This is a genomic window from Amycolatopsis antarctica, assembly GCF_002262875.1.
Lineage (GTDB): Bacteria > Actinomycetota > Actinomycetes > Mycobacteriales > Pseudonocardiaceae > Amycolatopsis > Amycolatopsis antarctica.
On sequence record NZ_NKYE01000021.1, the window covers coordinates 57,084 to 112,164 of the forward strand.

57 protein-coding genes (2 of these 57 only partly in view) are annotated in these 55,081 nt (G+C 69.6%); 27 read left to right on the top strand and 30 right to left on the bottom strand.

Annotated features, from left to right (window positions below):
• Positions 1-898: the 3' portion of an oligosaccharide flippase family protein gene (locus tag CFN78_RS28930; protein ID WP_165777711.1), read on the top strand. The gene continues 632 nt to the left of window position 1, outside the view; 898 of the gene's 1,530 nt are visible here — the last part of the coding sequence; the start codon falls outside the window, past its left edge; the stop codon is at positions 896-898.
• A 24-nt stretch (positions 899-922) separates the two neighbouring features.
• Here CFN78_RS28930 and CFN78_RS25830 read toward each other — a convergent pair whose 3' ends face one another.
• Positions 923-2,008 carry a right-handed parallel beta-helix repeat-containing protein gene (locus tag CFN78_RS25830; protein WP_094865633.1) on the bottom strand — a complete coding sequence of 362 codons (1,086 nt, stop codon included), beginning with the start codon at positions 2,006-2,008 and terminating at the stop codon, positions 923-925.
• Positions 2,005-2,781 carry a CDP-alcohol phosphatidyltransferase family protein gene (locus tag CFN78_RS25835; RefSeq protein ID WP_205660652.1) on the bottom strand — a complete coding sequence of 259 codons (777 nt, stop codon included), beginning with the start codon at positions 2,779-2,781 and terminating at the stop codon, positions 2,005-2,007. The genes CFN78_RS25830 and CFN78_RS25835 overlap by 4 nt, the downstream gene beginning before the upstream one ends.
• 123 nt (positions 2,782-2,904) lie before the next feature.
• Here CFN78_RS25835 and CFN78_RS25840 point away from each other — a divergent pair, with 123 nt between their 5' ends.
• A complete protein-coding gene (locus tag CFN78_RS25840; protein ID WP_165777712.1) occupies positions 2,905-4,407 on the top strand; it encodes a Wzz/FepE/Etk N-terminal domain-containing protein in 1,503 nt (500 codons plus the stop codon).
• Positions 4,408-4,417: 10 nt separating this feature from the next.
• On the opposite strand, the gene CFN78_RS25845 is transcribed toward CFN78_RS25840, so the two are convergent.
• The 4 genes from CFN78_RS25845 to CFN78_RS25860 are packed head-to-tail and all read right to left on the bottom strand — an operon-like array spanning position 4,418 to position 7,593.
• Positions 4,418-5,035: a hypothetical protein gene (locus CFN78_RS25845; protein WP_094865636.1), complete on the bottom strand. Its 618-nt coding sequence runs from the start codon at positions 5,033-5,035 to the stop codon at positions 4,418-4,420.
• Positions 5,032-5,643 carry a glycosyltransferase gene (locus CFN78_RS25850; protein ID WP_133116481.1) on the bottom strand — a complete coding sequence of 204 codons (612 nt, stop codon included), beginning with the start codon at positions 5,641-5,643 and terminating at the stop codon, positions 5,032-5,034. Before CFN78_RS25850 ends, CFN78_RS25845 begins: the two co-directional genes overlap by 4 nt.
• Positions 5,640-6,107 (bottom strand): PssD/Cps14F family polysaccharide biosynthesis glycosyltransferase, encoded by a 468-nt coding sequence (gene pssD, locus CFN78_RS25855; protein ID WP_205660653.1) that lies wholly within the window; start codon positions 6,105-6,107, stop codon positions 5,640-5,642. Before pssD ends, CFN78_RS25850 begins: the two co-directional genes overlap by 4 nt.
• Positions 6,097-7,593, bottom strand: coding sequence for a sugar transferase (locus CFN78_RS25860; protein WP_094865639.1), 1,497 nt, complete (start codon positions 7,591-7,593; stop codon positions 6,097-6,099). The genes pssD and CFN78_RS25860 overlap by 11 nt, the downstream gene beginning before the upstream one ends.
• Positions 7,594-7,969: 376 nt before the next feature.
• Here CFN78_RS25860 and CFN78_RS25865 point away from each other — a divergent pair, with 376 nt between their 5' ends.
• Both CFN78_RS25865 and CFN78_RS25870 read left to right on the top strand, forming a co-directional pair.
• On the top strand, positions 7,970-8,758 hold the full coding sequence (locus tag CFN78_RS25865) for a 3'(2'),5'-bisphosphate nucleotidase CysQ (protein ID WP_205660654.1): 789 nt from the start codon (positions 7,970-7,972) through the stop codon (positions 8,756-8,758).
• A complete protein-coding gene (locus tag CFN78_RS25870) occupies positions 8,749-9,393 on the top strand; it encodes a sulfotransferase family protein (protein WP_133116482.1) in 645 nt (214 codons plus the stop codon). The genes CFN78_RS25865 and CFN78_RS25870 overlap by 10 nt, the downstream gene beginning before the upstream one ends.
• A gap of 59 nt (positions 9,394-9,452) precedes the next feature.
• Here CFN78_RS25870 and CFN78_RS25875 read toward each other — a convergent pair whose 3' ends face one another.
• A complete protein-coding gene (locus CFN78_RS25875) occupies positions 9,453-10,319 on the bottom strand; it encodes an esterase/lipase family protein (RefSeq protein WP_094865641.1) in 867 nt (288 codons plus the stop codon).
• A complete protein-coding gene (locus tag CFN78_RS25880) occupies positions 10,316-12,172 on the bottom strand; it encodes an AMP-dependent synthetase/ligase (RefSeq protein WP_094865642.1) in 1,857 nt (618 codons plus the stop codon). Before CFN78_RS25880 ends, CFN78_RS25875 begins: the two co-directional genes overlap by 4 nt.
• Before the next feature lie 145 nt (positions 12,173-12,317).
• Here CFN78_RS25880 and CFN78_RS25885 point away from each other — a divergent pair, with 145 nt between their 5' ends.
• Together CFN78_RS25885 and CFN78_RS25890 are read left to right on the top strand one after the other, a co-directional pair.
• Positions 12,318-12,977, top strand: coding sequence for a TetR/AcrR family transcriptional regulator (locus CFN78_RS25885; RefSeq protein WP_094865643.1), 660 nt, complete (start codon positions 12,318-12,320; stop codon positions 12,975-12,977).
• A 578-nt stretch (positions 12,978-13,555) separates the two neighbouring features.
• Positions 13,556-14,095: a hypothetical protein gene (locus tag CFN78_RS25890; protein WP_094865644.1), complete on the top strand. Its 540-nt coding sequence runs from the start codon at positions 13,556-13,558 to the stop codon at positions 14,093-14,095.
• Positions 14,096-14,300: 205 nt separating this feature from the next.
• On the opposite strand, the gene CFN78_RS25895 is transcribed toward CFN78_RS25890, so the two are convergent.
• The 7 genes from CFN78_RS25895 to CFN78_RS25920 all read right to left on the bottom strand — a co-directional run bounded on the left by CFN78_RS25895 (position 14,301) and on the right by CFN78_RS25920 (position 20,587).
• The gene (locus CFN78_RS25895; RefSeq protein WP_094865645.1) at positions 14,301-15,416 is read right to left on the bottom strand and encodes a glycosyltransferase; all 1,116 of its coding nucleotides are present in this window, start codon (positions 15,414-15,416) and stop codon (positions 14,301-14,303) included.
• Positions 15,416-16,627 carry an MFS transporter gene (locus CFN78_RS25900; RefSeq protein ID WP_094865646.1) on the bottom strand — a complete coding sequence of 404 codons (1,212 nt, stop codon included), beginning with the start codon at positions 16,625-16,627 and terminating at the stop codon, positions 15,416-15,418. The genes CFN78_RS25895 and CFN78_RS25900 overlap by 1 nt, the downstream gene beginning before the upstream one ends.
• Complete coding sequence (locus CFN78_RS25905) at positions 16,624-17,952, bottom strand: cytochrome P450 (protein WP_094865647.1); 1,329 nt, start codon at positions 17,950-17,952, stop codon at positions 16,624-16,626. Before CFN78_RS25905 ends, CFN78_RS25900 begins: the two co-directional genes overlap by 4 nt.
• A gap of 57 nt (positions 17,953-18,009) precedes the next feature.
• Entirely contained in the window at positions 18,010-18,093 is an 84-nt protein-coding gene (locus CFN78_RS29970; protein WP_276307380.1) for a cittilin family RiPP precursor, read from the bottom strand.
• A gap of 76 nt (positions 18,094-18,169) precedes the next feature.
• A complete protein-coding gene (locus CFN78_RS25910) occupies positions 18,170-18,757 on the bottom strand; it encodes a hypothetical protein (protein ID WP_094865648.1) in 588 nt (195 codons plus the stop codon).
• A gap of 32 nt (positions 18,758-18,789) precedes the next feature.
• Positions 18,790-19,965, bottom strand: a complete 1,176-nt coding sequence (locus tag CFN78_RS25915) for an NAD(P)/FAD-dependent oxidoreductase (protein ID WP_094865649.1) — start codon at positions 19,963-19,965, stop codon at positions 18,790-18,792.
• Between the two features lie 250 nt (positions 19,966-20,215).
• A complete protein-coding gene (locus CFN78_RS25920; RefSeq protein WP_133116483.1) occupies positions 20,216-20,587 on the bottom strand; it encodes a hypothetical protein in 372 nt (123 codons plus the stop codon).
• A 72-nt stretch (positions 20,588-20,659) separates the two neighbouring features.
• On the opposite strand from CFN78_RS25920, the gene CFN78_RS25925 reads away from it, so the two are divergent.
• The gene (locus CFN78_RS25925) at positions 20,660-21,595 is read left to right on the top strand and encodes a LysR family transcriptional regulator (RefSeq protein ID WP_094865651.1); all 936 of its coding nucleotides are present in this window, start codon (positions 20,660-20,662) and stop codon (positions 21,593-21,595) included.
• Positions 21,596-21,700: 105 nt separating this feature from the next.
• Here the strand turns inward: CFN78_RS25925 and CFN78_RS25930 are convergent, their stop codons facing one another.
• Positions 21,701-22,444 carry an ATP-binding cassette domain-containing protein gene (locus tag CFN78_RS25930; protein WP_094865652.1) on the bottom strand — a complete coding sequence of 248 codons (744 nt, stop codon included), beginning with the start codon at positions 22,442-22,444 and terminating at the stop codon, positions 21,701-21,703.
• Positions 22,445-22,615: 171 nt separating this feature from the next.
• Positions 22,616-24,142 carry a S1 family peptidase gene (locus tag CFN78_RS25935; protein WP_094865653.1) on the bottom strand — a complete coding sequence of 509 codons (1,527 nt, stop codon included), beginning with the start codon at positions 24,140-24,142 and terminating at the stop codon, positions 22,616-22,618.
• A 235-nt stretch (positions 24,143-24,377) separates the two neighbouring features.
• On the opposite strand from CFN78_RS25935, the gene CFN78_RS25940 reads away from it, so the two are divergent.
• Positions 24,378-24,944 carry a dihydrofolate reductase family protein gene (locus CFN78_RS25940; RefSeq protein WP_094865654.1) on the top strand — a complete coding sequence of 189 codons (567 nt, stop codon included), beginning with the start codon at positions 24,378-24,380 and terminating at the stop codon, positions 24,942-24,944.
• A gap of 127 nt (positions 24,945-25,071) precedes the next feature.
• On the opposite strand, the gene CFN78_RS25945 is transcribed toward CFN78_RS25940, so the two are convergent.
• On the bottom strand, positions 25,072-25,716 hold the full coding sequence (locus CFN78_RS25945; RefSeq protein ID WP_094865701.1) for a class I SAM-dependent methyltransferase: 645 nt from the start codon (positions 25,714-25,716) through the stop codon (positions 25,072-25,074).
• 277 nt (positions 25,717-25,993) lie between these two features.
• On the opposite strand from CFN78_RS25945, the gene CFN78_RS25950 reads away from it, so the two are divergent.
• Both CFN78_RS25950 and CFN78_RS25955 read left to right on the top strand, forming a co-directional pair.
• Positions 25,994-27,124, top strand: a complete 1,131-nt coding sequence (locus tag CFN78_RS25950) for a carboxylate-amine ligase (protein ID WP_133116484.1) — start codon at positions 25,994-25,996, stop codon at positions 27,122-27,124.
• A gap of 68 nt (positions 27,125-27,192) precedes the next feature.
• Entirely contained in the window at positions 27,193-28,185 is a 993-nt protein-coding gene (locus tag CFN78_RS25955; RefSeq protein WP_165777718.1) for an iron-containing redox enzyme family protein, read from the top strand.
• Here the strand turns inward: CFN78_RS25955 and CFN78_RS25960 are convergent.
• Entirely contained in the window at positions 28,134-28,364 is a 231-nt protein-coding gene (locus CFN78_RS25960; protein WP_094865656.1) for a CDGSH iron-sulfur domain-containing protein, read from the bottom strand. The genes CFN78_RS25955 and CFN78_RS25960 overlap by 52 nt on opposite strands.
• A gap of 293 nt (positions 28,365-28,657) precedes the next feature.
• Between CFN78_RS25960 and CFN78_RS25965 the strand changes: the two genes are divergently transcribed.
• On the top strand, positions 28,658-29,575 hold the full coding sequence (locus CFN78_RS25965; RefSeq protein ID WP_094865657.1) for an alpha/beta fold hydrolase: 918 nt from the start codon (positions 28,658-28,660) through the stop codon (positions 29,573-29,575).
• 139 nt (positions 29,576-29,714) lie between these two features.
• On the opposite strand, the gene CFN78_RS25970 is transcribed toward CFN78_RS25965, so the two are convergent.
• Positions 29,715-30,815 carry a hypothetical protein gene (locus CFN78_RS25970; RefSeq protein WP_094865658.1) on the bottom strand — a complete coding sequence of 367 codons (1,101 nt, stop codon included), beginning with the start codon at positions 30,813-30,815 and terminating at the stop codon, positions 29,715-29,717.
• A gap of 1 nt (position 30,816) precedes the next feature.
• Positions 30,817-31,263, bottom strand: coding sequence for a YbaB/EbfC family nucleoid-associated protein (locus tag CFN78_RS25975; protein ID WP_094865659.1), 447 nt, complete (start codon positions 31,261-31,263; stop codon positions 30,817-30,819).
• Between the two features lie 466 nt (positions 31,264-31,729).
• Here CFN78_RS25975 and CFN78_RS25980 point away from each other — a divergent pair, with 466 nt between their 5' ends.
• Together CFN78_RS25980 and CFN78_RS25985 are read left to right on the top strand one after the other, a co-directional pair.
• Positions 31,730-32,632, top strand: coding sequence for a nucleoside hydrolase (locus CFN78_RS25980; protein ID WP_094865660.1), 903 nt, complete (start codon positions 31,730-31,732; stop codon positions 32,630-32,632).
• A 365-nt stretch (positions 32,633-32,997) separates the two neighbouring features.
• On the top strand, positions 32,998-33,423 hold the full coding sequence (locus CFN78_RS25985; RefSeq protein ID WP_133116485.1) for an STAS domain-containing protein: 426 nt from the start codon (positions 32,998-33,000) through the stop codon (positions 33,421-33,423).
• Between the two features lie 111 nt (positions 33,424-33,534).
• On the opposite strand, the gene CFN78_RS25990 is transcribed toward CFN78_RS25985, so the two are convergent.
• The 7 genes from CFN78_RS25990 to CFN78_RS26020 all read right to left on the bottom strand — a co-directional run bounded on the left by CFN78_RS25990 (position 33,535) and on the right by CFN78_RS26020 (position 38,856).
• Positions 33,535-35,052: an FAD-dependent oxidoreductase gene (locus CFN78_RS25990; RefSeq protein ID WP_094865703.1), complete on the bottom strand. Its 1,518-nt coding sequence runs from the start codon at positions 35,050-35,052 to the stop codon at positions 33,535-33,537.
• A 20-nt stretch (positions 35,053-35,072) separates the two neighbouring features.
• On the bottom strand, positions 35,073-35,807 hold the full coding sequence (locus CFN78_RS30245; protein WP_094865662.1) for a DUF4383 domain-containing protein: 735 nt from the start codon (positions 35,805-35,807) through the stop codon (positions 35,073-35,075).
• Between the two features lie 22 nt (positions 35,808-35,829).
• Entirely contained in the window at positions 35,830-36,702 is an 873-nt protein-coding gene (locus tag CFN78_RS26000) for a DUF1295 domain-containing protein (protein ID WP_094865663.1), read from the bottom strand.
• A gap of 127 nt (positions 36,703-36,829) precedes the next feature.
• Entirely contained in the window at positions 36,830-37,135 is a 306-nt protein-coding gene (locus CFN78_RS26005; RefSeq protein ID WP_094865664.1) for a DUF4235 domain-containing protein, read from the bottom strand.
• Complete coding sequence (locus CFN78_RS26010) at positions 37,132-37,476, bottom strand: DUF3618 domain-containing protein (protein ID WP_205660655.1); 345 nt, start codon at positions 37,474-37,476, stop codon at positions 37,132-37,134. Before CFN78_RS26010 ends, CFN78_RS26005 begins: the two co-directional genes overlap by 4 nt.
• A complete protein-coding gene (locus CFN78_RS26015) occupies positions 37,454-37,828 on the bottom strand; it encodes a phage holin family protein (RefSeq protein ID WP_240519694.1) in 375 nt (124 codons plus the stop codon). Before CFN78_RS26015 ends, CFN78_RS26010 begins: the two co-directional genes overlap by 23 nt.
• Positions 37,829-38,355: 527 nt before the next feature.
• On the bottom strand, positions 38,356-38,856 hold the full coding sequence (locus CFN78_RS26020; RefSeq protein ID WP_094865667.1) for a winged helix-turn-helix transcriptional regulator: 501 nt from the start codon (positions 38,854-38,856) through the stop codon (positions 38,356-38,358).
• 102 nt (positions 38,857-38,958) lie between these two features.
• Between CFN78_RS26020 and CFN78_RS26025 the strand changes: the two genes are divergently transcribed.
• The 5 genes from CFN78_RS26025 to CFN78_RS26045 all read left to right on the top strand — a co-directional run bounded on the left by CFN78_RS26025 (position 38,959) and on the right by CFN78_RS26045 (position 44,597).
• Positions 38,959-39,291, top strand: coding sequence for a VOC family protein (locus CFN78_RS26025; RefSeq protein ID WP_094865668.1), 333 nt, complete (start codon positions 38,959-38,961; stop codon positions 39,289-39,291).
• Between the two features lie 446 nt (positions 39,292-39,737).
• A complete protein-coding gene (locus CFN78_RS26030) occupies positions 39,738-40,949 on the top strand; it encodes a sensor histidine kinase (protein WP_133116486.1) in 1,212 nt (403 codons plus the stop codon).
• Positions 40,924-41,604 carry a response regulator gene (locus CFN78_RS26035; protein ID WP_094865670.1) on the top strand — a complete coding sequence of 227 codons (681 nt, stop codon included), beginning with the start codon at positions 40,924-40,926 and terminating at the stop codon, positions 41,602-41,604. Before CFN78_RS26030 ends, CFN78_RS26035 begins: the two co-directional genes overlap by 26 nt.
• A 180-nt stretch (positions 41,605-41,784) precedes the next feature.
• Positions 41,785-42,708, top strand: a complete 924-nt coding sequence (locus CFN78_RS26040; protein WP_094865671.1) for a CPBP family intramembrane glutamic endopeptidase — start codon at positions 41,785-41,787, stop codon at positions 42,706-42,708.
• Between the two features lie 302 nt (positions 42,709-43,010).
• Complete coding sequence (locus tag CFN78_RS26045; protein ID WP_240519695.1) at positions 43,011-44,597, top strand: alpha/beta hydrolase; 1,587 nt, start codon at positions 43,011-43,013, stop codon at positions 44,595-44,597.
• A 297-nt stretch (positions 44,598-44,894) separates the two neighbouring features.
• On the opposite strand, the gene CFN78_RS26050 is transcribed toward CFN78_RS26045, so the two are convergent.
• Positions 44,895-45,770: a LysR family transcriptional regulator gene (locus CFN78_RS26050; protein WP_094865672.1), complete on the bottom strand. Its 876-nt coding sequence runs from the start codon at positions 45,768-45,770 to the stop codon at positions 44,895-44,897.
• A gap of 165 nt (positions 45,771-45,935) precedes the next feature.
• Here CFN78_RS26050 and CFN78_RS26055 point away from each other — a divergent pair, with 165 nt between their 5' ends.
• Both CFN78_RS26055 and CFN78_RS26060 read left to right on the top strand, forming a co-directional pair.
• Positions 45,936-46,292, top strand: a complete 357-nt coding sequence (locus CFN78_RS26055; protein WP_240519699.1) for a hypothetical protein — start codon at positions 45,936-45,938, stop codon at positions 46,290-46,292.
• Complete coding sequence (locus CFN78_RS26060; protein ID WP_094865674.1) at positions 46,289-47,869, top strand: multicopper oxidase family protein; 1,581 nt, start codon at positions 46,289-46,291, stop codon at positions 47,867-47,869. Before CFN78_RS26055 ends, CFN78_RS26060 begins: the two co-directional genes overlap by 4 nt.
• Before the next feature lie 51 nt (positions 47,870-47,920).
• On the opposite strand, the gene CFN78_RS26065 is transcribed toward CFN78_RS26060, so the two are convergent.
• A complete protein-coding gene (locus CFN78_RS26065) occupies positions 47,921-48,952 on the bottom strand; it encodes a LysR family transcriptional regulator (protein WP_240519696.1) in 1,032 nt (343 codons plus the stop codon).
• Positions 48,953-49,000: 48 nt separating this feature from the next.
• Between CFN78_RS26065 and CFN78_RS26070 the strand changes: the two genes are divergently transcribed.
• The 7 genes from CFN78_RS26070 to CFN78_RS26105 all read left to right on the top strand — a co-directional run.
• Positions 49,001-50,059 (top strand): zinc-binding alcohol dehydrogenase family protein, encoded by a 1,059-nt coding sequence (locus tag CFN78_RS26070; protein ID WP_094865676.1) that lies wholly within the window; start codon positions 49,001-49,003, stop codon positions 50,057-50,059.
• Between the two features lie 1,003 nt (positions 50,060-51,062).
• Positions 51,063-51,608, top strand: coding sequence for a hypothetical protein (locus tag CFN78_RS26080; protein ID WP_133116487.1), 546 nt, complete (start codon positions 51,063-51,065; stop codon positions 51,606-51,608).
• 101 nt (positions 51,609-51,709) lie between these two features.
• The gene (locus CFN78_RS26085) at positions 51,710-52,366 is read left to right on the top strand and encodes an SAV_915 family protein (RefSeq protein WP_133116488.1); all 657 of its coding nucleotides are present in this window, start codon (positions 51,710-51,712) and stop codon (positions 52,364-52,366) included.
• The gene (locus CFN78_RS26090; RefSeq protein WP_094865679.1) at positions 52,353-52,823 is read left to right on the top strand and encodes a WXG100 family type VII secretion target; all 471 of its coding nucleotides are present in this window, start codon (positions 52,353-52,355) and stop codon (positions 52,821-52,823) included. Before CFN78_RS26085 ends, CFN78_RS26090 begins: the two co-directional genes overlap by 14 nt.
• A complete protein-coding gene (locus CFN78_RS26095) occupies positions 52,820-54,019 on the top strand; it encodes a hypothetical protein (protein ID WP_094865680.1) in 1,200 nt (399 codons plus the stop codon). The genes CFN78_RS26090 and CFN78_RS26095 overlap by 4 nt, the downstream gene beginning before the upstream one ends.
• An 88-nt stretch (positions 54,020-54,107) precedes the next feature.
• On the top strand, positions 54,108-54,557 hold the full coding sequence (locus CFN78_RS26100; protein ID WP_165777714.1) for a DUF3592 domain-containing protein: 450 nt from the start codon (positions 54,108-54,110) through the stop codon (positions 54,555-54,557).
• Positions 54,558-54,702: 145 nt separating this feature from the next.
• Positions 54,703-55,081, top strand: partial view of a hypothetical protein gene (locus CFN78_RS26105; RefSeq protein WP_094865682.1) — the 5' portion only. Its footprint extends 101 nt past the window's final position; 379 of the gene's 480 nt are visible here — the first part of the coding sequence; its start codon is at positions 54,703-54,705; its stop codon lies off the right edge, out of view.

Sequence of the window (55,081 nt, forward strand, 5' to 3'; positions counted from 1 at the left end):
TACGGCGGTTCCGGGTGCCGGGCAGGCCGCGCCGACCCCGACCCCGGCGCTGGCCCGCGAGTTCTGGTCGTTCTCGGCACCGCGCGGGGTGGCCGCCGCGCTGGAGATCGCGCTGGTGTGGGTCGACGTGCTGATCGTCGGCGCGATCCTGGGGCCGACAGCGGCCGGGGTGTACGCCGTCGTCTCCCGTTGCGCGCAGTCCGGGCTGCTGGTGGAGAACGCGATGCGGATGGCGGTGTCGCCGCGGATCAGCGCCGCCATGGCCACCGGCGATCTCGCCCAGGCGCGATCGCTGCACCTGATGACGACGCGGGCGATGATCCTGCTCGCCTGGCCGTTCTACCTGACGATGGCCCTGTTCGCGCCGCTGGTGCTGACGCTGTTCGGTGGCGGTTTCGGCGAGGGCACCGGGTCGCTGGTGGTGCTGTGCGTGGCGATGTTCGTCTGGACCGGCGCCGGCATGGTCCAGACCATTCTGCTGATGGGTGGCCAGAGTAGCTGGCAGATGAAGAACAAGGCCGCCGCGCTGGTCACCAACGTGGCGGGCAACCTGCTTCTCGTGCCGCTGTTCGGGATCGCGGGCGCGGCGCTCGCCTGGGCGCTGACGATCGCCGTCGACGTCGGGCTCGCCACCTGGCAGGTACACCGGGTGCTGACCGTGCGGATCCCGGTGCGCGAACTGCTGCTGCCCGTCGTGCTGGTGGCCGTCGCCGTCGGGCTGCCGGGTCTGCTGCTGCGCTGGACGCTCGGCGCAGGCGTCCCGGCGCTGGTCCTGCACCTGCTGCTGGCCGCGCTGCTGCTGACGGGCTGCTGCCTGCGTTACCGCGAGGCGCTCGGCATTGGCTCCGTCGCCGGTCTGCTCCGCCGTCGCGCACCGGCCCGGCCGAACGCTTCGTGACCGGTGGGCAGCGGCGGGAACCGGTCAGCGGCGGTTGACCAGTCCGCGGACGTTGTCCCAGCCGGAGTGGCCGGAAAGCCGCCCCTCGTCGAGCATCGTGGCGGGGACGTTGAAGCCGAACCGCTGCTGCGGCGGCCTGCCCTTCGGCCCGCGGTCGAACGACTGGCACCCGGTGATCGACGTACGGTCGCCGTCGGCGACGTAGAAGCCGTCCGCCTCGTCGGGCCTGCCACCGACGTCCCACATGCCCGCCGTGTCGGCGCTGCAACCGTTGAACAGGTTCATGTCCCACTCGATGTTGAACCCGTGGCTCCGGGTGTCCTGCGCCTCGCAGCCGAGGAACTTGTTCCGGGTGCCAAGGACGTGGAAGCCGTAGTCGCGGCAGTACCAGGCCTTGCACGCCTGCAGGAAGTGGTTCGCGCCGCGCACCAGGAAACCGGCGCTGGACCCGGTGGCGGTCGTGGTGGTCGCCTCGCAGGCGATCCACCAGCAGTCCGAGGGCGCGGACTCGGAGGACTCGCCGATCCGGAACCCGTACCGCCCCGCCTGCCGCACCCGCACCCTGGACGTGACCACCGAGCGGTTGTCGGTGCCGCGGTAGACGACGCCGTCCTCGGCGGGCCCCCAGATCCACAGGTTGTCCAGCCGGCAGGCGGCGTCGTTGTCGCCTTTCCAGTTGCCCTCCCGGCCGACGATGTGCACGTCCACGGCCGTCGCCGCACCCGGCGAGCAGTCGATCGCCAGATCCGCCACCTGCACCCCGTACGCCGGGCCGCCCTCACCGATGGCGAGCACGGTGCCCACCCCCTCGGCGGGCACCAGCCGGGTGAGCTGGCCGATGCCGCGCACCTGGCAGCCGTGCGGCAGCACCAGCGTCTCGTCGACGGGATAGTCGCCCTCGCCCAGCGCGATCGCCCGCGCACCACCGGCGACGGCGTCGGCGATGGAGTCGCCGGGCGCGACGTGGCGCCACGGCCCGGTCTCGGTGTCCCCGCCGGTCGCCGCGTGCACGGCCGGGCCCGCGAACAGGCCCGCCGTCGCTCCGGCCGCGGTGAACGTCGCCCCGCGCAGCACCGCCCGCCTGCGGTGCGCGCGTTCCTCGCCGGTCATGCCCGCACCATCGTCCGCAGCTCGCCGTACCGCCGGAGCAGGCTCAGCACCAGCAGCAGGGTGTTGCCGGCGAACAGCAGCGCGTAGAGGGTCAGGAAGACGGGCAGGCTGCCCCAGGCGAAGAAGATCAGGCAGAGCACGCCGAAGTCACCGGGCAGCGCGATCAGGGACCGCGCGGCCGATTCACCGGTCGCCGGGCCGTCCGCCCCGCCGGGCGCGGCGTAGCGGCGCATCTGCTCGGCCAGGATCAGCGCGAAGAACCGCACCGTGGACACCAGCAGGAAACCCAGCGGCAGCAGCAACAACGCCGCCGGGGCGTCCTCGTGGAAGCGGTAGAGGCCGATCAGCACGCCGAGGTGGACGGCAGGCATCCGGGCCGCGTCGACGACGTGGTCCAGCCACTCGCCGCTCAGGCTGCCGCCGCCGCGCAGCCGGGCGAGCTGGCCGTCCGCGGAGTCCAGGACGTAGCCGAGCACGAGCCCGGTACCGGCGAGCAACCCGCACCACCACACCGGCGGCAGCAGCACCAGCGCGAGGATCGACGCCAGCGACACCAGCCCGCTGAGCACCGTCACCTGGTTCGCCGTGCCGCCGAGGACGAACGCCGCCGCGGCGGCCCGCCTGCCGAGCGGACGGTTCACGTAGCGGGTGTACGCGGGCACGCCCGCCCCCGCCTTCTGCGCCCCGCCGAGATCGCGCATCGCACGGGCGAAGCGGCTCCCGGTCCCGGCCGCCGTCATCGGACCACCGGCGTCCGGTGTGGATGACCCCATCGAAGCGCTCTCCCTCCCGGCCGGTCACCCCGGCCGGCTCCGTCCCGGGTGAATCCGGCATCCGCCATGTTCGCAGTGGCACCAAGTGCCCCATGCGTGCCCCGAATGGTTGACAATATCCTGGTGACCATCCACCAGGAGCCAGATCCTCCGGGCGTTCCCGCCGTGTCCAGCCCCTCGGTGCGCCTGGCCGACATCGGCGGCCAGCTCCGCAGGCGCTGGCGCCTCATCGCACTGACCGCGGTCGGGTTCGCCCTGATCGCGCTGGTCTTCTCGCTGGTGCGGCCGACGGTGTACTCCTCGACGGCGGTGGTCACCGTCAACCCGGTCTCGGCCAACCCGCAACGCACGTCCGGCGCCAAGGACGAGGTCAACATGACCACGGAGCGTGCGGTGATCCAGTCCACCGAGGTGATCGAGCGGGCCCGGTCGATCACCGGTGACGGCGGGGACACGCAGGACCTGATCGACCGGCTCACGGTCACCTCCCCGGCCGACTCGCAGGTGCTGGAGATCAGTGCCACCGGCGACGACCCGGACGCCTCGGCGGCACTGGCCAACGCCGTCGCCCGCGCGTACCTGGACATGCGCACGGAGACGGCGGCGACGGCGGCCGACCGGATCAAGCAGAACGTGGCCGCCCGCATCGACGAGCTGACCGCCGAGCTGACCACGGCACCCACCGGCCCCGGAGCCGACGGCCTGCGCGCCGAGATCGACTCGCTGCGCACCCAGCAGAGCGATCTCGGGCTGGTGGCCGTCGAACCGGGCCGGATCATCACCACGGCGGCCCCCGGTGAGGCGCCCTCGCTCGGGCCGCTGGTGTTCACCGGGGGCGGCGCGGTCGGCGGGCTGCTGGTCGGCGTGGCCGTGGCGCTGGTCCGCGAGCGGGTGGACGGCCGGGTACGCGATCGGTCCCGGCTGCAGAACGCACTGTCGGTGCCGGTGCTGGAGGCCGCCGACGCGCAGTCGGACCTGGACTTCCTGGACCGCGTCGCGCTGCGGATCGGCGGCAGGGGCGGCGCCGTGGTCACCGTCGCCCTGCTCGGCACCGACCAGAACAGCATCCAGACGCTCGGCGCGGCGTTGAGCACCCACCTGCGCGGATTCGATCCACGCAGCCGTTCGGTGATCTGGGCCGGCGGCAACCGGCCCGAGGACGGCGAGCAGTACCTCGGCGCGCTGCTGAACCCGCGCACCTGGGAGGGAAAGGCCAGCACCGTGCTGGTCAGCCCTCGTGCCGACGTCAGCGTGGCCCGCACGGCGATGCTCGGCCGGGAGGCGGGCAAGGTGATCGTCGCGACCTCACCCGAGGCCGAGGTGGCCGCGGTGACCCGGCTGATCGGCGAGCTGCGGGTGGTGGGCGCCGAGGTCGACCTGGTGGTGATCGTCCCCTCGTACTGGATCAGCCCGGCCCGCAACCCTTCCCAGCCGCCGTCCCAGTCGCCGATGCCCCCGCCCGCTCCGCACCAGCAGCAGGCCGCGCCCGGCGCGCACCCGCTCGGTCCGGGGCAGGCGACCGTCGACATCGACGTGAACCGGTTGCGGGAACAGGCTTCGCGTTCCGGTGGACCCTCCGGCCAGTCGCCGCCCGTGCAGGGGTACCGGCCGCCCGGGTTCGACTGACCGGCGGTGCTCAGCAGGACGGCTCTGGCGGGAACGTGTGGTCGATGGCCTTCCACCGGTCGCCGCTGAGCACCATCGTGTAGAGGTGCGGCACCCGGGTTCCGTCGCCCGCGGCGCGTTCCGAGACGACCTGGCCGGTCTCGTCGACGATCCGGACGCCGGAGGAGTCGACACACGCCCACACGGTCGCCGTCGGCGGATCGGCTCCGGGATCCGAGGCCACGGTGCGCACCTCGGTGACCGTCGCGGTGCCCTCCTGTCGCCAGCCGTTCGCGGTGAACTCCGCCATCGTCGCCTCGACCTCGCCCTTGGCGAAGCCCTCGGCCGCGGCGTCCAGGTCCTGCGGGCTCGTTCCCGCGCCACCGAGCACGGCATCGGTGACGTCCAGGAAGCCGGTCAGCGCGGCCCCGGACGCCTCCGGGTCGGCCGCGTCGAGTGGAGCGGAGGACACCGGGGACGAAGCCGTCGTGCTCGGTGCGGGCGGCGGCGCGGAGGGCGCGGGCTGCGCGGCCGGCTCCTCGTCCGGTCCGCTGACCAGCACGGTCGCGGTGACCACCCCGGCGAGCAGCAGCACCCCGGTCGCCACGGCCAGGTACCTGCGAGGGGTGCTTCGGTTCGATTCGCTCACGGGTTCCGGTCTCCGTTCCGCGCTCCGGGGCGCCTGCCGAACAACATCAGTCGCGCCATCTGCCCGAGCCTGCGGGAATCCAGGCGTCCGGGCCGCTCGCGCAGCACGCCGGCCAGCACGTCGTCCATTGTGGACACCGCAGGGACGGGTGCGGCGACGGTGGTCACGTCGAGGCGGTAGTGCACGGGTTCGGCGAGCGCGCGGTCCAGGTGCCCGTGCAGCGTGTCCTCGTGCTCGGCGAGGTGGATCCAGCCGCGCTCGGCGATCCTGCGGGAGAAGGAAACCTGGTGATCGTCGACGTGCTCGCCGAGCTCTCCCCTGCGCGGCACGACCACGGGCAGGTGGCCGCACGCCCGCGCGTCCATGATCGACCCGGTGCCGCCGTGGGTGAGGACGACCGAGGCCGAGGCGAAGTGCTCCAGCAACTCGGCACGACTGGTCATCGCGACCCCGGTGGCGTGCCGTGGCGCGGCGGAATGGCCGTGCTGGGCGAAAACGCTCACTTCCGGGTGTTCCGCGGCCCAACTGTCCAACCAGGACAGACAGCGCCGGAAGTCGTGGTGGTCGGTGCCGAGTGCGGCCACCACCCTCGGCCGCGGCGGGGTCACCAGGCGGCTCCCACGTGGATTCCCTCGGGGTAGGTGTCGCGCTGTTCCTCCCACTGCAGGCAGAACCGGTCGGTGAGCGCGTAGCACAGCACCCCGGTCAGCGCGGGACGATCGATCCGTTCGAAGGCCTCGAGGTAGACGGTGCGCACCCGGAGGAACCGGGCCACCACGAAGAACGGCAGGGCCACGCCCGCCCCGGTGGACACGATCACGTCCGGCCGCAGCCTGCGCATCGTGCGCACCGCGAGCAGCAGGTTCCGCAGCGCGTTGGGGATGTTGCGGGTGACCGGGTGGTGCGCCCAGGTGACCTCGTCCGTGCCGACGGCCGCCTCGGCGTCGGGCTTGCGGAAGGTGACCCAGTGCCTGCGATGGCCTGCCCAGCACTCCCGCAGGTTCACCAGTTGCGCGAGGTGGCCGCCGGTGGACGCGACCAGCATGATCGTCGCCCGGCGGTCAGTAGGCACCCCGGCCCCCCACGACGGCGCGGGCCGTCTTCCACAGGATCGCCGCGTCCAGCGCCAGCGACCAGTCCTCCACGTACCGCAGGTCCAGCCGCACGCTGTCCTCCCAGGACAGATCGCTGCGGCCGCTGACCTGCCACAGCCCGGTCATGCCCGGTTTGACCAGCAGCCGCCGCCGGACGACGGTGCCGTAGCTCTCGGTCTCCTCTGGCAGCGGCGGCCGGGGGCCGACCAGTGACATGGTGCCGCCGAGCACGTTGAGCAGTTGCGGCAGCTCGTCCAGCGAGAACCGGCGCAGCAGCGCGCCGGTCCGGGTGATCCGCGGATCGCGGTAGACCTTGAACAGCGGCCCGCTGCCCGCGTCCAGTTCGGCGAGCCCGGCACGTTCGGCGTCGGCGCCGACCCGCATGGTGCGGAACTTCCACATCCGGAAGAGCTGCCCGTCGCGGGAGACGCGGTGCTGGGTGTAGAAGACCGGGCCCCGGTCGCCGAGCTTGATCGCCGCGGCGATCGTCAGCATCAGCGGGAGCGCGAGGGTCAGCGCGAACAGGGCGCCGAGGCGGTCGACGATCTCCTTGACGACGCGGTGCCCGCCGGTGAACATCGGCGGCCGCACGCGCAGCATCGGCATGCCGAGCACTCCGGAGACCCGCAGCCTCGGCCCGCCCACCTCCATCAGCACCGGCGCCACGGTCAGCTCCGCCGAGGTGCCTTCCAGTTCCCAGGCGAGGCGCTGCAGCCGGTCGGTGGTCCAGTACGGCGCGGAGGTCACCGCCACGACCCGGTAACCGGCCCGGAGAACGTGCGCGCCGAGTCCGTCGAGCCCGGCCACCACCGGCACGCCGTCGATCTCGCCCGCGTCGAAGGGTTCGTCGCCGGAGGGCACCAGGCAGGCCGCTTCCACCCGCCAGCCCACGTAGGGCTGCTCCCGGGTACGCCGGATGAGGTCACGAACCGAATCCGGCGCCCCGGCGACGACGACCGGCAGCAGGCAGGCGCCGCGATGCCGGGCGCGATGCAGCAGGCGGCGCAGCAGGTACCGGGCGCCGAGCGCGACGCCGGTGCCGAGCGGGAGGAAGACGAACAGCGTCGGCCAGGTGCGCAGGTCCTCCAGCGCGGAACCGAGCAGCGCGATCACGACGGCCGCCGTGCCCATCCCGTTGCCGAGCCTGCGGAACTCCTCGGCCCCCTCGCCGAGGACTCCGCGACTCCATCCGCGTCTGGCCGCGATGGCGAGCAGCACGATCACGGCGGTGGCCAGGATCTGCCACGGCCGCGTCGGCGGCAGGCCGACTCCTGCGGAGGCGGTGGCGAGCAGGGAGACGAGCGAGACGGTGAGGACGTCGCAGCCGATCACCAGCAACCGGTAGCGGCGCTCCCAGGCGAGCACCGGGCCGCGGCTGCGGGTGTGGCCCGGCCGGACCGGGACGAGGCCGGAGGGGAACTCGTCCACCGGGGCCTGCCGGGACAGGACGGGCTTCTGCGACACCCAGAACCCCCACTGAAACCCGATGGCATACGACCGTGACCTGCGATGAGGGATTCACCACCAGCCACCTCAGGTCGATCACCCTATCGAGTGATCATTTCGTCCTCACAACCTCATTCGTTACAGCCTCACGACAGACTGCCCCATTTGCGCGTCAAATACGGCCGAATGTCCTACATCCTTGGTGCGGCAGCGATCCCGGCTCCGGTTCGCGCTCGGACGCGACCCGCACCGGCTTTCCCTTCACCCTCTCGGCTCCGCTCGGGGAATCACCCACTGGTAGGACGACCCCGCCCGACCTCGGCCGCGGGTAGGCTCGCCGCTGCCGTATCGACACCGGGCCGTCTCCTCCGCGCCCCGTTCAGAGGAGACCGCAGTGGGCGACAACCTGGCTGCTTCCGGTGCCGACGACGAACTCGCCCGGCTGCTTGCCGTCCAGGCCGGGCAGTTGCTGCTCGCCCTGCGCGATGAGAAGGGGTACGCCGATCCGGCTGCGCTGCGGGCCGGGGGCGACCGTGCCGCGCACGAGTACCTGATCGACGCGCTCGCCCGGTACCGGCCCGCTGACGCGGTGTTGTCCGAGGAGTCCGGGACCGAGTGGCGTCGCCGGGACGGCCGGGTGTGGATCGTCGACCCGCTCGACGGCACCAGGGAGTTCGCCGAGCAGGGCCGGTCCGACTGGGCCGTGCACGTCGCCCGGTGGGAGCGGGGACGGCCGATGGCGGGCGCGGTCGCGCTGCCCGCTCGCGGTGAGGTGCTGACCACCGGCGACGCCCACCGGCCGACCCCGTCCGGCGGGAAGCTCCGGATGGCCGTCAGCCGGAGCCGTCCGCCCGCCTTCACCGGCGAACTGGCCGGTGCGCTGGACGCGGAAACGCGCCCGATGGGATCGGCCGGGGTGAAGATCGCCTCCGTGGTACTCGGCGAGACCGACCTCTACGTGCACGCGGGCGGCCAGTACGAGTGGGACTCCGCGGCCCCGGTGGCCGTCGCACTGGACGCCGGCCTGCACGCCAGCCGGATCGACGGCAGCCCGCTCGTCTACAACCGGGACGGCGCCTGGCTGCCCGACCTGGTGGTTTGCCACCGCCGGGACGCGGACCACGTGCTGGCGGAGATCGACAGGATCGTCCGAGGCGAACGAGGGATGAACAGATGCGAGTGATCGGTGCCGGATTCGGCCGCACCGGGACGGTATCGGTCCGGGAAGCGTTGTCCCGGCTGGGTTTCGGCCCCTGCTACCACTTCAGCGAGCTGATCGGGAACCCCGCGCACCTGGAGCACTGGACGGCCGCGCTGGACGGTGCACCCGCCGCCGCCGACCGCGCGCTGGCCGAATACCAGTCCACATTGGACTGGCCGGGGGCGAGTCTCTGGCGGGAGCTGGCCGATCGTCATCCGGACGCCAAGGTCCTGCTCACCGTCCGCGATCCGCGGAGCTGGTACCGGAGCTTCGCCAGCGCACTGCTGCCGATGTGGCAGGCGGCCACGGCGGAGGACCCGCGGCTCGGGATTCCCGAGCTGGCACCGTTCCTGCCGTTGATCGCGCGGATCTCCGGGCGGCAGTTCGGCGAAGGGGACCTCGCCGACGCCGAGTACATGACCGGCGTGTTCACCCGGCACATCGAGGACGTGCGCGCGGCGATCGCGCCGGAGCGGCTGCTGGTGTTCGACGTCGCACAGGGCTGGGAACCGCTCTGCGAGTTCCTCGGCGTCGCCGTCCCGGACGGCGAACCCTTCCCGCACCTCAACGACTCCCGGTCGTTCCGGGACGCGGTGGACGCGCACCGGGAACCCTGACGCCGCGGTTTCGGTCGAGCGGCGGTGACGGGCGGGCGAGCCACCCGCCACCGGTCCGCTCAGCCGGGGAAGCCCACCGTGCAGAGGAAGTCCTCGGCGTTCGCCGGATCGAGTGCGTTGGTCACCAGGTGCCAGACGTTGAGGTCGTAGGCCTCGCCGATGTGCCCCACCGGGTCGAGTGGGCAGGTGTCCTGCACGAACTGGTTGGTGACACCGGGTTCGCGCACGAAGGACGTCTCCTGCGGGGTGACCAGTTGGTCGTTGCGGGAGGTGATGATGTTGTAGGTGACTCCGGGCTGGGCGACCGGCCCGTCGCCCAGGGTCTGCACCGCCGAGCCGCCGATGCCGATCTCCGAGCAGGCGGGGCAGCCGAACCTGGTCAGTACCTCGTCGATGAGTTCACGGGACTTCTCGCCGAACAGGTACGCCAGGTTGTACAGGCCGGCGAAGGTGGTGCCGTGCGTCGGCGGCGCGATGGCCACCACCTTGTCGATCCGGTCGGCGATGCCCTGCGTCTTGGTGACGTAGAGGGACTGGAATCCACCCTCGGAATGCCCGACGATGTCGACCTTCGCGGCCCCGGTCTGCTCGCGCACCTGCTCGATGAACGCCGCGATCTCGGCCGCCGAGTCCGCGATCGGCCGCAGCCCGCCGACGAACGGGAATCCGGGATAGGCACCGTAGGTCGCGCTGAAGGTGCAGTAACCCTTCCTCGCCACGTGCGCCTGGAGGAAGTTCAGGTCCTCGTAGTAGGTGGCGCCGAGTCCGTGCAGGAACACCACCGGGTTCGGGTGCTGCGCGCTGGGACGGCAGTCGGCGTCGTTGTTGCCACCTCCCCCCGGCTGCGCGGAGGCGGTACCCGGCACGGCAAGGGCGGCCAGCGCCACCACGAGGGCGATCGCCCCCCGCGCGAATCGTCGTCTCATGTTCGGATTCCTTTCTGTTCTTCCGGTCGCGGGCTTTCGGGCACCGCGACGGCGTGATCGGTCGCGGGCCGGGAGTAGAGGGCCTCGACGAGTTCGGCGAAGTGCTCCGCGACGACGTCGCGGCGCACCTTCAACGTCGGCGTCAGCTCACCGGAATCGACGGTGAACGGCCGGGGAACGACGGCGAAGTCGCGGATCCGTTCGGCGGGCGCGTACTGGGCGTTGACCCGCTCGACGTCCGCGGCGAGCACGGCCCGCAGCCGCGGATCCGTGTGCCAGGCGCCGGTCCGTTCGATCCCGGCCAGCGCGGCCAGGCCGTCCGCCGTGTCCTCGTCCAGTGCGATCAGCGCGACCGGGTGGGGCCTGCGGTCGCCGAGCATGACGGCGTCCGCGATCCACGGCGTCCGGCGCAGATCGTTCTCCAGGTTCGCCGGGCTCAGGTTCTTGCCGGCCGCGGTGATGATCAGGTCCTTCTTCCGGCCGGTGATCACCAGGTAGCCGTCCTCGTCGAGCTCACCGAGATCGCCGGTGTGCAGCCAGCCGTCCCGGATCGTCTCGGTGGTCGCGGGTTCGTCGCGCCAGTAGCCGCCGAACACCCCGGCGGACCGCGCGCAGACCTCGCCGTCCGCGGCGATGCGTACCGCCACGCCGGGAACCGGGCGGCCGACCGTGCCGGGACGCCACTCGCCGGGGCGGCAGGCGCTGATCACGGCGGTCGATTCGGTCATCCCGTACGCCTCGTAGACCGGCACACCGCAGGCGAAGAACAGCCGGAGGATGTCCGCCGCGATCGGGGCGGAGCCGGTCAGCGCCTGGCGCACCCGGCCGCCGAACACCGCGCGCACCGGCGCGAACAGGGCCTGCTCGGCGTCATCGAAGCGCTGCTGGTCCCGGTCGGTGACCGGCTCGCCCCGCTCCCGTGCCGCCCGGACGCGCAGCCCGAGTTCCACCGCTTCGCCGAGTTCCCGGCCGCTCGGGTCGCGGGCCGTCGCCTGCGCGGTGACCAGGGAGTGGATCTTCTCGAACATGGCGGGCACCGAGGGCAGGTGGGTGGGCGCGACCTCGGCCAGTTCGGCGACGACCGTCCGGATGTCTCCGCCGGAGTACGCGATCGTCGCGCCCGCACGCAGGCAGAAGATCTGCAGCATGCGGGTGAACAGGTGCGCCAGCGGCAGGTAGGCGAACACGACGTCGCCCGGCCCGGCGTCGCTGATCCCGCGCAGCATCGCGACGACCGACAGGACGTTGCGGTGCGAGAGCACGCAGCCCTTCGGCGGGCCGGTGGTGCCGGAGGTGTAGACGATGGTGAACGGCAGGTCCGGTTCCGTTCCGGCGGGCGGCAGGCCGCTCCCGGACGCCGAGGCGGAGTCGATCACCTCGGCCAGGGCCGGCCCGTGCGCGGTCGCCCGCTCGACGCCGAGAACGACCCGGATGGCCGGCGTCCGCTCGCGCAGGTGTTCGAGCCGGTTCAGGTGCGCGGCGGTCTCGGCGATCGCCGCCGCGGCGCCCGAATCGCGCAGCACCCAGCCGATCTGCGCGTCGGAGCCGCTGGGGTACACCGGCACGCACACCGCGCCCAGTCGCGCGATCGCCAGGTCGCACACCGTCCACTCGGCACGGGTGGCGCACAGCAGGGCCACCCGTTCCCCCGGGCGCACGCCGGCTTCGTGCAGCATCCCGGCCACCCGCAGGACGGCGTCGTGCAGCTCGGCGAAGGTCCGCTCCACCCAGCGGCCGTCGTGTGGATATCGCTGGGCGACGGCGTTTCCGAAGGTCGCGGCGGACTCGGACGCTAGGTCCGACAGGGTGGCCTGTTCGGCCATGCCGGTCTGCGAACGCACCGAACTCGACATCGAGTACCTCCGGGTATTGAATACCGAGTAGTATCGACTTGCTTGCGAGGAAGTCAACAGACATGCGAAAATTCACCCGGATCCCAGTGCACGACAGCAAAGGACGGCCGTGGCCGAGGCGTCTGCGCGAGACGAAGCGACACCAGTGAAGAAGACCGGCGCGGACGCCGGACGCACCCGGCCCTATCGCTCGCAGACGCGGCGGCGGGTGCTCGACGCCGCGTTCGCCGCTTTCGGCGAGAAGGGGATCGCACGGACCTCCCTCAGCGAGGTGGCCGCGGTAGCCGGGCTGACGAAGGGCGCCGTGTACTCGAATTTCGGGTCCAAGGACGAACTGGTGCTGGCTCTGATGGAGGAGCACGCCGCGCACCGGCTCGAGGCCGCGCTCGCCGGGTTCGCCGCGGGCGCGGACGCCGATCAGGCACTGGCCGGGGTCGCCAAGGTGCTGGTGCGCGAGATGCGCGCGGACATCGTCTGGCACCGGTTGCTCGCCGAGTACATCGCGATGGCTAGCCACAGTCCGCAGCGGCGCGAGGCGCTGCGCACCCGGCGCCGCGAGGTCCGCGACACCGTGGCGAGGGCGTTGAGCAGGCTCGCCGAGGGGCTGGAACTCGAACTGCCGTTGCCGCCCCAGGACTTCGCCGTCGTACTGCTCGCGCTGAGCAACGGCCTGGCCGCGGAAGGTGACATCGACCCGGATGCCGTGTCCGACGATCTGCTCGGCCGGGTGCTCACGCTGATCGCGGGCGACGCCGTCGCGAAGATCAAGGCGACCGCGGAAGCCGGCCCCGAACCGGAGCGGTGATCCGGCGGCGGGCGGGTCCTGACGGGTGCGGCGACGCATCTTCGCACGCCGAGGCTTCGTTGGCAGCGTGAAGGATCGGTGTCCCGGCGATCTCATGTGGACGGTTCCGCGTCCGGGCCGGGGAGGGGACTCGGGCACCCGGCATTTCTGACGATTTCTTTTCCTGGCAGCAGAAAACAGTTCGACGGTTCCGTCGGCGCCGTGCGGGCGATCCGCCGGGGGACGGGAAACGATTCACAGGAAAGGAAAACGACGCCACTTCCGCCTCCCGCGCGACGGCGGGACACCGGGCCCGATGCTGCGTCGAGCGGCCCGGCGCTCCAGCGGGAGGGGTAGCGGAAAACCGGGCTCTTCCAGGGCGTGCGCGGGTGCTCGACACTTGCCGTGCGGCAAGCTCACCGCCCTGTCAGGCGCTCGTCCAGAGCTCCGGGAGGGCTGAAAAAACGTAGCCACGGAAAGTCACGACGCGAGGCCGCAGCGTTAGGCTTTCCGGAGGATTGACCGTTGCAATAAACGTTGGTTAGTTTCTCTCCGGCGCTCACTCAATCGAGTGAGCAATTCATCTGCGAGGGAGAAGCATGTCGAGGACGATCAAGCGAAGAGTCGGTGTCTCCGGCCTGGTCGCGGCCGCAGCACTGACGGTGCTGGGTGGCAACGTGGCGATGGCCGACACCGCCGCCGCGGCCCCGCCGCCCGAGGTGTCCAACGCGGAATGGTTCGACGCCGCCTGCACGGTGCCGCCCGACCGCGACCTCAACGTCACCACGCGGATCTACCAGATCGCCACCCAGCGCCAGGTCACGCCGAAGGTCCTGCTCTCGGCGTTCGAGGCGGGCTGGGTCGAGTCGCACATGCACAACCTGAACTGCGGTGACCGGGATTCGCTCGGCGTGTTCCAGCAGCGGCCCAGCCAGGGCTGGTGCGACAACCCCGCAGACTGCCTGAACGTCGACCACGCCACCAACGCGTACCTCGACCAGGCGATCCCGAACGATCTGAAGACCCCTGGCTTCTCGGCGGGCCAGCTCGCCCAGAGCGTGCAGCGGTCCGCCTACCCGGAGCGCTACGACCAGGCTCAGGCCAAGGCCCAGCAGATGATCGCGGAGGTCCGGGGCTGACCCGAGCCCCTGGCAACAACACCGCCGGCGCGGGCGGGGTGCCTGGCATCCCACCCGCCCGGACGGGCCGCGGCGTTCGCGCCGCCGTCGACGCTGGAACCCTGCCCGCCGTCGACGGCAGCGCGAACACCGCGGATCCCGCCACGCCGCGGAACTCCCGGCGTGGCAAGGAAAATTCGGCTACCGGCCCCCTGTGGGGTGCGTACTACGCGGGCGCCTGGCCGGGCGGCGGTGTGGCGGTCAGCGAGCCGATGCTCGCCACCACCTCGTCGGGTGAGGGCTGGGCACCGATCTCGGCGCTGAGTGCCCGGGCCGCGGCACGTTCCGGCCCCTCGGCGACGAGCGCGGCGAGTGCTGTGCGGGCCTGTTCCCGGTCGATCCGCTCCGGGGCCAACTGCCGCCCCACGCCGGTCGCCTCGATCCGTGCGGCGTTGTCCGGCTGGTCGGTCATGTGCGGCATGGCCAGTTGCGGAACCCCGGCGGCGAGCGCGGCGAAGGTGGTGCCGGATCCCGCGTGGTGCGCCAGCACCCGGCAGCGGGGCAGAACCTCGCCGAGCGGCAGCCAGCGCGCGGACGTCACACCGGGCGAATCCGGTGTCGCGGCACCGAGTACGAGCGTGCGCAGGCCGAGGTCGGCCGCCGCCTCGACCACCGGAGCGACAACCGCCGTGTGCCCGAGCGCGGGCAGGATCGTGCCGAGGGTGAGACAGAGGTCGACGTCCTCGAGACGCCCCGGCCCGGAAGGTTCCGGGCCGTGGAACGGGACGTAGCGCATGGCCGTTCCGGCGATCACCCCCGCCGGGCGGAACGACGGCGGGCACACGTCCAGTACCCACGCCGGGTCGCACAGTCGCGGTCGCACGCCGAAGCGCCGGTAGAGCGGTTCCAGCAACTCGTCGGCGGCACGGAGCCGTTCGCGGGGCATCGGCAGGCCGAAGGAGTGCTCGATCACCGGGATACCGAGCTGTTCGGCGACGATCGGGCCGGCGAACTCGGTGGGCGTGCGGACCAGCAGATCGGGACGCCAGTCGCGGGCGAGGCGGACGAGGTCGGGCGCGGTCCGCTCGGCCAGCGCGAGCATCCGCCCCCAGCCCGCCTGGTCCGGCGCTGCTCCCGGCCGGGGGCGTGGCGGGGCCACCGACATCAGGTCGACGTCCCCACCCACCGGGAACACGTCCAGACCGGTGGCGGCGGCGCGCGCGGCGAACCCCCCACCGGTGGCGACCAGCACCCGGTGCCCGGCCCGGCGCAGGGCGAGGGCGAACGGCACGAGCGGGTAGAAGTGGCTGGTGGCCGGGCAGGAGGTGACCAGGACGCGCATCACGCCGCCCGTCCCGCGCGGAGAACAGGACCCGCGCACAAGGCCGCGGTGACCAGGGCGAGAACGCCACCCGCCACGATCACCAGGTGGGCGGGCACGACCTCCGCGACGGCACCGGCAACCGCGAACGCGAGGCCCTGAGCGGCCATCGGCAGGGTGGCGGCCAGGTTGAGCACCCGCTGCCGGACGTCCCCGGCGACGGCGTTCAGCAGCAACCGGTCCAGACCGAGGGTGTAGCCGAAACCGAGCCCGGACAGCACCAGCAGCAACGCGGCGAACGGCAGCGAGGGCTGGAACAGGAACCCCAGCAGGGGCAACGCCAGCAGCGCGGCGAGCGGCAGCACGCCACGCTGCCGCGCCCGGTCGCCGAGATACTGCCCGACGGCCAGCTCGCCGAGTACCGCCCCGACGAGACTGCCGGTGAGCAGCACACCCAGTCCCACGGTGTCCAGGCCGTTCTGTCCCGCGTAGACGACGGCCACCGCCTCGGGGACCACCGCGAACGCCGGGGGCAGCCACATCAGCAGCAGCATCGAGCGCAGACGCGGGGTACGCAACGCGGTCCGCAGGCCGTCGAGGGACGCCCGCACGACACCGCCCGCGCCACGTGCGGGCAGGTCGTGGGCGGCGGTGGCCCGCCAGATCAGCAGTGCCGACACGAGGAAGGTCGCCGCGTCGAGCAGCAGGGCCGCGATCACCGGAACGAACAGCAGTAGAGCGCCGCCGACCAGGTAGCCGGCGATCTGCAGAACGTTCGCCAGCACTCGAAGCATCGCCCGGCCCAGCGGATAGGCGGACGGGGACAGCACCTCGGGCAGCAGCGCCGCCCTGGTGCCGACGAACACGGTTCCGGTGGCGCCGAGTACGAACACCAGTGCCAGCAGGATCGGCAGGCCGAGACCGGGCACCGCCATCAGCGCCACCACCGCGGCCCCGAGGAGTTCGCAGGTCACCAGCACCCGCCTGGCCGGGAAGCGGTCCGCGAGCGCGGACAGCAGCGTGCCCGCGACCAGGCTGGGCAACAGGGACAGGGTGAACGTCAACGCGGTCAGGAACGGGGATTCGGTGCGCTGGTACACGAGCACGGCCAGCGCCACCTGCGCGATCGCGGTGCCCAGCAAAGAAATGACGTGCGCGGTCAGGATGCCGCGGAACTCGGCGATACGCAGCAGGTCCGGCCAGCGGGCCGGGGACGCTCCGGTGGTGGTCATCCTGCCGCGTCGGCGACCTGCCGGGCCCGCAGGCGCAGGCCGAGGCCGGAGGGCTGCAGGGAGAGCGCCGGCCTCGGCCGGACGGCGGCGGGATCGTCCAGCTCGAACCGGAAACGCCGGCACAGTTCCGCGACCACCACCGTCACCTCGGTGCCGGCGACGGCGGCTCCGATACACGCTCTCGGCCCGAGCCCGAACGGGAAGTACGCGCCGCGGGGCGGCTGCCCGGCCCCGCCGAGCCACCTCTCCGGCCGGAACCCGGCCGGGTCGGCGTGCCAGCGTGGGTCGCGGTGGGTGACCCACTGGCTCACCGTGACCGTGGTCCCGGGCGCGATCCGGTAGCCGCCGAACTCGACCTCCTCGATCGTCTCCCGGCTGGTGAGCCAGGCGGGCGGGTACAGGCGCATCGTCTCCCGCACGACGGCGTCGGTGAACGGCAGCGCCGCGAGACGCCCGGCCCCGGCCCCTTCGGCGGCGGTGGTCTCGGCGGCGGTGGCCTCGGCGGCGACCCGGTCCGCGACGGCAGGGTGGCGGGCGAGTTGCTCGCAGCACCAGAGCACGGCGTTCTTGGTGGTCTCGAACCCGGACAGGACCAGCGTCGCCAGCTCGTCGCGCAACTCCTCCTGCGACGGTGCCGGGTCGCCGTCGAGCAGGGCACGCAGAACCGGGGCGGCCGACGGGTCCGCGGCGTGCGATCGGCCGGCCACACCGGCGATGACCCGGTCGACGTCGCGCAGGGCACGCCGCATCCGGACGGCGCGGGGCGCGGGCACCCAGTCGGGCAGGGTGATGGGGGAGAGTGAGACGTCCATGATCTCCCGGACCAGTCTGCTCACCGCGGCGACGTCCTCGTCGGACATGGCGCTGCCGAACATCAGCTTCGTCACCGTGCGCAGGGCCAGTCGCGCCACGGCGGGCGCGGGGTCCAGCGGCTCGCCGGTGGGCCACCGGTCGGCGAGTTCGGACGCCTCCTGGTGGGCGAGGTCCGCCGCACCGGCGACCAGGGCGCGGGTGAACGCCGGGGACACCCGGGTGCGTTTGTGTCGCCAGTCCGCGCCCTCACTGTTCATCATCGCCCGGGGAAATCCGCGTTTACGGGTCCGTTGCCTGGTCTCGGCCGTGGTCTTGGCGAACACGCCCTCGCGGTCCACCAGCATTCGCTCGATGTCACCGGGGTCGCCGAGAAGTACGTTGTGCGAGCTGATGTTCACTACGTCGCCGTACTCGCGGGCGCAGTCGGTGAGGAAGCCGAGCGGGTCGCTGGTGAACGAGTGCAGGTTGCCGGTGAGCCGGTCACCCTGGGGGCCTGGCGGGTCGCCGGACATGGTTCTCCCGTGCTCGGGTGGCGGGGCCGCCCGCTGGACGACCCCGCCACGTGCTCATCAGTAGTAGACGTACGGAGCGGTGAGCCGGTCCTTACGGGCGACGCCCGCGAAGACCGCCACGGCCAGCAGTGCCTTGCGCATGCAATTCACCTCCTCCCACAGAGTCGGACGGTGGAGCCGCTCCGGGCCGGTCGTCGGCGTTCTCCGGAGCGGACCGTCAGTCGCGGCCGTCGTTGGCCCGCCAGTGCCAGCGCGCGCCGGGATCGGTGCCCTCCCTGGTGAAGAAGTACGCGAAGGTCGCGAAGTCCTTTCCCCGCTCCCGGTACACGGGTGCGTCGAGTACCAGCCAGGTCGTGCAGGTGGGCCGCCGCGAGGTGAACGATGCGTTGGGGGAGAACAGATTCGACACGATTTCCGGGGTGAGCCACCCGGGCAGGAACAGCTCCCGGGTGTCGTTGACGTACAGCGGGCACAGCAGCGATCGCAGGCCGACCAACCGGATGGGTGCCCGGTCCGGCACCATCGACCGGCCATGCGGATGGTCCAGCACATCCGCGGAAAGCCGTTCCGCCACCGATTTCGGGAAGCCGCTGTCGATTCCCGATCCGTCCGTCTCGTCGAACACCTCACCGAGTTCGGCCAGGCCGCGGTGCACGAGCTGATACCCCTCGACCAGGTGGCCGGGCGGGGTCAGTTCCCGGTCGCGCACCCACTGCCATCCGTGGCCGACGTTCTCCGCCTGCCATCGCAGCGCGGGCAGCACGCCGAAACGGGTGTCCTCGGCGACGTCGAACAACGTGGTCACGGGCGTGGCCCCTTCACTCGGCGGACGAGGATTCAGTAACGCGCGGCGAGCCGGTACTGCCTGCCGAAGGATCGATCCGGTTGGTACGACTGGAGATCCACCTCGGTGGTGGTACCGAGGGCGAGGTCGCCCACCAGCCTGCCGGTGAACGGGCCGAGCAGCACACCGTTGCGGTAGTGGCCGGTGGCGAGGACGACCCGGCCGCTCAGCGCGGTGCCGATCACCGGCATCTCGTCCGGCGTGGTCGGCCGGAATCCCGACCACATGTCCGCGATCGACATGGTGCCCAGCGCGGGTATCAGGGACGCCACCCTGGCCAGCACCGCGGACACGACCAGCGGAGTGTTCGCCACCTCGCCCGAGGTGCCCTCCTCGCTGGTGCCCACGATGTAGACCCCGGGATAACGTTCGACGATGCTGCCGCATGCGCCCGTGGCGATGTAGAGGATGTTGCGGACCGCGCCCGGAGCGCCGTGCAGTTCGATGATCTGGCCGCGGATGGGCGCCACCGGAACGTCGATCCCCAGTGTTTCGGCGAGTTCCTGGGTCCACGCACCCGCGGCCAGCACCACACGTTCGGCCTCGACCCGCTCGCCGCTGCCCGTGGTCACGGTGAACCGGTCGCCGTGGTCGACGATGCCGGTGACCGCGCCGCTGTCCTCGAACAGTGCGCCACGCCGGTCGAGGTCCGCCCGCAAGCTGGTCAGCAGCGCCCGTGGATCGACGACGGCGTCACCCTCGATGCGCAGCGAACCCCGAACCGGAGCCAGGTTGAGGCCCGGTTCCCGGCGCAGGGTGTCGCGCAGTCCGAGGTGCTCCACGTTCAGTCCGGCCCGGCTCAGCGATTCGTAGTGGCGGCCCATCTGCTCGTTGCGTTCGCAGGAGTCGAGATACAGGTAGTCGGTGCGCCGGTACCCGACCCCGTATCCGTCCGAGGGTTCGCCTCCGGTCAGGCCGGAGAGGAACTCCGGGTAGTAGTCGCGGCCGCGCAACAACAGCGTCAGGAACTCCTCCGGCAACCAGCCGTTCCACTCGCACCCGGGCGTGAGCATTCCCGCCGCGGCGGTACTGGCCATTCCCGGATGCCGGGGTGCCAGTACTCCGACCCGGTGGCCCTTCCTGGCCAGGTGCCAGCCGGCGGACAGGCCGACCACGCCGCCACCGACGACGAGAGTCTGCACCGTGTGGACGCGCGAACCTGGCCCCATTCCGGCATTCCTTTCGCCCGCACCGCCGAACACGGATACCGACGTCGAATCGACGTCTCCAGCCCCAGAACATCCACCTTCGCAAGTGCTCACGACGGCGGATAGCGCCGAACGGGCGGAGCGTGTTCACCCAGCGCACCCCCACGCTGGGCCGAACGTGTCACGGCCGGACCGGCCCCCGCAACGGGACAACGCCGGGCAGGCCGACTCGCGGAGCCGACCGAGTCCATAGTGGACAGACGAGGCGGTGCTAGTTTCTCGCGGTACCCGCGATGGTGATGTGGGCGGATTCGAGCGGCTGCCGAACGCCGAGGTGCAGCCCGGTCCGGGCCCGGTCGAGCCATTGCCGTGCCGTCGCCGCGGCGGCGAGAGCGTCCTCGGCGAACGGGCCCTCGACCACGATGAGTTCGCCCGATCGGGCTTGTTCGAGCAGGGTCGTGCCGACCCCGTCCAGGCTCGCGTCGAGTGCGACAAGGAGCTGCCGTAGCGAGCCGAGGGACCGGTACGGGTCGGACCCCGGTAGCTGGCGACCCCGTTGGCGGCTCGCCGCGGTCAGCGCGTCGGTCGCGGTGCGGTACAGGGTCAGTGGTGTCGTGCTGTCCGAAGGGTCTGTCAACCTCATGAATCCACTGTGCGACATCGAGTGCAATCAGGAAAAGTTAGTTGTCGTACAACTCTGGGCTAGTCTCGCTACATGCCGTTGGATCCGCGGAGAATGCTGCTGCTGCGCACCGTCCGGCGAACCGGCAGTGTGCTGGCGGCGGCACGGGCACTGCACCTGACGCCCTCCGGGGTCTCCCAGCACCTCGGCAAACTCGAGGCCGAGGCCGGGGTGTCGCTGATCGACCGGGAGCAGCGCGGTGGCGGACGGTCCATCCGGCTCACCCCCGCGGGCCACGCCCTCGCCGACCACGCGGACGCGGTCGCGGAGGCGTTGACGGCGGCCGAGCGGGGTGTCGCCGAGCTTCGTGAGAGTCCGGCTGGCCCCTTGCGCATCGGTGGTTTCTCGGTGGCGCTGAGCGAGATCGCCGTCCCGGTGGCGATGCGTATGGCCGTCGCGGACCCGTCGATCGATCCGTGCGTCTTCGAGGTCTCCGACGCCGAAGGCATCCGCATGCTGACCGAAGGCGAGCTGGATCTGCTGCTCACCGATCGCAGCGCCGCCTCGGAACCGGACCGCTCCGGCGGGCTGGTCGAGGTCGACCTGGTGCGCGATCCGTTCGAGGTGATCGTCCCCAGCACCTGGCCCGCGGACTCGGACCCGGCGACACTGCTCGCGCGCCCGTGGATCACCACCTCGTTCGGTCCCGCGACCAGGAAGCAACTGGAACGGATGTGCCACGAGTACAGCCTGACCCTCACCGCACACGACATCGGCACCGGTTCGGCGCCGACCCTGCTCGCACTGGTCGCCAACGGGCTCGGCGCGACGATCATCCCGGCGCTGACCCTGCGGCAGAACGCCACGCCGGACGTGCGGATCAGCAAGGCGATCATCGCGCCGGGTTCGCGGCTGCTCACCGCGGTACATCGCGAGGACGCGCCGCCCACCGTGTCCAGGGTCCTCGTCGAGCTCCAGCGCTACGTCGCCGACGAGCTGCAGGTCTCGTACCCGCCCGGCCACCCCTGACGCCGTCCGCCGCTCGTGCTCGCCGGCTGGCACCGGCCTTGCGGCAGCAGCGTCGGCGAACCAGCCGGACCGGCAAGAAGGCCGAGTGGCCACGCGGGTATCTCGTTACTGCCCGGACTGCTGGAAGAATCCCCGCACATAAGGATCTTCGAGGGTACGTATCTCGGTCGTGGGCCCCGCGACGGTGATTCGGCCGTGGCGCATGAACACCATTCGGTCGGTGACACCGGTGTCGATCAGCAGGGCCGCGTCGTGCGTGATGGCGAGGACGGCTGCGCCGGTGTCGGCGTACTCGCGCAGGTTGGTCCACACCTCGTATCCGGTGCCCGTGTCGAGCGAGGCGGTGGGCTCGTCGACGATGAGCAGCCTGGGTGCGGGAAGGAGCGCGGCGGCCAGCGCGGCCCGCTGGATCTGCCCGGCGGAATGCTGGTGCGGAAACAGATCGAAGCCGTCGATGGGATACAGGGCCGCCGCGCACGCGTCCTCCACGCTCCGGGCGCGGTGGAGGCGGTGCAGGTCGATTAGCTGCGCGCCAACGGTTTCGTCCGGGACGAAGGCCGTGACATCGGACTGGGGTACCAGGCCGACGGTGCCTGCGCGCAACTGCCGCCACGTCCGCTCGTCCCGCACAGCCGCGCCGTCGATATGCACCTGCCCGGTGCTGTTCGCGGACGCGGGCAACAGGCCGGTGATCGCCGCGGCGATCATGGATTTGCCGCACCCGGACTCACCGAGAAGTGCGGTGATCCGGCCGGCGGGTACGGCGAGGTTCACCGCTTCGAGCACGGTTTCGCTCCACCGGCCGGTGTCGATGTGGACAGTCAGATCGCGCAGCTCGGCGGTCGGCATTCGACGTCCCCTCCCGGCGGCGAGCACACGAGACTATTCCGTCCTCGCACCATACTTCAGGTTCCGGCCGGAGCTGTCCGCGCGAAGCTGACCGGAGACGCGGCAGGTGCCGACGGCGCCGGGTCCGGCCTCCGGTGGCCGGGCCCGGCGCCGTCCGATGCTCGGCGTCGGTCAGGCCGAGGGCTTGGTCAGAGCGCAGTCCGGCCGGGACAGGTCCAGCTTCGACCCGGCAGCCAGGCACGCCGGGATCGCGGCGGTCTGCTGCCCGTACTTCCGGAACTTGTGCACGGTCGTGTTTCCGGCCGCGTCCACCTCGCACGGATTGTTCGCGGTACAGACCTCACCGAAGATGTTTCCGGTGTTGTGGACACCGACCACGGCCTCCGTGTGCGGATCGATCAGCGGTGACCCCGAGGCTCCCGAACTGGGCGAACAGTCCTCCGTGTACCAGACGGCGTTGTGCTGTACGTAGCCCTCTTCCCGCAGTTCCGGCGCCGCACCGCCGATTTCGCAGTTCCAGGTCTCGCCGAGACCACCCGAGACGAGGTCGATGGGATCCGCCTGGCCGACGGGGTCGCCGGCCAGCGCGAATACCTTGACCTTCTCGGCCGCCAGTTCCGCGTAGGTCTTGTTCAGTTCGTACAGTGCGACGTCGGTGCCGGTCATGGTGGCGTAGGTAAGGGTGGTGGTGCTGAGGTTCGTCGTGGGTTCACCGTCCTCGCCGAGCACGGTGACGTCCCGCTGTTCCGGTCTGTCGACGACGGCGGAGCCGGGCGCCGGACGTTCACCGTCGACGCAGTGGCCGTTGGTGAGCAGCAGCGCGGGGTCTTCCGGTCGCGAGTGGTTCGCCCGCACGACGGAACCGGAACAGTTGCCGAGACTGACCGCGCCCTCCAGGGTCGGTTCACGTTCGGTCATGTTGTCGGCCAGCCAGGTTCGAAAAGCGTTGGCATCGGAGTAGATGTACGGGTCGGGACCGCCACTGCCACCACTGACGGCACCGATCAACCGCCATTCGTCACCGGCCCGGACCACGGCAGGGCCACCGGAGTCCATATTGGTCGGTCCCACCGTGCCGTCGAGACTACCGACGCAGATCTCCGTGTCGTCGATTCTCTCCTCCCCGCACGCGGCCTTCTCCTGCACCACCGTGTCGGCTTCGCGCTGCCGGTCGGGGAAGCATGCCGGTTCCATCTGGTCACAGGTCATACCCCAGCCCATGATGCGGGTGGCATCACCCGGCGCCGGGCTGTTTTCGGCGATCGCGATCGGCTGGCTCTTCGCCGGTGTCTTCAGTTTCAGCAGTGCGATGTCGCCGCCGCCTGCCACGCCGGCCGGGTGATTGATGAACTTCTCGACCTCGATCACCTCGCCACCGGAGGTGACGCTGGTGGAGCCGATGCGTACCTTCCAGTCGGGTGGGTAGCCAACCAGCTTCTGGTCCTCGGTCCGCGCACAGTGGCCGGCGGTGAGCGTCCATTGTGGTGCGATCAGCGTCGTGCCGCATACGTGTCCGTCCGGTCGCGGCGAGTCGGGCCGTTGTAGCGAACCGTGGAACGCGTAGGCGGCAGGCGATTCCACGCCTCCGCTGATGGCCGAGGCGACAGGCGCCGACAGGACCGACGCGGCGAGCGCCAACCCGAGCGCGAGGACGGCGCCGATCCGTATCGAGGGGGTTCTGAGTCCTTGGAAAACCATGGTCTGAACGGTGCCGCCGCATTGTCGTGGCCGTGTCACGGCACTGTCATGATCGCGCTACGCCAACGCCGTCCGTTGCCCGCACGACCGATCGACGACCGTACCGTCCAGGTCGATCTGCCCAGCGGCTCCTCACGGAGGAAGCACGCCGGTAACGTCGCCGGAACCGTTTTCGACGAGGAGCTTGATTGCCCATGGTCCGGTGCCGGTCGGCACCCGTACCCGAAGGAGACGCATGGCAAAGCTCATCTACTCGATGGTGACCTCGCTCGACGGTTACGCCGAGGCGTCGGAGGGCGGACTCGGCACCGGGGCTGACGATCCGGAGGTGCACACGTTCATCAACGACCTCTTCCGGCCCGTCGGCACGTATCTCTACGGCCGGCGGATGTACGAGACGATGGTCTACTGGGAGACCGCGCACACCGAGCCCGACCAGCCGCCGCACATCCTGCAGTACGCCCGCGACTGGCAGGCCGCGGAGAAGATCGTGTACTCCACGACACTGGAGTCGGTGGCCGGCGCGAAAACCAGGATCGAGCGGACCTTCGATCCGGAGGCGGTGCGCACCCTCAAGGCCGAGGCCGATCAGGACCTCACCGTCGACGGCCCGAACCTTGCGGCCCAGGCGATCGCGGCCGGCCTGGTGGACGAGTTCCACCTGTTCGTCACGACGAGCGTTGTCGGCGGCGGCAAGCGGTTCTTCCCGGAGAACGTGCGCCTCGATCTCGAACTGGTCGAGCAGCGTGCTTTCGGCAGCGGACTGATCTACGCCCGCTACCGGACCCACTCCGGTGGGTGACGCTGCCGGGACGGCTCGCATGGCCAGAGGCAGAAACCGTTGAGCGGGTTCAGGTTCCGCGCTGCGTCACCGGCGCGTTCGCCTCGGGGCCCTGCCCGGTCCGCGCGGAAACAGTGGCGGGGCCCGCTTACCGAGGCGGTGTCGCGGGCCGGCGGGTGAAGAGAATCGCACCCGGCTTCGGCTCGTCCGGATTCAGCAAGTGTTGGGCCTCCACGGTGAAACCCGCCTCGCGAAGCCAGTCGGCCACGCGGGACGGCTGGCGGCGGTGCGTGCGTGCCGTGGGCTGTTCGCTGTGTTCGTCCGTCCTGGTAGCCGACTCGTCGCCGACGTGGAATCCCACGGCCAGCACCCCGCCCGGCCGCAGGACCCGGTGGAACTGCCCGAGCACGCCCGGCACCGCCTCGTCCGGGATGTGGATCAGCGACCACCACGCGAGTACGCCGGCGAGGGTGCGGTCGGCGAGCGGCAGGTCGGTCATCGAGCCGACCTCGAACCGCGCACCGGGGTGCTCACGGCGGGCGATCTCGATCATCGCCGGCGACAGGTCGATGCCGAACGCGTCCGCGCCCAGCTCCCGCAGCAGCGCGGTGGTGTGCCCCGGCCCGCAGCCCACGTCGGCGACGGGCCCACCCCCGAGCGCGCGGACCAGATCGGCGAACAGCACGACTCCCGCGCGAACGTGGAGCAGCCTGTCGAGCAGGTCGCGCGTCTCGTCGGCGTAACCGGCCGCGATGGAGTCGTACGAGTCCCGGGTCTCGGTCAGCCAGGTCACCAGGGAACCGTAGCCCCTCCGGCCGGGCGCCGACAGGTGCGCGTACTCGCCGGCGGCCGACAGGCGGGCGTACGGGGACACCCCGGGTGTCGCTCGTCGGGGGGCGCCCGGGGCGGTCAGTTCCGTCACACAGTGCCGCTGGGGTATCTGCCGCCGTTTGGCCGACCCGGCGGGGGGTATCCACAGCCATGACTGATTGGTGCCCTTACGGGATCGAGCCCGCTGGTGCCGGCCGGCGTAACGGGCGAATGTCTCCACCGGTGACGGTGGCGTGGCGGTGACCGCGGCGGCCCTGCCCATGGGGGTGGAGGAGGAGTTTCTTCTCGTCGACCCCAGCACCGGTGTCCCCGTGCCGTGTGTCGGTGCCCTTCTCGGCGACACCCGAACCCGCCCGGAGACCCCACCCGGCGCGGTACTGCAGCGTGAGCTCCGGGAGACGCAGATCGAAGCGACAACGGGAGTTTGCCGCTCCGCAGCCGAACTGCGGGCGCATGTCAGTGCGGGCCGGCAGGCGGTGGAGTTCCTGGCCACGATGCACGGGGTCCGCGCCATCGCCACCGGATTACCGTTCCGCGCCAGCGAGGACGCCCCGGCGGCGGTGGGCAGGTACGCCGACATCGACGACATCTTCGGGCCACTCACGACCGGGTACGAGGCGTGCGGAACCCACGTTCACGTCGAGGTTCCGGACCGGGACACGGCCGTCGCGGTGGTCAATCACCTCAGACCGTGGTTGCCGACCCTGCTCGCGCTGTCGGTCAATTCCCCCTTCGAACGCGGCAGGGACACCGGGTACGGCAGTTGGCGGGCGGTGCTGCAGTCCAGGTTCCCCGGCTCGGGCGTCACACCGTGGTTCGCCGGCCACGCCGACTACCGGAAGACCGTCGAGATGCTGGTCGACTGGGGAAGTCTCGTCGACCCCACGATGACGTTCTGGCTGGCGCGCCCGTCGCCGCACCTGCCCACCGTGGAGTTCAGGGTGGCCGATTCCGCCACCACCGCGGACGAGGCGGTGCTCTACGCGCTGCTTGGCCGCGCACTGGTACGCACCGCCCTCGACGAACTCGCGCGTGGCCGGGAAGCACCGGCGCTGCCGCAGCAACTGTGTGCATCCGCGTTGTGGTCGGCCTCCCGGAACGGCCTCGACGGCGACGGGGTCGACGTGCGGGACCGTACCCGGGTGACGGCATGGGACCTGCTCGGCAGGTTGCTTCGCCATGTGCACGGCGCCTTGTGTGCCGCGGACGACGACGTCGAAGTGGCGGGGCTCGTCGACGCGATGCGAGCTCGCGGCACCGGCGCGCAGCGGCAGCGGCAACGGCGGGGACCCGGTGGCTCGCTGACCGCGTCCCTAATCAGCTCCGCGCCCGCCCCCATTCGTTCCGCCGACCGTCAGGAGGCGCTGTGAGCATCGATCACGTGATTCGGACCAGTACCGCCGCGCCCCTGCCCGCCGCCCGAGGGCCCATCACCGACATGCTGCTGCGCAGCCTGCCGGAGCCCGCCGGCAGCACACCGAGATTCGACACGGCCGACGTCGCCGGCAGCGATCCGTTCGGCGACGATCTGCAGCTCGCGCTCTACCTCTGTTACGAACTGCACTACCAGGGCCTCGCCGGGGTCGACGACGCCTGGGAGTGGAACCTCGCGCTGCTCGGTCTGCGGGCGGAGCTGGAGGCCAGATTCGTCGAGGAGCTCCGCTGCCGTGTCGCGGGCGGAGCGGACACCGAGAGTGCGCTCGACGCCCTGCTGGTCGAACCTGCGGACGCGTACGGCGTCAGCCACCACCTGCGCGACTCCGGGCAATGGCGGCAGGTGCAGGAACTGTTCGTGCACCGCTCCGCCTATCACCTCAAGGAGGCCGATCCGCACGCATGGGTCATCCCGCGCCTGCGGGGCAGGGCCAAGGCGGCGGTGGTCGCGGTGGAGTACGACGAGTTCGGTGGCGGGCGGGCCGAGCGCATGCATTCCACGCTCTTCGCGAACCTGATGGCCGAGTCGGGACTGGACACCCGTTATCTCGCCTATCTCGACGCGATCCCGGGTACCACCCTCGCGACCGTCAACGTGATGTCCCTGTTCGGTCTGCACCGCCGTCACCGGGGTGCGCTGGTCGGGCATTTCGCGGCCACCGAGATCACCACGGGGCCGAACGCCCAGCGCATGGAAACCGCGTTGCGCCGGATGGGTGCGGGTCCTGACGTCGTGCTTTTCTACACCGAGCACATCGAGGCGGACGCCGTGCACGAACAGGTACTGCGCGAGGACGTCATCGGCGCGGTGCTCGAGGAGAACCCCGCACTCGCCGCGGACGTGGTCTTCGGTATCCAGGCCTCCGAATACGTCGAGGGCAGGGCCGCGCAGCGGTTGCTCGAAGCGTGGCGGGACGGTCTCAGTTCCTTACGCCCCAACGATTTTTACCCCGTCGAGTCGCCGCTTGTGCTCGACCGGGGCAGCTTCCTCCGGTGACTGGTGTCGCAGAACGGGTACCGCTTGCTGCGGCGACACGTGCACAGTGCCACGAGAAACCGGTCGGACCGCACGACGACACCGTCATCCACCGCTATCTCCACCGGGCCCTCGATCAACACCGGGCCGCCGGGGACCACACGGACCCTGCGACTCGGCTGGGTGTTCTCCGTTGTCATACCGGCGCCTCACATCTGTTGTCCTCGCACGATTTTCCGGCCGCACACCACGCGCGGTGCTCGCACTCCGGTACGGACCGGGTTCCCCGGAGCGCGTCACGGGCAAACCCCCGCCCAGCGTCGGCGGCGCCGCCCGGGGGTCGCTGACCTACGGGCCCTCCCACGAGACCGAACGGCGAACGCGGGACAACGGGCAACGGCGCCGGTGGCGGGTACGATTCGAGGGACCTCACGGGCGTGCTGGACGCCGCGCCCAGGTCCCCTTGCGGCTTCGTCCCCCGCTGGGAGGTTCTGTGTTCGCCGGATTCAGCAGCTTTGACCGCGAGACGTCAGGCGCGACGATCCATGGTGTTCGGTCCGGTAGCGGGCCGGCGGTGCTGTTGCTGCACGGGATACCCCAGACGCATCTGATGTGGCGTTTCGTCGCCCCGTTGCTGGCTCGGGACTTCACGGTGGTCGCCACCGATCTGCGCGGCTACGGCAGCAGCGGCTGTCTGCCCGGTGAGGATCCTCGTCGACACGGCATGCGAGAACTTGCTCGGGAACAGCGCGAGGTGATGGCCGCGTTGGGACACGAGCGGTTCGCCGTCGTCGGTCACGATCGCGGGGCGCGGTGCGCTTACCGCATGGCGCTGGACCACCCCGACACGGTCACCGCGTTGAGTGTCCTCGACGTTGTGCCCACTGGCGAGGTGTTCGCCCGCGCGGATGCCGAGTTCGCACTGGGCTTCTGGGTGTGGTCGTTCCTGGCTGCCCCCTCGCCGATTCCGGAGACGATGATCAACAGTGCGCCGGACGTCTTCGTCGACCACATGCTCGATGGCTGGGCCGCGCCGAACCACGCCGTCGAGGCCGAGGTTCGCTCCTCGTACCGGCAGCAGTTCCACGACCCTGAGCGTGTGGCCACGATCTGTCAGCAGTACCGGGCCGCGGCCACCGCCGACCGCGCCGACGATGAAGCCGATCGAGACCGGCAACGTAAGGTGCGGGCTCCGGTGCAGGTGTTGTGGAGTCAGCAAGGTGCTGTCGAGGCGTGGTACGACCCGATCGAGATGTGGAAGCGCTGGGCCGACGACGTCGATGGGCAATCGTTGTCCTGCGGCCACTTCCTGCCGGAAGAACAGCCGGATCTGACGGCGCGGCTGTTGCGCGGTTTCTTGGAGAACCACATCGGGCCTGTTTCCGTCGAGGACACGGCGGGGGATTCCTAGCGATTCTCCGCCGGGCGTGGCGGGACAGCGCGCGCCTCGCCCGGTCTCCTCCATTTGCCTCGGTAGGGCCGAGAGGGACGAATTCGATGTCGAGGCGCCGTGACCGGTTCGGCGCGATCCGTGTCGGCTAATCGGTAAGTCAGTCCAGTGCGCCGCGCATCTCGTTGTTGTAGAGCGCGAACTGGCTGACCGCGGACATCAGGATGCCCACGATCGCCTGGATGATCTGGACGATCACCAGGATCTTGTCGATGATGTTGCCCAGGGCGTCGCTGAGCTCGCTGACCACCCGGTAGATCGCCGACAGGTCCGGCAGCGGCGGCGCGGCCGGAACATTGTCCTTGTCCGCGACGTCGAGTAGGGCGAATAGCACCCCCAGACTCTCCGGGACGTCGGTGAGCAGAGACTCGATCTCCACGAACAGCAGATAACAGCCGTGTGCGTGCGTCTTGTACAGCTCGCCGCACACGCCGATGTCCGCCGCCGCACCGGTATACAGGCCGCAGACCTTCTCGACGAACCACTCGGCGGAGTCGGAGGCCGCACCGTCCCAGGACCGGAACAGAGTGCCGGCCGCGTTCCGGGTCAGCTCACCCAGCCCGGTCCAGTAGTCGCCCGCCCTGCACAGCGCGTCCCCGGCGCGGTACACGCCGTTCCAGTCGCCGGTGAATGCCTTGGTCGTCATCTCGACCAATTCGCCCCACTGCCCGATGGTGACGTCCCAGATGCTCTGCAGCACCGGGTTCCGGAACTTGCCGGTCGTGACGACCGAATCCGGTAATCCGAGGATGGTGTTCACGATGTCCTGGATCGAGAAATCCCCGGAGCCGGCGTACCCGTGCTCGGGAAAATCCGACCCGAAGTAGAAACCGGCGGAGCCGAACTGTTCGAGTCCGGCGTCGCCCTCCTTCGGGTACTCGAAGCCCATGTCATCCCACGTACGGCCGATGTCCTCACGGGCGGCGTCCTCAGATGCCGAGTACTGGTCCCGGACGGCGTTCAGATTCGCCTGAATCCGGCGAAGCATCGCCGGGGTGCATCCGGTCGAGATGGCCAGCTCGTCCGCCAGGCTGTGGTGGGGCACGAACAGCGCGTCGAGCAGGCCGAACTCCCCATTCGGCCACTCGAAGAACGGCGTGCTCAGCATGTCGTACAGGTAGCCGTCCGAGTCGTCGGCCAGCGCGGAGAACCGGTCGGCTGCCAGCGTGAACGCCGTCGCATTCCAGTGAAAACCGGTCATTTCACCACCTGGTCCGAGTCGTCGGCCTGTCGAACAGGTCGGGCATGGGTTCGTCGTCCTCGGCACGGCGCGGTCGCTCCGCCGACACGGGCGGGAAACTGCTGCGCAGCCGGCCAGCAGTGAGGTCGGCGAGGGAGTCGTCGGCCAGGGCGGCCGACGCCGCATCCGCGAGCCGTGCCTGAGCCTGCTGCACGCAGTCGACCACCTCGCGCGCGATGCGCTCCGGCTCCCAGCCGCGCACGGCGGCCCCCAGCATCAGCTCGCGGAGCCCGCCGGAGGCCGTCACGGTCGCACGGACCGCGCCGCCTCCCGCCTCGGCCGTCGCGCTGACGGCCGAGAGGGTCGCACTCAGCTCGCCGGCCTTGGCGGCTCGCTCGTCGATCCGGTTGCGCAGCTCGTGGAACCGGCGTTCGAGTTCACTTCCGCCGGTATCGGCCGGTGGTGTCATTCTGTCCTCCCACGGCTCGAACCATCTGCACGTGGCTCGATGTCGACCGCTTCAGATGTAAGTTCCGCCGATGGTGGCGGATGCGAGATCACGCTGAGCGAGGTTCGTCGGAGCCGGTCGCTCCAACACGCTGTACGGGCGCCTTGATCGTTGCCGCCGGTACCCTGCACCACAACGTCGCGCAGCCAGTTCGTACGAACTCGTACAGTCGGCCAGGCACACGGTGGTTCAGGACAAGGCCTGCCGCGAGGACACCGCGCGCAGTGCCCACCGGCCGCGCACTTCGGAGAACATCCGCCCGTTCGCCGCGCGTCAGTGGTGAAAGAGTTCGTGCGGTCTCGTCAACCGGGTGTCATTCGGACGGCGGTCGATTTGGTACTCGATCGCATCACCACAGTCCTCGCTCGCTCGCCGGTCGTAGAATCGTTCTGCCGCAACCGGACACGGCGATCGGATCGCGCGACACATGACCGCTACTGCTGCACCGACACTGGTCGACCAGGACGGTGGTCTCGATGACGCCCTTGCACTGGCTCTGCTGGTCAGCTCACCCGCGGCGCGGCTGGTCGCTGTCACCAGTGTGCACGGCAACGTCACCGCCCCGGCCGCCGCGGCGAACGCCGCCCGCGTGCTGGAACTCTACGAACACCGCCACGTCCCCATCGCGATCGGCGCTGACGCTCCGCTGGCCAAACCGCCGCACCTGGCGCATCCGCGCGACCCCCTCCGACACGTCATCGGAGCGCCGCGGACGAACACGCCTTGCGCCGAAGCCGCTGACGAGCTGATCCTGCGACAAGCCCGTACACACGCGGGGGAACTCGACATCCTCGCCATCGGCCCGCTCACCAACATCGCCACCGCGCTGCGCGCCGAGCCGAAGCTGCCGCGGCTGGTGCGCCGTCTCGTCGTCATGGGCGGGGCATTCGAACACCCGGGCAATCTGACCGTCCACGCGGAAGCAAACATCGGGCACGACCCCGAGGCCGCCGCATCCGTCCTCGCCGCGGACTTCGCCACCACCGTCGTGCCACTGGACCTGACTCGCACCGTGACCGCCACCCGACGTTGGCTTGTCCAGCTCGTCAGAACGGCACCCTCGATTCGGATGAAGACCACCGCTGCCCTGCTAGTCCTGGCCGCGCCACGGCGCGCGCTGCGCCTGCACGATGCCGTCGCCGCCGCTGTCCTTCTCGACCCGGCCATCGTGACCGCGACCAGAAGCAGCCCAGTCCGGATCACGCTGGAACCGGGACCGCACCACGGGCAGAGCAGACACGCGTCCGGCAGCGCCCGTCCAGTCGAGACAATCGTGCGCGCCGTGGACGGGGAACGCGTTCGCGTTCAACTCCTCATGGCTCTCACGTAGCTCTACGACAGTGGAAACGAGGCGGGCTGACCTGAGCCACATCGCGGGTGCTCGGTTCGCGCACGCGACGGCGGCTGGCGGCTGGGCGTATGGAACCCCGGAGACTGCTCGCGAAACCGTGCGTCGGAAGCGATCCGGTGAGCACCTCCGCACCTGGTCGAGCTCGGGTGCGTGCCGACGGCTCGGCCCCCGCGTGTCGCCGGGCAGGCGGGTTCCGCCAGGAGGGTTGACCAGGGTGGCTAATCGCGTAGCGTGGTGGTTTGCGAGCCGCTGATCAGACAGCGACGCTTTGCCAGCCGGTCCCAGACCTCGGTCGGTACTCCGCCCGCGACCACTCGCCAATAGCGCGTGAGTCTGGAGGACCCATGGCCACTCAAGTCACGCACGCCCTTGCCGTGCCGCAGCAGCAGGGAGCGGCAGCCGATCAGTTCGCCGTGACCGTCGAGCACGAGCGCGCGAGTTGCCCGTGCATCGTTGTGTCCGGAGACGTCGATGCCCGCGCCGTGGACACACTGACGACGGTCCTGGCGCGGTATCCCGCCGTGGAGACGACCGCGCTCGTGGCCGACCTGTCCGCGGTGACGTTCTGCTCGATCAACGGGCTGCACATGATCCTCGACCTGTTCGATCGCTCGAACGCTGTCGCCGTGCCGCTCGAACTCGTCGTTGATGCCCCACTGCGCCGTCTCCTCGGCCGGCTGGAATGCGCGGCCGGGCTGTCGACGCACCTTGATCGTGCGGCAGCGATGGTTGCGATCGACGCCCCGGAGGCGGAAGCTCTTCGCGCGTGACCTTCGCCGGAACAACCGGCCATGGGTGCGATCCGGCGACAGCGGTGGCCGAGCACAATAGAACGCCGACGCCGTGGGCGATCGGCCTCGGCGTCGGGGCCGGCCGGCCCGTCACGACCCCGAGCCGGCCGCGGTACCGGGGTCGCGCTGCGGAAGGGGCCGGGTCGCCGGACCTTCCAGGACCGCGCCGTCCACGTCGAAACGGGATCCGTGGCAGGAACAGTCCCAGCTCCGTTCGGCACCGTTGAACCGCAGCAGGCATCCCAGGTGGGTGCAGCGCAGCGACACGGCGTGCACCGTGCCGGCGCTGTCCCGGTAGACGCCTTTCTTGCCGAGGCCGTCGGGCAACACCCGCGCCGTGCCGACGGGAACGTCGCCGGTGTCACCTGCCTGGTCAGGTGGCGTCAGACGGTCTCCGATGAGGTCTTTCGCGACGTGCAGGTTCTGCTGAAGCAAGGTCGGTGTGCTGCGCACGCTGAGCCGGTGCGGGGAGAACAGGGCTGCCTGCGGATGGTCGGCACCGGTGATCCGGTCGGCGAGAATCCTTCCCGCGACGGTGCCCATGGCCAGTCCCCACTTGGCGAAACCGGTCGCGACCCACAGCCGTGAGCTGCCGGGAAGGTATGAGCCGATCATCGGGAGCGCGTCGTACGCTTTGGGATCCTGCGCGGACCAGCGATGGGTGATCTGCTCGATGTCGAAGTGGCGGCGGGCGAAGTCGATGAGTGCGGTGTAGCGGCCGGCATCGATTCCGTGTTCACCCGACGGGTGGCTCTGACCGCCGACGATGACGTGGTCGCGGTAGTGGCTCAACGACCACGACGGCGTGCCCGCGCTGATCGCCAGTTCACGCGGAGGCGCTCCCGACCGCATTCTGGCCGCCACGCAGTAGGACCGTTCGGCGTCCAGCCGGGCGAAATGGAGTCCACGGTCGAATACCGGGTAGTGGGTTGTCACGACCACGTGTTTGGCTGTGATGGTCCCCTCGGCGGTGTGGACTCGGTGCGGAGCGGTGTGGTCGAGGCCGAGAGCCCTGCTGTGCTCGAAGATCCTGCCGCCCTCGGCGACGAACGCGGCGGCGAGGCCACGCACGTACCGCGCCGGATGCAGCACGAGCTGTTCTGGCAACCGCACCGCACCGTAGGTCGGGAACGGCAGGTCGAGTTCCTCGGTCCATTCGACCGGCAGGCCCGCGCGGCCGGCCGCCTCGGCTTCGGCACGCACCGTGGCTCGTTCGCCGTCGGTGTAGGCGAAGGTGGCTGCCGGTGCGCGGTGCAGATCGCATTCGATGGGTTCGGCGAGCGTGGCCAGGAGCTCCACACCCTCGATCGCGGCGGCGGCGTAGTCGCGTGCACGGCGCGCGCCGTGTGTGCGTTCCAGCGTGGAGTACATGGTCGCCTGCAACGCGGTGACCTTGGCGGTGTTGTTGCCGCTGACCCCGGTGCCGACCCGGGCGGCCTCGACGACGGCGACATCGAAGCCGTGCCGCCGCAGCAGAAGGGCCGTGGTGAGCCCGGCGATACCGGCACCGATCACGGTGACGTCGGCCTGGTGATGCCCGTACAGTTTTCCGTGACCGGAAAACGTTTCCCGTAGCCACAAAGAATGTTCGGCCGTCGTTGTCGCCATCGCGGAGTCTCCGTCCAATGTCATCGTCCGCGCGCCGTCCGCTTTTCGTTGCGCCGCACGGTCGGTATGTTCTCGGTTCCGGTCGTGCCGCCTTTCACCGCGGATGTGTCGCGTCGCAGCGCCAGCCACAGGCCGACGGCGGATGTCGTCGCGTGCACGATGTTGTCCGCCCACGTGACGGTCACCGTGTCGGTCGCACTGGCGGTGATGGCCGACGCGGTCCCATAGGCGGTGAGACCGGCGAAGACGAAGAACAGAAGCAACCCGTAAGGCCGGGCCAAGTGCGGCTTCCACACGACGAGCAGTCCGATGACGCTCACCACGAGATGCACGGTATTCGTCATCGCCGCGGCGCTGAAGAACAACACGCTGTTCGAATCCGTGGCCTCGTCGGCTGACATGACCCCGGCGATACCGAGGACCGAGTACACCACGACGACGACCAGTGCCGTCATTCTGGGCAGGGTCGGGAACTCATTCGAATCGGCTCTGTTGCGTGCGTTCATGACGTTCCGCTCCACGAGGGAAGTGCCGCTGCGGGGGTGCCGCGGTGAATGGTGTGGCCGGCCGCCGATCGCGGCTGGGACTGGATATCCGTGACAGTCGCCACGGTGAGTCGATTCTTGCGGCCGGACCGTCGCCGATGCCGCCGACCTGTTTATGCGTTGACGGCCATCGGGCCACGACTGTCGTTGGCGTACGGCGGTCTCACGTTCGGCACCAATACCGTTGCCGGGGTGTGTATCCGGTTCCATGAGGTGGTTCCGGTGCCGCGCCTCATCGCGTGAGGATGGCGATGTCCCGCTTGCTCGGACGGCCGGCCGGAGGCCCGGCGGGCTCGGCCTTCGGCGGTAGCGGGAAGAATCCGCTGGTGCGATCCATGTACTCGGGATACCCCGGTCGCGTAGCCATGCTGCGTTCGAGAGTCTTCTTGCCGGATCCTGCGGTCAGCAGGAACGTCATCAGGACAGGGCCCACGATGCTGAACACTCCTGGCAGGCCTTCGGCCGCGACGAGGAACACGCCCCACCACACGCACGCGTCGCCGAAGTAGTTGGGGTGCCGGGTGTAGCGCCACAGTCCGCGGTCCAGGACGCTGGCCTCGACGGTGTCGGGAGGCTGCGCCTTCTTCCACGCCTTGTAGCGTTCGAGCTGAGCGTCCCCGACGGCTTCGAAGAACATCCCCACGCCCCACACCAGGATCCCGGCGACCGTGAGCACACCGACCCCGGCCGGGACGAACGAGCCGACTTGTACCGGGGCGGAAACCAGGAACGCGATCAGCAACTGGGGCAGATAGATCTTGACGGCCGCGTTGACCCGGGGTCCTGCCCGGCCTGTGCTCAGCAGCTTCTCGTAGCGAGGATCCTCGCCCTTGCCAGCCGAACGGCGACCGTTGTGCACGGCAAGGCGGACCCCCCAGATCACGACCATGACGGCGAGGATCCACCGCCGTGCGGTGTCGCCGTGGTCGTGCGAGACGATCAACGAGGTCGCGGCCGCGGTGACGAACAGCAAGCCCCATACGGTGTCGACGACGCTGTGCTTGCCCGCACGCAGACCGGCCACGAAGGTCACTGCCATCACCGTTGCCAGCGCACCACCGGTCCACAGCAGTCCGAAGGCGAAGTCGCTCGTGTCGAAGGTCATCGCGCGGCCGATCCGGCCGACGCGCGCCGGGGACCTCGGCGCCACGGCACGGTCGCCGCCGCGCCGGCCCGATCGCGCGGATCAGCGGCGCGGCCCCGACCCGGGCGCACACCGGGGTTCCGCGTCATCAGTCGCCCGGCCATTCGCCACTCCACCGCTCGAACGCGCGGGCACCGGCCCGATCGATGATCGTTTTGACCACGGAGTAGATGGCTCCCTGGACGACCGCGGCGATGAGGATCTTCTTCAGCGGGTACTCGGTCTCCAGCGCGCCGGGCGGGTCCGGATGGTCACCGGGATCCGCGCGCTGCCAGATTTTCTTGAAGACGACGCTCGCGACGAGCCCGCCGATTGTCGAACTGACGAGACCGATCGGCCGGTACAGGATCTTCGCTGAGGTACTGGCCGGCTTCTTCTCGGCTGATCGGTTCATCGCCTGCTCCTGCGTACCGCGAGGAGAACCACGGTGAGCGCCGCGAGGACGGCCGCGAGGGGCACGGCCGGCTTGGGCGTGCCCTGCTCGTCGGTCGAAAGCTCCTTGGCCCGCTCGACGATCTGCCGGCCGTGGACCTGGGCGGTGCGCGCCTGCTCGGTGGCGCGTTGCTTGACGTCGTCCACCTTGTTCCGTGCTTGGGACTTGACGTCGAGTTTCTCCGACAGCGCGTCGACCGTGTGCCCGAGTTCCGCACGGGTCCGCTCGATATCGGCCTCGATCTGGTCGGCGCTGGCATCCTTGGCCGGCCGCGGGGTGTCAGGACTGCTGGGCGTGGTCACGATGACGGGCCTCCTGTACTTCCTGGACGTCGCGTTTGACATTGCCGAGAGTGCGCTCCGGGGTCGGTGAGGTCTGCCGCACCTGCTTCTTGCCCGCCAGCGCGGCGATTCCGGCGGCGATGAGCAGTACCGCTCCGACGATCAGCGCGGATGCCCACACCGGCAGCGTCAGTGCCAGCGCGGCGATGGCGGTGGTGATGATGGCTCCCGCACCGAACCAGGCGAGTACGCCCGCGACGCCGAACAGGCCCGCTCCTACGCCTGCGTGCTTGGCCGAGGCCTTGATCTCGGTCTGAGCAAGCTGCAGTTCGTCGCGCACCAGTCGCGAGGTCTGCTCTGACAGTCGGGTCATCAATTCCCCGACCGATGGTTCTGACGACGTGGCGGTGGCACCTGTGTCGTGGCTCGTCATTCGTTCACCTCCGAGCATTGGTGTTCGATGGCTGGTCTCGGGCGTTCTGTTGTCGGCGGCGCGCTGTTCATCGGGTCTCGGCGCCGATGCTCCCGGTTCCTGCCTTGGCCTGACAGCGATGGCACCTCGGTTGCCCGACAGCTGCGGGACCGAAACATCGACCGGAATCGCGTGTCCCTGCCGTTCGTTGCGCGGATACGCCGCGCTTGCGGCCTGCACCCGAGATTCCCCGAACAGTCGTAGCCCAAACAGTGGGTTTGCCGCTGCCCATTCGCTGCCGCCTCTGCCGGGGGGATCGCCGGCGGTGCGGGCCGACCAGTTGTGCGCGCTCATCGGATACTGGGGAGCTGTACCGACCCTTTTGCCGCGCAGGCGTTTCCGTTATTCACTGTCCATTGTGTACGGTCGCCGGGCGAGAAAGCTCACCGCTCTCCGAGGACGGCGCGCGCTGGCATTTTTTTTGCGGCTCACTCGCTGCGAGCGATGGCTCGGTCGTAGGCGGCCCGGAGTTGCTCGCCGGCCGTGGGTCTGCCGGTGTCCGGGGCGGGAACGGCGAGGTGTCGCTCGCGGAGCTCGGCCATGAAGTCCTCCCATAGCTGCGGGCCGCCCTCGTACAGAACCCGGGCCCGCACGCGCAGGGGCTCCGTGGTCGGCCGGTGGCGCAGGCCCCACCAGCCGAGTTCGGCAAGAACCGGCACCAGTTGGATGGCGGGCTCGGTGAGGCTGTACGCCGCGCGACGGCCGGCTCCGGCGTCCTCGCGGGTGAGCAGCCTCGCCTCCACCAGGTCGTGCAACCTGCGAGCCAGGATGTTCGAGGCGATGCCTTCCTCGGACTCGCGTTCCAGTGTCCGGAAGTGCCTCCGGTCGCCGAACATGATGTCGCGCAACACGATCAGGCTCCAGCGGTCACCGAATACTTCGACCGCGGCGTTGATCGCGCATCCTGAACGCGGCTCGCCTGTCGTCACGACACCCTCCTCGACCGACCGAACAACTGCTTGCAGTTTACCAGCACTTAGTGATGAACTAGTGCCGCTTGCGTATTGCAATCACCCAGGGAGGTTTACGAGATGATCCGTCGAGTGATGGCCAACTGCACCGTGACCGATTCGGCCCGGGCCGAGGACTGGTATGCGCGGTTGTTCGACCGGGAGCCCGATGCCCGCCCGATGGCCGGCCTGATCGAGTGGGACTTCGGCGCCGGTGGTGGTCTGCAGGTCTGGTCCGAGCCCGGGCGAGCCGGCCGGTCGTCGGCAGTGCTGGAGGAGACCGATCTCGATGCGGCCGCCGCACATGCGACGCGGGTCGGCATCGCCCACGACGGGCCCCAGCCCGGCGGCGGCGCCCGCATCCTGCAACTCACCGACCCGGACGGAAATCAGGTCGTCCTGGTCGGCGTCTGACCGCCACCGCGAGCGACCGAGGGCGCCGGGCGCGGAGGTTTCTCGGCCCGAGCCCGCCCGCGACGAGGAACCTGACGGCCGGCCGGAACAGCACAAGTGACCATGGTGCCGACGCGGGTTCAGGGTGCCGACAACGAACGTGCGGATCGGTTCTGTCGTGACTGTTCGCTGGGCGCGACGACGGAAGGACGCAGTCGGCAGGCCCCTACTTTTGATGCAAACCGGTCGGTCGCGGAGGCCCGAGTGCCGTCGTGCGGCGATGATTGACGGATCAGTCGTGGGCGCGGGTTGTGCCCACCCCCGGAGAGCGTTCGTCGAGCTCCTGGTCCGAGAACCGTTCTCGGCACCGCACGTCAGATTCGTGGAGGCCGTCCGTGTCCCTGCCCAGGCAAGTGCCGCACCGGTCGTGGCCGCTTCATCCTGGCGCCGGGTTCGGCTGCGGTCTGGTGGCGATCGGTCTGTTGCTGTGGCTTCCGAGCGCGGCCGAGGGCGACCACGATCTGGGGCCGGTGCCCGCCCCCGGTTCGGCCGCTTGGTGGATGGTCGTGGCGGTGCTGCTGACGCAGGCCGTCGCGGTCGCCTGGACCAGATGCGCGCCCGCGGTGGTGTTGCCCGGGTCGACCGCGGTGGCGCTCGTGCTGGTCCCGGTGGTGCCGGGGCCGGCGTTCACGGTCACCGTCGTCGCCGTGCTTGTCGCGGTGTTCCTCGCGGCTGTGGCCCATCCGCTGCGACGGCTGGGGGTGCCGCTGCTGGTCGCGGGCGTGTTGCTGGCCACCGGGTGGTTCCTCACCGCGGGCGCCCATGATGCGTCCGAGGTCGGCGTGGCCGTCGTCGCCGCGGCACTGCAGGCGTTGCTGGTGATCGGGCTGCCGCTGCTGCTGGGTTCGGTGATCGCGGCGCGCCGGGACGCGCACGAGGCGCGCCGGCTGGAACTGGTGGCCTTGCGCGGGGAACAGGACGCGCTGTTGCAGGCGGCGATCTCCCGGCAACGCACGGCGTTGTCGCGGGAGCTGCACGACATCGCCGCTCATCACATGTCCGGTATCGCGATGATGGCCGCGGCGGTCACCCGGCAGATCGACTCCGACCCCGAGACGGCGAAACGCTCGGTGTCCCAGATTCGCGAGCAGAGTCGTGCCGTGCTCGCCGACCTGCGCAGGTTGGTCGGCCTGCTGCGCGAGGAAGCCGACGTGGCCCGCCCGGTGGAGACTCTGGACGCGTTGTCCGCGCTCGTCGAGGCCCGCCGCGCGGCGGGCACCGAGATCACCCTCCTGGCGCCCGCAGGGCACGTCGAGGTGGGCCCGCTGTCCCAGCTCGTCGCGTACCGGATGGTGCAGGAGTCGCTGGCGAACGCGGCGGCGCACGCGCCGGGTGCGTCCTGCGTGGTCGAGGTCGGTGTGCCGCGCGGAGGACGGCTCACGGTCAGCGTGCGTAACGGCGTGCCCACCGGCCCCGATCCGGGCCCCGGTGGCGGGTTCGGTCTGGTGGGTATGGCCGAACGAGCACAGTTGGTCGGCGCGGATCTCGACCACGGCCCCACTTCGGAGGGCGGCTGGGAGGTGCGGCTGGGGCTCCCGCTGGGCGAGACGGTCAGTACGATGTGCGCGCCAGCCACGCTTCCGGAGGCCCCCCATGATCCGCGTGCTCATCGCCGATGACCAGCCACTGGTGCGCGCCGGGCTGGCGGCGCTGCTGGCCGCCGAGCCGGACATCGAGGTGGTCGGCGTCGCCCAGCATGGGACGCAGGCACTCGCTCTGGCGCGCGAGTTGGCGCCCGACGTCGCCTGTCTCGACATTCGGATGCCCGGACGCAGCGGCATCGACGTGGCCCGGGAGTTGTGCGCGCCGCAGGCCGACCCGCAGGTGCAGGTACTCGTGCTCACGACTTTCGACCTCGACGACTACGTGTTCGGGGCGCTGGAGGCCGGGGCATCGGGATTCCTGCTCAAGGATTCCGAGCCGGAGGACATCGTGCACGCTGTACGGCAGGTGGCCGTCGGCCGGGGCACGATCGACCAGACGCTGACACGTCGCATCCTGAGCGAGTTCGTGCATCGGCGCCGGTTGCAGCCGGTGGCGGGGCGGCGGGTGGAGGAACTGCTCACCGCGCGCGAGCACGAGATTCTGCTGCTGCTCGCCGAAGGGATGTCCAATGACGACATCGCCCGGAACCTGGTCGTGGAGGTTTCGACCGTCAAGTCGCATCTGGCCCGGATGTTGCCCAAGCTCGGGGTGACCTCACGCCTGCAGGCTGTCGTCTGGGCTTACCAGAACCGGGTCGTTGCCGTGCCCGGGCCGGACAGCGCGCGCTGAGGCGTGCCGGCGCCGGGACTCCCCGGCGCCCGAGTGTCTGCGCGGAACGACGGTTCGTGAACCGGCCGAACGGAAGAAAACGAGCCGCCCGGTGCCGGCTCCTGCATCTTTGGATGGCGGCCGTGGGCTTCGATCGTTTGCCGCTCGTGGCCGGCTTCACCGGTCCGCAGGATTGCGGGCATGACGACTTCGAAGCACACCCCGTCGATCATCGAACACGGTCCCCGGCCCCCTGCTCCGCCCCGTGACGGTGGCGTGCTCGGGACGGTGCGCCGCCACCCACTGCTGAGCTTCTTCCTGCTCGCCAACCTGTTGAGCTGGCTGGCCTGGACGCCGTACGTCCTGTCGGAGAACGGGCTGGGCTGGTGGGCCTACCGGTTCCCGGAGGTCTTCGGGTCCAGCCAGTTCACCGGCGTGCTGCCCGGCGCCTACCTCGGCCCCATCGGCGCAGCCGTGCTGGTCACCGCGGTCGCCGACGGCAGGGCAGGGTTGCGGCGGTGGGTGGGCCGGATGTGGCGCTGGCGGGTTCGATGGCACTGGTACGCGGTCACCCTGCTGGGCGTGCCGGCAGCGATGCTGATCACCGGGTGGGCATTCTCCGGCGGACAGATCGCGGCACCCTCGATGATGGCGGTTGTCGCCTATGTGCCCGCCCTGCTGCTCCAGATGATCACCACCGGGCTCGCCGAGGAACCGGGCTGGCGGGATTTCGCGTTGCCGCGCATGCAGCGAAAGTTCGGCCCGCTGGCCGGGACGATGATCCTCGGTCCGTTGTGGGCGGTCTGGCACCTGCCGTTGTTCCTGACCGACTGGGGCGGCTGGCCGGACGCGGACTGGACCCGCCCGGTCGCGTTCACGGTCTTCTGCGTCGCGTTCAACGTGGTCATGACGTGGGTGTTCAACCGGACCGGGGAGAGCCTGCCGCTGGCGATGCTGCTGCATGCCAGTGTCAACAACTTCGCCTCGGTCATGTGGGCGGAGACGTTCCCCAGCATCGACGGCGACCTGGCGATACATGCGATGGCGGCAGGATCGGTCGTCGCCGCGGTACTGGTTCTGCTCGGTACTCGCGGACGGCTCGGTTACCGCCCAGCAGTCCCGTGAGCACCCGCGGCGAGGCAGGGGCGCTGTGCGTGCCGCCTGGCGAGCAACTCGACGTCAGCGCGGCCGCTTGGACCACGCCACCACCCGCCGCCTCGTCGAACATGCGCCTGAACGGGAGAATGCTGGTGAATCGGAGCAGTAGCTGGCGACGAGGTTTCTCCTCGATCCTGGCCGATCGGCTGGACCCGAGGGCCGATCAGACGAGGGTGCATTCTCCTCTCTGCTGCGAGTGTTGCTCACGATCGACTTCGGCATCAGCGGTTGGATCGGCCGGCGAGCCGCTCAACTGAGAAGGAGAAGACATGCGACAGAAGTACTTGGCGCGCGGCACGGCGGTTCTCGCCGTCGTCCTCGTCGGGGGCTCGCTCACACCGGCCGCCATGGCCGGGCCGCCCACGGCGGACTCCGCGCCGGCTCCGCTGCGTACCAACGGGGCGGCCGTTCCGGCACTGGAGTGGACGCCGTGCGGCGACAGCGCGCCCGGCTACGAATGCGCGACGGCCGAGGTGCCACTGTCCTATCGGGACCCCGCGGGCCAGCAGACCCCGATCGCCGTGGGCAAACTGCCCGCCGTCGATCAGGAGCACAAGCTCGGCACGATCTTCTACAACCCGGGCGGGCCGGGTACCAGCGGCAGGTTCGCGCCGGAACTGACTCCGGAACTGCACCAGCGGTTCGACATCGTCGGCTTCGACCCGCGCGGCATCGGCGAGAGCGCCGGGTTGAGCTGCTTCACCGAGCCCGGCGATGGCTTCGGTCAGATGGACTCCTTCCCGGTGACCCCGGAGCAGGAACGGGTCGCGATCGAGGACACCACGCGCAAAGTCGAACAGTGCGCCCAGAACGCGGGGCCGCTGCTGCGGCACACCTCGACGGCGAACGTGGCTCGCGACCTCGATCTGCTGCGTGAGGCGGTGGGGGAGGACCGGCTCGACTACTACGGCATCTCCTACGGCAGCCACCTCGGCACCGTGTACGCGAACCTGTTCCCTGAGCGGGTGGGCGCGGTGACGATCGACGCCGTGGCCGACCCGATCGAATGGACCACCGGATACCGCCCGGAGGAGGCGGCCGAACCGCAGGGCTTCCGGATGGGCAGCTTCGGCGGTGCCCAGCAGGCACTGCAGACGTTCCTCGACGCATGCGCAGGTGACGAGCGCTGCGCTTTCCGGGAGCCGGGTACCGATCTGCTCGGTAAGTACAACGCGCTGCTGGACCGGCTGCTGGCGCAGCCCGTCACGATCACCCGGCCCGACGGGACTTCGATGGAGGTCACCTACCAGACGGCCGTGATCAGAACATGGCGCGCGCTCAACAGCGCCTCGGCGTCGGCAACGCTCGCCGATTTCCTGCAGCAGTTGCACGAACTCTCCCAGCCCGGTGCCGCTGCCGGACCGGCGCCGAAGGTCGCGGCTCAGTCTGCCTCGCAAGGAGGCACCGTGGGAGAGGAGCAGATGCTCAGCGTGATGTGCAACGACAGCAGCAACCCCACCGACCCGCGGGCGTGGTCCGACTACGCGCGGCGTGCCGACGAGGTCGGGCGCGGTTTCGGCTCGTTCTGGACGTACATCTCGCTGGCCTGCGCGAACTGGCCGGGCGGGCCCGACCCGGACCGCTACACCGGTCCATGGGACCGGGAAACAGCCTCGCCGGTGCTGGTCATCGGCAACCGGCAGGGTGATCCGGCCACACCGTACGACGACGCGCGCAAGACTTCCGAGCTGCTCTCCGACGGTCGGCTGCTCACCCTCGACGCGCCCGGACACGGCGCTCGTGGTGAGAGCGCCTGCATCGACGGGGCGTTGAACGCGTACTTCAGCGAGGGCGCACTGCCCGCCGAGGGCACGGTCTGCCAGCCGGACCGGGGCCCGTTCGACCCGGTGCCCTGACCTGTCCGGACCGGCGCCGGCGGCCCGCTCGATCCGACCGGTCGAGCGGGCCGCCTGCCGTGGTGCGGTATCTCCGAACCGTCACGGTGGCGTAGCAGGTTCCGGTCAAGTGGGTCAGGCTGTCCCGCTTCGCGCCATGGTGGCCGCCGCGCAGGGACCAAGACGCAGCAGAACGCCGTATCCGTGCACGGATACACGACCGCGCTGCGGTCGCGGTCACCGAACAGGTATGCGCTCTCGTCGTGGGTGCGTTTCGAACCGGGTTCCGGCAGCAGTCGTCGTCAAGGTTTCCTACCGTCAGGTGCGGAAATGATCGATTGCGGTCCTACGGAAATGGCGGGCGGCAACAGAAAGGTAGGCATCGCCTCGCCGGGCCAGATCCAGACTGCGTTCGCAGTTCTCGGCGTCGAGGTGCAGCCAGGCGACTGGCGCGTGGCCGGCTGCCCGGCGGGACATGGCCGGTACCAGCCCGATCCCGATTCCGGCACTGATCAGGTCCTGGGTCGCGGCGGGTTCGTCGCTCTCGCAGGTGATGTCGGGCGTGAGCCCGGCCTCGGCGAACAACCGGTCGGTCAGGGTGCGCTGCCAGAATCCCGGGCGAGTCGCGATGATCGGTTCATCGGCGATGCTCGCCAGATCCGTACGTTCTCGCGATGCGAGCGGGTGTCCTGGTGGGACGGCGAGGAGCACCTCCTCGCGGAGCAATTCCTCGGTGACCACCGCGGGGTCACCGAGTGGCTGGGAGGCGAAGCAGAGATCGACCTCGCCGCGGCGTAGTTGTTCGGTCATGGTGGCCGCGGACGACTGGAAGAGCCTGACGTCGACACCTGGTTGTTCGGTCCGGAACCTGGTGAGCAGCCCGGTCAGGGTGAGCAGTGTTTCAGCGGCGACCGACACACTCCCGTGCTCGAGACCGGCGGCGTCGGTCAGTTCGGTGCGTGCGTCGTCGAGTTCGCGGAGCGCGCGATCAACCCGCCGCAGGAACGCCGCGCCGAAACGGTTCAGTCGGAGAGCGCGGCCGGTCCGGTCGAACAGTGGTACGCCCAGATCGGCCTCCAGGCGAGCGATCGAGCGGCTCAGGGACGGCTGGGCGACACGCAGATCCTCAGCCGCCCGGCTGAGGTGCTCGCGCCGGGCGACCGCTTGGAAGTAGCGCAGGGACAACAGGTCCATGTGGTCACCTCTTTCATAACCCCGCTGTCATGATTTCATGTCGAATTCGGTCTTGGACAGCATAAGACGTCCGAGCTTAGCGTCAGCGGTATGGAGACAGGCGACCGAACGGGCGCACCGCGGCCGCGGCCAGCCCGAGGACGGCGGACGCTGACGGCCGTGCGCATGATCGCGACGCTGCACGGCGTGGTGATTCTCGCGCAGCCGGTGTTCGCGGGCCGGTACCTGACCGGCGACTACGACATGCTCGCCGTGCACGCGCTGGGAGCCGACCTCGTGTTCTACCTCGGGCTGGTGCAACTGGTCGCCTCGCTGCTGTTGTGGTGGCGCGCCGGACCGCGCTGGCCCGCCGCTGTGAGCCTGCTGCTCGCGCTGGGTGAGACCGGCCAGTACTTCGCCGGTCTGGCCGGCGTTCTGGATCTCCATGTCCCGCTCGGGGTGGCGCTGACCGTGCTGATGGCGGTCACGCTGCTGGGGTTGTGGCGAGGCCGGTCCCCGCGTGGCCGGATGGTGCGGGGATGACGGGCGGCGACCTGTCCCGGCGGCGGTTCTTCGGCCTCGCCGGTGGTGCGGGCGTGCTGCTTACGGCCGGGGTGGCGGTGCCGCGTCTGCTCGACCGCCCGGCGCGGACCGGGGAGCAGCTGGTCAGCCAGGTGCCGCTGCCGGAGCCGTTCCGGGTGCCGCTGCCGATCCCGCGGACGCTGGATCCGATCGGTTCCGGACCGTACGAGGACCGGTACGAGATCGTCCAGCGACTCGGAACGTCCGAAATCGTGCCGGGTCTGCGAACACCGATCTGGGGCTACGACGGCACTTTCCCCGGGCCGACCATCGAGTCCACCAGCGGCCGGACCGCGATCGTGCGGCACCGCAACGAACTCCCGGTGCCCACGGTCGTGCACCTGCACGGCGGACGCACCCCGCCGGACTCCGACGGGTACGCCACCGATCTCGTACTTCCCGTGGGCCCCAACGCAAACACCGCCGCCCCGCACGCCGGGCACGGAATGCACGATCCCGCCGCGGTGATCACCACCGGCGTGCGCGACTACACCTACCCGCTGAGGCAGCGCGCGGCGATGCTCTGGTACCACGATCACCGGATGGATTTCACCGGCCCCGCGGTGTATCGCGGCCTCGCCGGGTTCCACATCGTGCGTGACGCGACCGAGGACGCGCTCGGCCTTCCGCGCGGCGAACGGGAACTCCCGCTGATGATCACCGACCGGGCGTTCAACGAGGACGGCACCTTCCGCTACCCGTCGCTGGACCGCACCCTCGGCAGCGGGCCCGGCGTGGAGGACGACTACGTCGAAGGCGTGCTCGGTGACGTGATCCTGGTGAACGGTGCGCCATGGCCGTTACACGAGGTCTCGGCCACCCGGCACCGGCTGCGGATCCTCAACGCCTCCAACGCGCGCCGCTACGACCTCGCGCTGGACCCGCCCCCGCCCGGCGGCGGCGTTCTGGTGCAGGTCGGCGCGGACCAGGGACTGCTCGAAACGCCCGTGGCGCACGACGATGTGCCGATCGCACCGGCGGAGCGTTACGACCTCGTCGTCGACTTCGGGCGCTACCCGGTCGGCAGCGAGGTCACCCTCGTCAACCGGCTCGGCAGTGGCTCCACCGCCCGGATCATGCGCTTCCGGGTGGCGCGTCCGGGCGCGGACGACAGCGTGGTTCCCGAGCGACTCGCCGAACCCGATCCGCTCGAACGCGGTGACGCCGCCGTTACCCGCGAGTTCTCCTTGCGCGGCGGCCTGATCGGCGACCGGCACGGGTGGCTCATCAACGGCGAAGCGTTCTCCCCGGCCCGCATCGACGCACGACCACGACTCGGCGACGTCGAGGTCTGGCGATTCGTCGCCGACCTGCACCACCCGGTCCACCTCCATCTGGTGAACTTCCGCGTCCTTTCCCGCGGCGGAGGCCCACCCGGTCCCCATGACGCCGGTCCGAAGGACACCGTCGACCTGCGTCCCGGCGAGTCCGTCGAGTTGATCGCCCGCTTCGACGGCTACCGCGGGCGGTACATGTTCCACTGCCACAACGCCGAGCACGAGGACATGGGCATGATGGCCAACTTCGAGGTCGGTTGAACCTGACATCGGCCATCGGACGGCCATGCAGTGCACCCGCCGAGCGACCGTTCATCGTGCCTGGCCGGTTGATCCTGGCCCGGTGATGTGCGTCTGTGCGTGTTTGGTGAATGCCGCGAGCACGCGGTTGTGGTCGCGGGCGCGGGTGGCGAGTACGACTCTGCTCGGCTCGATGTCCTCGAGCGGCACGAGGGTCAGATCGGGCCGTAGACCCCCGATGCCCGACGGGACGATGACGACGGCCTGCCCTGATGCGACGGCTTCGAACTTGTCCTCGATGTTGTCGACGTAGGCGCCGTCGGGCACGGGGCGCCCGTCGGGCCGTGGTTCGGCACGCCAGAACGTGTGCCATTCGGCCGCGAAGTCCTTGACCCTGAGCATTGGTTCTCCCGTGATGTCGCCCAGGGTGACGGATTTCTTGCCCGCCAGTCGGTGTTCCGTCGGGATCAGCAGGGAGCGGGGTTCGTCGTAGAGGATGGTCACCCGGAGCCCGTCGGTCGGGAACGGCAGCCTGGTGACGACCGCGTCCGCGCGGTACTCGAAGAGCACGGTGCGCGGGTCGTCCCAGCCGATGTGCTGGACGTGGACGTCGGCGTCGGGGTGGCGGTGGCGCAGTTCGCGTACCGCCGGTGTGACGATCAGGCCGGAGAGGTAGCCGATGGTGATACGGCTCGGTTGTGCCGCCGCCTGCGTCGCGGTGACGGCCTGGTTCGCCGAGCGCAGGAGCTTTTTCGCCAGCGGCAGGAAGGTCTCGCCTGCCTGAGTCAGTCGGCTGCCCTGCGGGCTGCGGTCGATCAGTCGCGCGCTGAGCTGGTGTTCGAGGCGGCGAATCTGGCGGCTCAGCGATGGCTGGGTGGTGTGCTGCGCCTGGGCGGCGCGGCCGAAGTGCCGGTATTCGGCGACGGCGGTGAAGCACCGCACCAGCCGCAGATCGAGATCGACAGGATCCGGCAGCGACTCGGGCATACGGCGAGTGTACCTCGATGGTGTCGCACTTTCGGTTAAGATAAACGTATTGAGCTGCGTAGATACACAGTTCGTATTGCGCTGTGCACTCTTTTCATTGGACCGGTAGCCGGTCACGGCAGGAGAGTCGAGGGTGCGGTCTTTCCCTACCGGAGGTGGACGAGGATGACGGAAACGACTCCCGAGAATGCGGCTCTGTGGCTTCCGAAGCGGGGGGCGCGGTTCGAACTGGGACCGGCCCCGTACACCGCGCCGGCGGCGGGAGAAGTCGTCGTGCGGGTGCGGGCGATCGCGGTGAATCCGATCGACGGCATGCCCGGTTTCGCCTACCGGCTCATCCTGCCGTGGCTGAACTTCCCGGCTGTCGTGGGTTCGGATGTCGCCGGCGTGATCGTCGAGGTCGGACCCGGCGTGACCCGCCTGCGCCCAGGCGACCGCGTGGTGGGCGCCGCGGGCGGCATCGAACAGAACCGCAACCGGGCTGCCGAGGGCGCCTTCCAGCGCTACGTGGTGCTCAAGCAGAGCATGACCGCCACCCTTCCCGACGACCTGTCCTTCGAGCAGGCCGCAGTGCTGCCGCTGGCCGTGTCGACCGCCGCTTCCGGGATGTTCCAGCATGACCATCTCGCACTGCCGTTGCCCACGATCGACGCGGAGGACCGACGGGAGACAGTTCTGGTGTGGGGCGGGTCGACCAGCGTGGGCAGCAACGCGATCCAGCTCGCGCGTCATGCCGGATACCGGGTCGTCGCCACCGCCTCGCCACGGAACTTCGACTATCTCCGCTCACTCGGTGCCACGGCAACGGTCGACTACCACAATCGCACGGCCGCAGACGAGCTCATCGACGCGATCGGCGACAGCCCGCTGGCCGGCACTCTGGCCATCGGCAACGGCTCCCTCAAGCCGACCCTGACGATCGCGTCGGCAGTGCCAGGCAGCCGCCGGATCGCATCCGCCCAGCCGGCGCTGCTCACTCGAGTCAGCTCGTTGTTGCGGCGTCACAAGGGGATCCAGGTGAGTTCCATCTGGGGCGGAAGCCTCAAAGACAACGAAGTCGGTCCCGGAATCTACGTCGACTTCCTGCCCGCGGCGCTCGCCAAGGGCACGTATCAGGCCGTCCCCAACCACGTGATCGTCGGTGCGGGACTCGACAAGATCCCGGACGCGCTCGACCAGCTCCGGAAAGGTGTCTCCGCGAAAAAGCTCGTCGTCACGATCTGAGGGGCCGCTGCACGAAGCTGCCGCAGCGGGTTCGATCGCGGTGGCCGCCAGGGGCTCGAACTCTGGACGCGAGGATCGAAAGCCAGCGGGTTCGATCGCGGTGATCTTGAAACGGTCGCCGATTGCAGGGCTCCTACATGCGGGTTTGGCGATTCCAAGATCATGTCCGCGACATGGGTTGACCTGGGGTCTGCCTCGTCCGCGGGGGCTGGCATTGCCGTCTGACCGAACGGGACGAAGGCAGGCGTGTGGAGGTTGGTGGGGTGCTATCTCGAGGCCAAGCGTGCCGTGGGCATCGCGTCGAAGCGGTGCTGGTGAAGGTGGCAAAGTTTCTCCTGGCCTGCGCGAACCGGTTACCCCGAGGATGCAGCACGGCATTTCAAGGGTTACGCCGTGCTGGTGATCGGCGCATAGCAAGGCGAGGCGGCCGGCGTTGCACGGGGTGCGGAGGCCCCACGAGCTCGCGGACCGGTTGCGCCCTAACTGGGTGCGACGTTCCACGACTGCGAGGCCGCCCCATGCCGGAGGTCGCGCAGTCGGACCGGTGCAAGGCTCGTGCAACTCCTTGAACTCGTGACTGAACAGGTCGAGGCGGCAAGGCATTCCCTCTGGGGTGGTGAACAGATGCTGCCCTCCTTTGGTTCGGCAGGGACCTTCAGGCGAGCAGTCAGGTAGCGAGGCGGCAAACCGGCGATGACACGATCAAGAGCGACGGTCCGTGCTCGTAAAGACGTGCCCTGTGCGCGACGGACAACTGTCACTCTCCGCGCTTGAAATACCTACCTCGATGAGAATGGACGGCGACAATCAGGTGTTGCCTTCCGGTGAGGCACACCAAGAGTAGAGCCGGCGGCCGGTTCATCCTGAGCAGGCTTGTTTTCTCCCGAGGGGAGGGTTACCCGGAATGGCTCATTACTCATCTGTTTCGCGAATTGGGAACCCCTGCGGCTCGGACGGCATCCTAGGGATTGATCGAGAACTGACCGTCACGGGAGGGACTGACATGACGCCAAACGATGACACGCAACTGTCACCGGCTGGACGGCGAGGCATTCCTTGGCGGGTGGTGCGCTACGCGATCGGCGCACTGGTCGCGGTGATCGCACTTCTCGGGTGCTCATCCGGTGACGGTGAAGGCTGGGTTGTCCCTGGCGTGGGTGATGAACAGGGCAACAGTGGCAAGAACATCATTGTGATCGAGGAATGGGGCGTAGAATTCGCGCTGCCCGATACGATCAGCGCCGACGATGTGACCATCGCGCATCATCCGACTGAGCCGGGTGAGCCTGAGAACGTCGCGGTCAGCAGTGCGATATTGGCCGGCAAACTCATTACCGATCTTTGTGGGGGCACCGCTCTCAAGCGCGGCGAGTTCGTCAGCATCTACCGGTCGGACCGGCCTGACGACGACACCGTCCCCATCGGAGACCACCACTTCCGAGTGTATGGCAGCCTCGCCGACGACATGTGCTATGACGCGGAAACCAGTTCGACTTACCTGGTGGACAGCGTGAACGAGACCGTTCAGAAGACGCTGACCACTTCCTGACAGTGAATCTCTTTGGCCCGTAGGACGGCAAGATCCGTCTCGGCCTCGTTTGAAAATGGACAGGGCATCGAACGATGTAGGGGGACGCAATTATGCGGCAGTTGACCGAGAGCGCCCTCATGCGCGCGGAGCAACTGGTCGATCGCGAGCCGGACCGACTGTTCGTCTTGACGGCGCCGAGTGGTGACCTCGAACTGTACGAAACACCCGGTGGAGAGCTGGCGGTGTGGGCGTATCGCGATATACGGGACCTCGTGACTTCGTGTGGCGGCGGCCAGCCGTGGATGCGCGCGAGCGCGGTCGAGCTGGCGACGACCGCGCGGGCGGTCGGCGTGCCGATCCTGGTCGCGCTGGATGTCGGGCATCCCGACGGAGCCCGTTACCCCGAGCCCGATGCGTGCCACCGTGAGCCCCTCCCACAGCTGAGACCAGCCGCCGCGCCGCCGCGCGTGTGGATACCCACGCGGCCCCCGCGGGACGGCGTGCGGCAGGTGCAGGTCGAGTTGCACGCCGCCAGGCGCGGCGAGCCGATGTTGCCGGTGTACTCGACGGTGGCGTCGTTGCGCGCCGGTTGCGGTCCGCACCAGGCTGCTGTGGCTGTCCGGCCGGAAGACATCGCCGGGATCGTGCGGGCGGTCGGAGCACGCGGTGTGGCGGCCGACGCGGTCCTGGCTGAACGGGCACGGCACCAGGCGCCGGTCGTCACGTGGACGGGGAACAACCGGTCGGGAGGAGCGAGGGACTATGGACACGACTGACGGTGGGCTCGGCAGCGGCTTCTGGGCCGAACCGGAAACGCTCACGCAGCTAGCACGACAGGTGTTCGAGGCCTCGGAGACGCTGTCGGCGTCGACCCGCCAGGTCCCCAACGCTCCGGACGCCGGCGCCTCGTCGGCCATCGTCGGCACCGCACTGGCGCGCGTGCAGACCGCTGGGACGGTGCTCGTCGAAGTACTGGCTCAAGTCGCGGGCAAGGTGGATACCGCGCGCGGTCGCTACGACGCCATCGACAACACCGCGGCGGGCGCGTTGCGGTGGGAGAAGATCCCGCACCAGACACCGCTGACGGACCTCGTCCGGGGAAACGACTTGCTGGAGACGAAACAGGACATCGTCGATCTCGTCCAGCCGTCCGGACCGGATTGCACCGATCCCTACACCGCGGCCACAGAGTCGGATTGCCAATCTGAGCATGGAACGGAGCGCCTACCGTGACCGGGCAGCTCAACACCACAGTAAACGGCCACCCGGGCAGCTGCATCGAAGCGGCGGACTGGCTCAGCGCGTTCGATCGTAACGCCGAGTCCGCCGTGGACCGCTGCCACGACGCGAGTGCGATCGCCGACTCCGGCTGGAACGGCCCGGCGAGCGCGGCATTCCGTACGGCCATTATGGATCCGCGCCTTACTTGCAACGATCTCGCGTTCACCTGCCGGCTGTACGAGCAGGCGTTGCGGGACTTCGGCGAAGCGTTGGAACGTGTCGTCGGCGCCATGAACGACGCGCTTGCCCACGCCGGCGACAACGGGCTCGAGGTGCACGGCCCATTTGTTCTTCCCCCTGAGCCTCCGCCCACCACAACTGTCGAAGACTTCACCGATCCGGCCCAGACCTATGCGGACATCAGCGAGAAGACCGTCGGCTACAACACCAAGGCTGAAGCGTTCAACGAGTGCAGTGACCTGGTCGCCGACGCACGCCGCCGGGAGGGAGAGGCGCATGCGAACCTGCTCGACGCGCTGACACCGCTCGACGACGGGTCGGAGCCAGCACTTCCGAGCGGCGGTGTCGATGCCTGGTCAGTGGGTCAGACCGTCCTTTCCGGAGCCGTCGACTATGTCGAGTTCGCCAAGCAGGGCCAGCTGGAGGCCATGCGTAACGCGGATCGCTTCACTCAGATGGGCATGGCGTTCTACCAGGTCTCGATGGGAGCGCTGACCGATCTGAAGCCGGGCGACCGGGATCAACTGGAACAGGCATTGCGGGCGATGCGTGGAATCACGGCGGCCGACGGCGTCCAGCAGGAATACTACAAACGCGCCGACGAATACCTGCAGTTGCTTGACAAGGCGCCGAAGTCGGTGGAGCTGATCGCGAAGAAGTTGCCTTATGCTGGAAGTCTGCTCGAATCGGTCAACCAGGCACTTGGTGCCGTCAAAGGCGAGCAGAGCTGGCCGGAAGCCGTCGCCAGGACCGGTGGTGTTCTTGCCGGATCGTTCGCCGGCGGGGTTGCGGGGTCCCAAGTCGGTGTCTTTGTCGGTGGGCCGGTGGGAGCGGTCCTCGGCGGGGTCGGAGGGAGCGTTCTCGGCGGGATTTCTGCCGAACTGGGGCTTGACGTGATCCTGCCCGGCGAGGAGCCCGATCCCTACGCCCAGCCGAAGGTGTACTTGAAGTCCTCACCACTTGGATGACACTGCAGCAACGCAGGTCGACCGAAGCATAGGCGACCTGCGTTTGTTGATGAATGTTCGACGCGATTTCCTAGGTTACGGTGATTCCATGGAAATACCTGTAGTCATGTGGCTTGTGTTCGGCGGCTTTGCTGTTGGTGGTGTCTGCCTCGCCGTACAGGGCTGGCGCATCGGCCGCCAAAGTGTCAAGACCCCTGGCAACTGGCTACCCACTCAGGGCGTCGTTGTGCGATATCACTGGAAGAATGTAGCTCGAACAGGTAACCGTGATCAGTTGGCCTTTCCAGTAGTGCAGTACGCGGGCCCCGACGGTCGGCACTACGAATTCATCAGTGACGTCACCATCGATACGGGCATCTACCGCACCGGTAAGCAGGTCGGCATTCTTGTCGACCCCCGCGCACCGGGCAATGCGCGGCTCGCGAGTGCGGACGCGACCGTGAAGACTACCGGCTGCCTCTTCGGTGTACTTGGCTGTGGCCTGGCCGGTATCGGCCTCGTTGCCACCGCCATCTTTCTCTTCGTAGTGACCCGATGAGCGGATTCCGCCATATCTCCTCAAGTCTTGGGCCAGGTGCGCCGGTAGCGCGGCGACCCGGGGACCGCTCGACCCGGATTGAAACTTGCTGACGTGGAAACCTTTCTGATACTTTCCTCGTGGGCAACTATACGAGGGGGTTTCGGTGATCGATCGACAGCAGGCCAGCGAGGCGCTCGCGGAGGTGAGCGGGCGGCAGAACCAGGTGTCGGCAATGGTGTGGCGGCGAGGAGTGCCTGCGTGGTTGGTGGGGGTGCTGGCCGCGATCCTGCTGCTCTTGGCCGTGGCGTCCGATGTCCGAAGCCAGATCCCGTCGTGGAACGGGCCCTTCCTGAAGTGGGGCGTTCCCGTGCTGGGGGTGCTGACAATGTTGACGTTGGTGCTGGTGGTGATGCACCGCAGACTCGGGTTGCGGCCACATGGCCCGGCCGGTCGCGCGTACCTCGCGCTGAGCTGGCTTCCGGCCGCCTACTTCGTGCTCGCCATCGCGATCGGGATCCCGCTGCGGGCTAACGACGTCTCGT

What these genes read in the sequence shown, in the direction of transcription:
- CFN78_RS26055 (WP_240519699.1), top strand. Translation starts at nt 45,936, where the DNA reads ATGATCGCGACGCTGCACGGCGTGGTGATTCTCGCGCAGCCGGTGTTC.
- CFN78_RS25830 (WP_094865633.1), bottom strand. Translation starts at nt 2,008, where the DNA reads ATGACCGGCGAGGAACGCGCGCACCGCAGGCGGGCGGTGCTGCGCGGG.
- CFN78_RS26100 (WP_165777714.1), top strand. Translation starts at nt 54,108, where the DNA reads ATGGAAATACCTGTAGTCATGTGGCTTGTGTTCGGCGGCTTTGCTGTT.
- CFN78_RS26025 (WP_094865668.1), top strand. Translation starts at nt 38,959, where the DNA reads ATGATCCGTCGAGTGATGGCCAACTGCACCGTGACCGATTCGGCCCGG.
- CFN78_RS26000 (WP_094865663.1), bottom strand. Translation starts at nt 36,702, where the DNA reads ATGACCTTCGACACGAGCGACTTCGCCTTCGGACTGCTGTGGACCGGT.
- CFN78_RS25960 (WP_094865656.1), bottom strand. Translation starts at nt 28,364, where the DNA reads ATGACAACGGAGAACACCCAGCCGAGTCGCAGGGTCCGTGTGGTCCCC.
- CFN78_RS26050 (WP_094865672.1), bottom strand. Translation starts at nt 45,770, where the DNA reads ATGGACCTGTTGTCCCTGCGCTACTTCCAAGCGGTCGCCCGGCGCGAG.
- CFN78_RS26090 (WP_094865679.1), top strand. Translation starts at nt 52,353, where the DNA reads ATGGACACGACTGACGGTGGGCTCGGCAGCGGCTTCTGGGCCGAACCG.
- CFN78_RS26070 (WP_094865676.1), top strand. Translation starts at nt 49,001, where the DNA reads ATGACGGAAACGACTCCCGAGAATGCGGCTCTGTGGCTTCCGAAGCGG.
- CFN78_RS25940 (WP_094865654.1), top strand. Translation starts at nt 24,378, where the DNA reads ATGGCAAAGCTCATCTACTCGATGGTGACCTCGCTCGACGGTTACGCC.
- CFN78_RS26060 (WP_094865674.1), top strand. Translation starts at nt 46,289, where the DNA reads ATGACGGGCGGCGACCTGTCCCGGCGGCGGTTCTTCGGCCTCGCCGGT.
- CFN78_RS25870 (WP_133116482.1), top strand. Translation starts at nt 8,749, where the DNA reads ATGCGAGTGATCGGTGCCGGATTCGGCCGCACCGGGACGGTATCGGTC.
- CFN78_RS26015 (WP_240519694.1), bottom strand. Translation starts at nt 37,828, where the DNA reads ATGACCCGACTGTCAGAGCAGACCTCGCGACTGGTGCGCGACGAACTG.
- CFN78_RS25890 (WP_094865644.1), top strand. Translation starts at nt 13,556, where the DNA reads ATGTCGAGGACGATCAAGCGAAGAGTCGGTGTCTCCGGCCTGGTCGCG.
- CFN78_RS26045 (WP_240519695.1), top strand. Translation starts at nt 43,011, where the DNA reads ATGCGACAGAAGTACTTGGCGCGCGGCACGGCGGTTCTCGCCGTCGTC.
- CFN78_RS25920 (WP_133116483.1), bottom strand. Translation starts at nt 20,587, where the DNA reads ATGAGGTTGACAGACCCTTCGGACAGCACGACACCACTGACCCTGTAC.
- CFN78_RS25970 (WP_094865658.1), bottom strand. Translation starts at nt 30,815, where the DNA reads ATGACCGGTTTTCACTGGAATGCGACGGCGTTCACGCTGGCAGCCGAC.
- CFN78_RS25930 (WP_094865652.1), bottom strand. Translation starts at nt 22,444, where the DNA reads ATGCCGACCGCCGAGCTGCGCGATCTGACTGTCCACATCGACACCGGC.
- CFN78_RS25905 (WP_094865647.1), bottom strand. Translation starts at nt 17,952, where the DNA reads ATGTCCGGCGACCCGCCAGGCCCCCAGGGTGACCGGCTCACCGGCAAC.
- CFN78_RS25875 (WP_094865641.1), bottom strand. Translation starts at nt 10,319, where the DNA reads ATGAGACGACGATTCGCGCGGGGGGCGATCGCCCTCGTGGTGGCGCTG.
- CFN78_RS25835 (WP_205660652.1), bottom strand. Translation starts at nt 2,781, where the DNA reads ATGGGGTCATCCACACCGGACGCCGGTGGTCCGATGACGGCGGCCGGG.
- CFN78_RS25980 (WP_094865660.1), top strand. Translation starts at nt 31,730, where the DNA reads ATGACCGCTACTGCTGCACCGACACTGGTCGACCAGGACGGTGGTCTC.
- CFN78_RS26040 (WP_094865671.1), top strand. Translation starts at nt 41,785, where the DNA reads ATGACGACTTCGAAGCACACCCCGTCGATCATCGAACACGGTCCCCGG.
- CFN78_RS26080 (WP_133116487.1), top strand. Translation starts at nt 51,063, where the DNA reads ATGACGCCAAACGATGACACGCAACTGTCACCGGCTGGACGGCGAGGC.
- CFN78_RS25895 (WP_094865645.1), bottom strand. Translation starts at nt 15,416, where the DNA reads ATGCGCGTCCTGGTCACCTCCTGCCCGGCCACCAGCCACTTCTACCCG.
- CFN78_RS25990 (WP_094865703.1), bottom strand. Translation starts at nt 35,052, where the DNA reads ATGGCGACAACGACGGCCGAACATTCTTTGTGGCTACGGGAAACGTTT.
- CFN78_RS25985 (WP_133116485.1), top strand. Translation starts at nt 32,998, where the DNA reads ATGGCCACTCAAGTCACGCACGCCCTTGCCGTGCCGCAGCAGCAGGGA.
- CFN78_RS25935 (WP_094865653.1), bottom strand. Translation starts at nt 24,142, where the DNA reads ATGGTTTTCCAAGGACTCAGAACCCCCTCGATACGGATCGGCGCCGTC.
- CFN78_RS25880 (WP_094865642.1), bottom strand. Translation starts at nt 12,172, where the DNA reads ATGTCGAGTTCGGTGCGTTCGCAGACCGGCATGGCCGAACAGGCCACC.
- CFN78_RS30245 (WP_094865662.1), bottom strand. Translation starts at nt 35,807, where the DNA reads ATGGAACCGGATACACACCCCGGCAACGGTATTGGTGCCGAACGTGAG.
- CFN78_RS26035 (WP_094865670.1), top strand. Translation starts at nt 40,924, where the DNA reads ATGATCCGCGTGCTCATCGCCGATGACCAGCCACTGGTGCGCGCCGGG.
- CFN78_RS25955 (WP_165777718.1), top strand. Translation starts at nt 27,193, where the DNA reads ATGCTGCTGCGCAGCCTGCCGGAGCCCGCCGGCAGCACACCGAGATTC.
- CFN78_RS25975 (WP_094865659.1), bottom strand. Translation starts at nt 31,263, where the DNA reads ATGACACCACCGGCCGATACCGGCGGAAGTGAACTCGAACGCCGGTTC.
- CFN78_RS26005 (WP_094865664.1), bottom strand. Translation starts at nt 37,135, where the DNA reads ATGAACCGATCAGCCGAGAAGAAGCCGGCCAGTACCTCAGCGAAGATC.
- CFN78_RS29970 (WP_276307380.1), bottom strand. Translation starts at nt 18,093, where the DNA reads ATGCGCAAGGCACTGCTGGCCGTGGCGGTCTTCGCGGGCGTCGCCCGT.
- CFN78_RS25900 (WP_094865646.1), bottom strand. Translation starts at nt 16,627, where the DNA reads ATGACCACCACCGGAGCGTCCCCGGCCCGCTGGCCGGACCTGCTGCGT.
- CFN78_RS25915 (WP_094865649.1), bottom strand. Translation starts at nt 19,965, where the DNA reads ATGGGGCCAGGTTCGCGCGTCCACACGGTGCAGACTCTCGTCGTCGGT.
- CFN78_RS25925 (WP_094865651.1), top strand. Translation starts at nt 20,660, where the DNA reads ATGCCGTTGGATCCGCGGAGAATGCTGCTGCTGCGCACCGTCCGGCGA.